We start from the raw sequence: 57223 nt of genomic DNA on the forward strand, positions 1-57223 counted from the left end.
CGTCTCCCTCGGCTCCGCCGAGGCCCGCTTGATCAACGCCTCCGGTCGGCCCGGGCGCTTAACGGGGCCAAGATCAAGAGCCAGATCAAGATCAAAAGCCAGATCAAAAGCCAGATCAACAGCAACAACAGATGGTTCATGACTTCAAACCTGAACTTCGTAGAAGGAGACACCATGTGCAGTGACGCCGTCATCGACGCAGCCGACCACGCCATGCGCCACTGGCGCAGCAGCGAGCCTGGGCAGATCAAGGTGGGCTCCGAGGCGCACAAGCGCCTGTTCTGCCGCATGCTGCTCGACACCCACAACCCCTACAAACCCGCCGTCATGCTCTGGCCAACGCTGGACGACGAAGCCCTGGGCCGTATCACCTCGTTGCCCATCTGGGACATCGCCGTGCAAACCGAAGGCCGCGCGCAATTGCAGGTGCACACCTACGCCCACACCGTCCGCGACCCGCTGCTGCACGAGGCGTTGGTGATGGACGGCGGCGAAGAGGCGCGGCACAAGGTGGTGTTGAGCAAACTGGTGGAGGCCTACGGCATCGCCCTGGCGCCGGAGCCGGAGTACCTGGTGCCCAAGGACCCGCAGTGGGGTTGGCTGGTGACCGGCTACAGCGAATGCATCGACAGTTTCTTCGCCTTCGGCCTGTTCGAGTCGGCCAAGCGCACCGGCTATTTCCCCGCCGAGCTGGTGGATACCTTCGAGCCGGTGGTGCAGGAGGAGGCCCGGCATATTCTGTTCTTCGCCAACTGGGTGGCCTGGTACCGGCGGCAGTTGTCGTGGTGGCAGCGGCTGGCGTTTGAGTTCAAGGTGGCGCGGGTGTGGGCGTTCCTGGTGTGGGAACGCATCGGTATTGCCCGTGGGCTGGATGGCGCCGGGCAGATGCAGGACGCCAATTTCGCCCTCACCGGCAACCAGCAGATCGGCCTGGACCTGAGCGTGGGCGCCTTGCTGGACCTGTGCCTGGCCGAGGACCGGCGGCGCATGGGCGGCTACGACCAGCGGCTGCTGCGGCCCACCTTCGTGCCGAAACTGGCGCGCCTGGCGCGGCGTTTCATGCGCGGCTGAACCAGCGCACCGCGTCTTCCAGCGCCTGCTGCACCGGCCGTGGGGCGTAGCCCAGTTCGCGGCGGGCCCTGGCGCTGGAGAAGTACATGAGCTTGCGCGCCATGCGCACCTCTTCCACGGTGGCCAGGGGCTGCGTGCCGGTGAGCCGCGCCCAGCCCTGGGCCAGGTGGGCGATGGGCAGCACCACGCCGTGGGGCAGGCGCCAGCGTGGCGGCTGGCGGCCGCACAGGGCGGCGAGTTGTTCGAGCATTTCACGCAGGCTCAGGTTGCTGCCGCCCAGCACGTAGCGCTCGCCCACCTGGCCGTGCTCGAAGGCCAGCCAGTGGCCCAGGGCGACGTCGTCGACGTGCACCAGGTTGAGGCCGGTGTCGACGTAGGCGGGCAACCGCCCGGCCAGGGCATCGCGGACGATGCGGCCGGTGGGGGTGGGCTTGATGTCCCGCGGGCCCAGGGGCGTGGACGGGTTGACGATGACCACCGGCAAGCCGCTGGCCGCCAGCTCGCGCACCCGTTGCTCGGCGAGGAATTTGGAGCGCTTGTAGTGGCCGATCATGTCGGCCAGCGCCACCGGGGTGCTTTCGTCGCCCTCGGCGCCGCCGGGCGGGATGCCCAGGGTGGCGACGCTGCTGGTGTAGACGATGCGCGCCACGCCAGCGTCGCCGGCGGCCTGCAGCAGCGCCTCGGTGCCCTGCACGTTGGTCCGGTACAGGTCGTTGGGGTCGGGTGCCCACAGGCGGTAGTCGGCGGCCACATGGAACAGCGCCGCGCAGCCGGCACAGGCGCGGGCCAGGGTGTCGGGGCGGGTGAGGTCGCCTTCCACCACCTCGATGGGCAGGCCCGCCAGGTTGGCGCGGTCGGCCCCAGGCCGCACCAGCGCCCGCACGGCATGGCCCTGCTGCAACAGCCGGCGCGCCACGGCGGAGCCGACGAAACCGGTGGCACCGGTAACCAGAGTACTCAAGGGCTGCCTCCTTTGATGAAACCACGCACACAGCGTAGCAGCGGCCCATAGGCCGCGTCCCAGCCAGCGCGGTGTATCAGGAGGAGTGCGGACGCGGCCTTTGGCAGCTGCTACGGGGCTATTTCTTTTTCAGGGCCTTGAGGCGTGCGGTGGCGCGTTGCACGGCGGCCATCTTTTCCGGGCGTTTCATGCGCTTCCATTTGCGGATGTCGTCCTTGCTGCGCCCGCAACTCACGCACAGGTCGCCGCTGAGCTGGCACAGCGCCGTGCAGGGGTTTTCGATTTCCTTGGCCATCAACCCTGACCCCGTCGCTGGACTTCCACGGTCAGGTGGCTGACCTCATGCACCGGCGCCAGGCGCTCGCGGATGGCCTCGGCCGAAACGCCCGCCTGGCCCACCACGCTGACAATCGCCGCGCGCGCTTCAGGGCCGACGCGCCACACGTGCAGGTCGGTGATGGTGGCGTCACCGGGTGCCTCCACCAGTGCGCGGACTTCTTCCGCCACGTGGTCGTCGGTGTGGTCCAGCAGCACGGCGGCGGTGGCACCCATCAGGGTCCAGGCCCAGCGGGCAATCACCAGCGCGCCGACGATGCCGATCACCGGGTCCAGCCACACCCAGCCCAGGTAGCGGCCGGCCAGCAAGGCGGCGATGGCCAGCACCGAGGTGAAGGCGTCGGCGATCACGTGCACGTAGGCGGACTTGAGGTTGTTGTCATGGGCATGGTGGTCGTGGTGATGGTCATCATGATCATGGTCGTGATGGCCGTGGCTGTGGCCATGCCCCAGCAGCAGGGCGCTGGCGACGTTCACCAGCAGGCCGACAATGGCGATCAGGGTGGCGGTGCCGAACTGCACGTCCGCCGGGTGCAACAGGCGCTGCACCGACTCGATCGCCACGCCCAGCGACACCAGCCCCAGGATCAGCGCCGAGGCGAAGCCGCCCAGGTCGCCGACCTTGCCGGTGCCGAAGCTGAAGCGGGCGTTCTGCGCGTGGCGTTGGGCGTAGGCATAGGCCGCCGCGGTAATGCCCAGCGCCACCGCGTGGGTGGCCATGTGAAAGCCGTCGGCCAGCAGCGCCATGGAGCCGGTGAAATAGCCGGCGGCGATCTCGCCGACCATCATCACCACTGTCAGCACCACCACCCACAGGGTTCGGCGGGCGTTCTCGGCGTGGGCCGAGCCCAGGAACACGTGGCTGTGACCGTGCAGGGCGGCGCTCATTTGGAGTACCGGCGGATGGCTTCCAGCAGCTCTTCCACGCCCTGGTTGCGCTGGGCGTCGGTGAGGGCCGGGTTGGCGACGTGTTCGCGGGCGTGGTCTTCGATGATCTCGTCCATCAAGCCGTTGATGGCGCCGCGGGTGGCGGCTACCAGGTGCAGGGTCTTGGCGCAGTCGTGGTCGCCCTCCAGGGCGCGCTCGATGGCCTGGATCTGCCCGGCGATGCGCTTGACGCGCTTGAGCAGGTCGTCGCGGTTGGAAGCAATGTGGCCCATGGGAGGTACCTGAAATGTGAATGCGCGCAGTATAGGTATACCCCCTATAGCTATGCAAGGGGCGTCGGTCGTGCTTGCGGCGGGCCGGGTATGCGGGCAGCATCGGCCGGGTAACCAAGGAGAAGCCATGCTCATCGTCTTCAGCGGCCTGCCCGCCACCGGCAAGACCACCCTGGCCAAGGCCCTTGCCCGGCACATGGGCGCGCTGTATGTGCGCCTCGACAGCATCGAACAGGCGCTGCGCAACGCCGGCTGCGAGGTGGGGGCCAATGGCTATCGGGTGGCCAATGCCGTGGCGCTGGGCAACCTGCAGTTGGGCAACCGGGTGGTGGTGGACTGCGTCAACCCCGTGGCCGAGAGCCGCCAGGCGTGGCACGACGTGGCGGTGACCGCCGGGGTGGCGCTGCTGGATGTGCAGGTGGTGTGTTCGGACCTTGCCGAGCACCAGCGCCGCGCCCAGTCTCGCAGCGTCGATGTGCCCGGCCTGGTGCCGCCCAGCTGGGCCTCGGTGCTGGCCCACGAGTACGAGCCCTGGCTGCCCGCGCCGTTCACCGTCGATACCGCCCGGCTCTCGGTTGCCGAAGCGTTGGCCATGATCCACCAGCAATTGTCGACCCCCACCCCGTAGCAGCGGCCGCAGGCCGCGTCCCGGGCGCTGAGGTGTACCTGATGCGCCGCGGGTGGAGGACGCCGCCTGCGGCGGCTGCTACGGGGGTGGCAGGGCCTCGTCGATGATTTCTATCCAGTACCGCACCGGGGTGCGGCCGGCGCCGTCGAGGTGGGTCTGGCAGCCGATGTTGGCGGTGACGATGACGTCCGGTTGGCCACTTTCCAGCGCGCCCAGGCGGTTGTCGCGCAGCTGCCGGGCCAGCGCCGGCTGGGTCAGCGAATAGGTGCCCGCCGAGCCGCAGCACAGGTGGCCGTCGGGCACCGCGCTGAGGCTGAAGCCCAGGCGCGTCAGCACGCCTTCCACGGCGCCACCCAGTTTTTGCGCATGTTGCAGGGTGCAGGGGCAGTGGAAGGCCAGGCTCAGCTCGCCGTGCACGTTCAATGCATCCAGCGGTTCGTCGCGCAGCACCTCGACCAAATCCCGGGCCAGGGCGCTGACGCGGCGGGCCTTGTCGGCGTAATGCGCATCGTCCTTGAGCAGCACGCCGTATTCCTTGACGAAGGCGCCGCAGCCGCTGGCCGTCTGCACGATGGCTTCGACGCCGGCCTGCACCGCCGGCCACCAGGCGTCGATGTTGCGCCGGGCGCGGTCCAGGCCGCGGTGCTGGGCGTTGCCGTGGAAGTCCACGGCGCCGCAGCAGCCGGCGTGGGGTGTTGGCAGCAGGCTGATGCCCAGGCGGTCGAGCACCCGCGCGGTGGCGGCGTTGGTGTTGGGCGAGAAACCCGGCTGCACGCAGCCTTCCAGGATCAGCATGCGCCGTGGGTGGCGGATGGGCGGGCGCACCCCGGCCGGCCGAGCCTGGCGCGGCAGCTTGGCCTGCAGGCCGCCGGGCAGCCACGGCCGCAGCACCTGGCCGGCGCGGGTCAGCGCAGTGAACAGCGCCGGGTGCGGCACCACCGCGCGCAGGCCGCCGCGCAGCAGGCGTTCGCCCAGGGGGCGCGGCACCTGCTGCTCGATGAAGTCGCGGCCGATGTCCAGCAGGGTGTGGTACTCCACGCCCGAGGGGCAAGTGCTCTCGCAGTTGCGGCAGCTCAGGCAGCGGTCCAGGTGGGTCTGGGTGGCGGCGGTAATGGGCGCGCCTTCGAGCATTTCCTTCATCAGGTAGATGCGCCCGCGCGGGCCGTCCAGTTCGTCGCCCAGCAGCTGGTAGGTGGGGCAGGTGGCGTTGCAGAAGCCGCAGTGCACGCAGCTGCGCAGCACCTTTTCCGCTTCGGCGGCGCGCGGCAGCTGGCGCGCCTGTTCGCTGAGGTGGGTTTGCATGTCAGAGCTCCGGGTACAGGCCGCCAGGGTTGAAAATGCCGTGGGGGTCGAGCTGCGCCTTGAGCTGCTGGTGGTAGCGCAACAGGGCCGGGGCCAGCGGCTGGAACGGTGTGTCGCAGGCACCGCTGCTGAAGCAGCTGGCGTGGCCGCCCAGGGCGCTGGCCGCCGCGCGAATCTGCCCGGCCTCGGCGTCGGATTTCAGCCAGCGCTGGGTGCCGGCCCAATCGAGCAGCTGCGTGCCCGGCAGCTCCAGCAGGCCGACGTTGAACGGCAGCGACAGCCGCCACAGCGGTCGTGGGTCACGGAAAAATGGCAGCCGCTGCTCGCGCAGGTCCACCCAGAATTGCGCGTCGGCGGCGCGGCAACCCAGCCGTTCGCGGGCCGCCGCCACCGAGCCTTCGCCGCCCTCCAGGCGCAGGTGCAGCACCTCGTCGTGGTAGCAGGCGCCGCTGATGGGCAGCGCCTGCTGGCCCCACTCGGTCAGCCGGCGCAGGGCTTCGGCGGGCCCCAGGTCGAGGGTCAGGCTGGCGCTGCAGCGCGGGCTGGGCAGCACCTTCAGTGACACTTCGGTGAGCAGCCCCAGGCTGCCGAAACTGCCGGCCAGCAGGCGCGACAAGTCGTAGCCGGCGACGTTTTTCATGACTTCGCCGCCAAAGCGCAGGTGCTTGCCGGTGCCAGTGATCACCCGCGTGCCGAGGACGAAATCACGCACCCCGCCGCTCCACGGCCGCCGTGGCCCGGCGAGGCCGGCAGCGACCATGCCGCCCACCGTGGCCTGGCCGTCGAAGTCCGGCGGTTCGCAGGGCAGCATCTGCCCGGCCTCCGCCAGCGCGGCGTTGAGTTCGCGCAGCGGCGTGCCGGCGCGCACGCTGACCACCAGTTCGGTGGGGTCGTAGCTGACAATGCCCCGGTGCCCGCGGGTGTCCAGCGGGGTGCCCGGGGTGGGGCGGCCCAGGAACGCCTTGCTTTCGCCACCGCGGATGCGCAGCGGCGTGGCGCTGGCGATGGCCTGGTGTACGGCGTCCAGCAACGTGTCCAGGCTCATCAGAAGCGCTCCAGTTCAGGGAACGGCAACTGGCCGTGGTGGATGTGCATGGCGCCGAACTCGGCGCAGCGGTGCAGGGTGGGGATGTTCTTGCCGGGGTTGAGCAGGCCGCTGGGGTCGAAGGCGGCCTTGATGGCGTGAAACACGGTGAGTTCGTCGGCGTTGAACTGGGCGCACATCTGGTTGATTTTCTCGCGGCCCACGCCGTGTTCGCCGGTGATGCTGCCGCCCACCGCCACGCACATCTCCAGGATCCTGCCGCCCAGGGCCTCGGCGCGTTCCAGCTCGCCGGGCTGGTTGGCGTCGAACAGAATCAGCGGGTGCATGTTGCCGTCGCCGGCGTGGAAGACGTTGGCCACGCGCAGCTGGTACTCGGCCGCCAGCGCGGCGATGCCCTTGAGCACGGCGGGCAGCTCGCGCCGCGGGATGGTGCCGTCCATGCAGTAGTAGTCCGGCGACAGCCGCCCCACGGCGGGGAAGGCGTTTTTGCGCCCGGCCCAGAAGCGCACGCGCTCGGCCTCGTCCAGGGCCTGGCGTACTTCGGTGGCGCCGGCCGCTTCCAGCAGCTGGCGCACGCGCGCGCAGTCCTCGTGCACGTCGGCTTCGACGCCGTCCAGTTCGCACAGCAGGATCGCCTCGGCGTCCACCGGGTAGCCGGCGTGGATGAAGTCCTCGGCGGCGCGGATGGCCAGGTTGTCCATCATCTCCAGGCCGCCGGGGATGATGCCGGCGGCGATGATATCGGCCACGGCGCGCCCGGCGTTTTCCACCGAGTCGAAGGCGGCCAGCAGCACCTTGGCCACCTGGGGTTTGGGCAGCAGGCGCACGGTGACCTCGGTGACCACGCCGAGCATGCCTTCGGAGCCGGTGAACAGCGCCAGCAGGTCGAAGCCGGGGCTGTCCAGGGCGTCGCTGCCCAGGGTCAGGGGCTCGCCTTCCACGGTCAGCACCTCGAGCTTGACCAGGTTGTGCACGGTCAGGCCGTACTTGAGGCAGTGCACGCCGCCGGCGTTTTCGGCGACGTTGCCGCCGATGGAACAGGCGATCTGCGACGATGGGTCCGGCGCGTAGTACAGGCCATGAGGCGCCGCAGCCTGGGAGATGGCCAGGTTGCGCACCCCCGGCTGCACCCGGGCGGTGCGTGCCTGCGGGTCGATGTGGAGGATCTGGTTGAAGCGCGCCAGCACCAGCAGCACGCCCTGGGCCAGGGGCAGCGCGCCTCCTGACAGGCCGGTGCCGGCGCCACGGGGCACCACCGGCACGTGGCGCTGGTGGCAGATGCGCAGGATAGTCTGTACCTCCTCAAGGTGGCGGGGCAGGGCCACCAGCAGCGGCGTGGTGCGGTAGGCCGAGAGGCCGTCGCATTCGTAAGGCTTGAGGTCTTCGCTGCGGTACAGCAGGTCGAGGTCGGGCAGGGCGCCGATCAGCGCGTTGATCAGGCCCTGCTTGTCGACCTGCGGCAGGGCACCGTCCAGGCGCTCGTCGTGGAGGATGTTCATGGCCGGGCATCTTGTTGTTGTGATGCCAGTAGCGTAGCAGTTGCGCGTTGTGGGAGCTGGCTTGCCAGCGAGCTGTTGGGCCTTCAACAGCTCGCTGGCAAGCCAGCTCCCACAAGGGTCAGCGTTTTTTCTTGAAGAACTTGTTGATGTAGTAGCCCGGGCTCACCAGGTCCTTGGGGCGGGGCTTGTAGTGGGTCTTGTGGCGCTGGTTGGGGTCGGCCTCGGGCAGGTCGGCGGTGTAGTAGTACAGGGCGATGGAGCGCCGCGAGCGGTCCGGCGGGCAGGTCAGCGGCTCGGGGTGGCCGTGGTTGCTGTCGGGGTCGGTGTTGAAGATCACGCAGCGGTTGTACACCGGCAACACCTTCTTCAGGCAGGTGCGCATGGGTTTGTCCCACAGCTCCAGGTGGCCACCGTAGGCCTCTTCCCACTCGGGGTTGAGGTAGATGATGGCGTTGATGCGCCGCTGCACCTTGAGCTTCTTGTTCAGGCGGAAGTCCGAGTGCACGCCCAGGAAGCCGCCGGCCTTGGTCTCGTGCAGGCCGCCGCCGACGAAGTACGGGTCGGGGATCAGCCCTTCGATGCCGGTCATCTGTTCGAGGAAGCTGAGCATGGGCGCCGAGTTGAACACCGCGAACACCGAGCGCAGGTACGGCGGGCATTCGTTGGGGCTGATCTGGCGCTTGAGCTGGCCCTTGTAGCCGCGCTCGTACAGGGTCTCGTTGGCGGTGGCCTCCACGGGGAAGGTCTCGCAGATGCGCTGGATCAGGTCCTGGGGCAGGAAGTCGTCGAGCACGATGTGCGCGAACGGCGTGGCTGCGCGGTAGTCATCCGCCAGCGCCTGGCCCAGCCGGGTCGCGGCTTCCAGGTTGAAATCCAGCTCCGGCACGGCGGTGATGGGCAACGTGTGCATTGCAACTCCTTGAATAGGTGACAGGGTTCAGCCGTGCCAGCAGCGGTACCAGCCGTCGTGCTCGCTGACCTGCAATTGGGTCTGGTACAGGTTCGACAGCTGCTCGCTGGTCAGCACCTGGGCCTTGGGCCCGTCGGCGATGATGCGCCCCTGGCTGATCAGCACCACGCGCTCGATCTCGGGGATGATCTCGTCGATGTGGTGGGTGGTGATGATCATCGCCCGGTCGTCGTGGCAGAACTCGCGCATCAGGCTCAGCAGGCTGAGGCTGGCGCCCATGTCCAGGCCGGCGGTGGGTTCGTCGAGGATCAAGGCGCGCGGGTTGTGCACCAGGGCGCGGGCCAGCAGCAGGCGGCGTTTCTGCCCGGTAGACAGGCGCTGGAACATGCGCTGTTCGTCGATCTGCATGCCCAGCTGGCCCAGCAGTTCGCGGGCGTGGGCGATTTGCTCGGCATTGGGTTGCAGGTGGGCGTGGCTGCCCATCGCGCCGAAGAAGCCGGAAATCACCACGTCCAGCGCCGAGGTGTAGGGCGTGTAGTCTTCCTGCATGTCCTGGGACACGAAGCCGATCTTGGCGCGCAGGTCCCACAGGTTGAAGGTCTCGTGACCGAACAGGCGCAGGAAGCTGCCAGGGCGCTCCACCGGGTAGATCTCGCGGTTGATCAGCTTGAGCAGCGTGCTCTTGCCGGCGCCGTTGGGGCCCAGGATGGCCACACGCTCGCGGTCGCCGATGTGCAGCGACAGCTGGTCGAAGACGCGGTTTTCCTGTTGGTAGGCGGTGACCTGGTTCAGTTCGATCATGACAAGCCTTAGCGAGGGGCGGGGGCGTCATTGAAGCAATCACGCCGCCTTATTGCAACGGGGGCTAGCGGTAGCCCTGGGCCTGCAGGTCGAACAGCTGCGCATAGCGCCCACCGGCGGCCATCAGCTGCGGGTGGTTGCCTTCTTCCAGCACCCGGCCCTGGTCCAGCACCACGATGTGGTCGGCGCTGCGTACGCTGGAGAAACGGTGCGAGATCAGCAGCGTCATGCGCCCGCGCGCGTACTCGCGAAAATGCTCGAACACCGCCGCCTCGGCGCCGGCATCCAGGGCGGCGGTGGGTTCGTCGAGAATCAGGATATCGGCGTCGCGGCGCATGTAGGCGCGCGACAGCGCGACCTTCTGCCATTGCCCGCCCGACAACTCCTGGCCGCCAACGAACCAGCGGCCCAGCTGGGTGGCATAGCCATGCTGCAGTTGTTCGATGAAGTCAGCCGCGATGCCCTGCGCCGCGGCATCACGCCAGCGGCCCTGGTCACCGAAGGCGCGCACGTCGCCCACGCCCAGGTTCTCGCCCACGGTCATCTGGTAGCGGATGTAGTCCTGGAAAATCACCCCGATGCGCTGGTGCAGGGCGTGTTCGTCCCAGTCCTGCAGGTCGCTGCCGTCCAGCAGGATACGGCCGTGGTCCGGGGTGTAGAGGCGGGTGAGCAGCTTGATCAGGGTAGTCTTGCCCGAGCCGTTCTCGCCCACCAGCGCCAGGCTGCGGCCCGGCGCCAGGTGCAGGTTGATGCCGCTGAGCGTATCGCGGCTGGCGCCGGGGTAGCGGAAGCCCAGCTGTTCGCAGCGCAGGCCGTCGCCGGGCTTTATGCCGTGGGTGAGGGTGCCGCGCGCGGGGGTAACCGGGTGGCCCAGGTATTCGTACAGGTCGGACAGGTACAGGCCGTCCTCGTACAGGCCGGCGATGGCGCCCAGGCTGGCGCTGATGGCGCTTTGACCCTGCTTGAACAGCACCAGGTACATGGTCATCTGGCCCAGGGTGGTCTGGCCGTTGACCGTGTCCAGCACCACCCAGGCGTAGGCCAGGTAGAACGCCGCGGTGCCCAGCAGGCCCAGGGCGAAGCCCCAGCCGTCGCGGCGCAGGGTCAGGCGGCGGTCCTCGGCGTACAGGCGGGTGAAGTTGTCGCGGTAGCGTTGCAGTAGCAGCGGCGCCAGGCCGAACAGCTTGACCTCCTTGGTGTGCGCCTCCTGGGACAGCAGCGCCTCCAGGTAGCCTTGCTGGCGGGTTTCGGGCGCGCGGCGCTTGAACAGGCGGAAGGCGTCGCCGGAAAAATGCGCCTCGGCAAAGAACACCGGCAGCGCGCCCAGCACCAGGATCGCCAGCGCCCAGGGCGAGAAGTGCACCAGCAGCACCGCGAAGCTGATCAGCGAGATCAGGTTCTGCACCAGTCCCAGGCCCTTGGTCACCAGGCCCAGCGGCCGCGTGGAGGCGTCGCGGCGCACGCGCACCAGCTTGTCGTAGAAGGCCGAGTCCTCGAACTGCAGCAGCGACAGGGTCTGGGCCTTTTCCAGAATCAGCAGGTTGACCTTCTGCCCCAGTTGCACCCGCAGCAGCGCCTGCTGCACCGACAGCCCACGCTGCGCCGCCGCCAGCAGGCCAAGCACGCCGGCCTCGGCCAGCACATAACGCAGCACCGGCCACAGCGGCGCCTGGCCGCTGCTGGCGTGCAACTGCATGGCCGCCAGCACGGCATCGACGATGCGCTGGCCGATCCACGCCGCCAGCGCCGGCAGCATGCCCGCCGCCAGCGTGGCCAGCACCAGCCCGGCAAACAGCGGGCGCGAAGTGCTCCACACCAGCGCTACGGCGCGGCGGGCCTGATCAAGAAAAGCGGTGAAGCGAGCAACCACAGGCATGCCAGAAACGGTTCCCAGGAGAAAAACGCGCCCCACTGTAGCAGCGGCCCTTAGGCCGCGTCACGGCACACCGCGGTGTGCCAGGCTTTGACGCGGCCTGACGGCCGCTGCTACGGGGGAGATCGGCGGCGGTGCAGCAGGGCCAGTATGCCCAGCAGCTGGATCACGGCGATCGCCCCCAGCACCTTCCATCCCGTGGCGCCCAGCCCGTGAAGGCCCCGGATTATCGCTGGTAACAATTCGCGCCTAGGTCCAGTCAGGCCACGGCGGTTACCATGTCGACCCTCAGTTGTTTCGATTCGAGGCGGCAGAATGTGGGAAGCAGGGAAGCTATGGGAGTTGACGGATAAAGTAGGGACGGTGCTTACCATCGTCAGTTTTTTCCTGACAGTGGGCATCTTGTTGTGTGCGGAGTCGATAAGCAGCAGTTTGAAAAACAAGGTCAGGGTACCTGAAGCGATTTTCGAACTCTCGGGGCTCATGACGGACATGCGCGCGGTACTAAGCGCTGCACACCATCGTCAGGACGACCGGTTATCTATGGTGGAAGAAAAATCGGTATCACACGTTCTCATCATCCCGCGCCTGGGATGTTCATAACAAGTTGCAGGGCTTTTCGGTTCACCTCAAAACCCTTGTAAAAGATCGATCGGCGGGTGGGATATGAGAGACAGGTTGGCAGGCAATTTGATCCTGAAGCTTATTGAGGAAACTTCACGTCGTTCGATCGCGTGGTCCATTGACGACGTACCGGCGTGGTTTGGGGGAGACTCGGATGAGGTGATCAACCTGTTTCTCGTTACCTCCTACCGCGACCAACGCATAGCGGTCTATGAGGCCAGGTTCAGGCATTTTATCGATGAACAGAACTTCAGCTGGCTCTCCACCGTGCGCATCGCCCTGCTGGATAACGGTGGACGCCTCTTGTGGCGTTATGAGGGCGATGACAAGGAGTTGCAGGAGCTGTTCCAGGATGCTCGTAGGTCGCTCGCTGAGGTTGACGCTTTCCTGAAACAGTTTCGTACGCTTTAAACGTGAAGGCCTGGTTTGCCAGGCCTTCACTTCACATCGTGCAAGGCCCGCCTGTGCGGACGGTGGGGTGGGTTTTTTTCTACTCCCCACCCTTCATCCGCCGCGCCACCAGGTACAGCCCCAACCCCACCAACGCCGTCGCCGCGCCGATGTAGCCGGTGCTGGTCCAGCCCAGCCCTGCGGTAATGGCCATGCCGCCCAGCCATGGGCCCAGGGCGTTGGCCAGGTTGAAGGCAGCGTGGTTGGAGGCCGCCGCAAGGCTCGGGGCCTCGTGGGCGATGTCCATCAGGCGGATCTGCAGCGGCGACGCCAGGGCCACCATGGTGCCCACCAGGCCGATGCCCAGCATCACCCCGGCCAGGGAGCCGGCGGCGACGGGGAACAACAGCAGCACGGCCATCGACCACACCAGCAGCAGCCCCACGGCGCGGAAGCCCAGGCGATCGAACAGCTTGCCGCCGGCAATGTTGCCGATGATGCCGCCCACGCCGAACGCCGCCAGGCCGAAGGGGATCCATTCCGGCTTCACGCGGGTGACGTCGAGCATGGTCGGCGCCAGGTAGCTGAACACGCAGAACATGCCGGCGAAACCGATGGCACCGATGCTCAGGGCCATCCAGATCTGCGGCTGCTTGAACGCGCGCATTTCCTTGCGCGGGTCGCTGCGCGGCTCGTCATGGCGGTCCGGCACGAAGCGCCAGATCAGGGCGATGGTGGTGATGGCAATGGCGCCCACCAGGGCGAACGCCGAGCGCCAGCCGAAGAACTGTCCCAGGAAGGTGGCGATGGGGTTGCCCAGCAGCATGGCCAGGGTCAGGCCCATCATCACCCGCGCCACAGCGCCGGCGCGCTTGTTGGCCGGCACCATGCTCGACGCCACCACCGCGGCAATGCCGAAATAGGCACCGTGGGGCAGGCCGCTGATAAAGCGGAACGCCACCAGGCTGGCGAACGTGGGGGTGAAGGCCGTGGCCAGGTTGCCGACGGCGTACAACACCATCAGCAGCATCAGCAGGTGCTTGCGCAACAGCTTGGCGCCAAGGATCGCCAGCAGCGGCGCGCCCACCATTACGCCCAGAGCGTAGGCGCTGATGGCGTGGCCCACCTGCGGTTCACTCAGGTGCAGGTTGGTGGCGATGTCGGGCATCAGGCCCATGATGGCGAACTCGCCGGTGCCGATGGCGAAACTGCCCACCGCCATGGCGGCTTCCATTTTGGCGGCGGCGCGCGCGGGCAGCACAAGCCCCGGTGATTGCTGGATGGTCATGCGTCGCTCCGTTCTTCAGGGCTGGCAACAGGGAAAACCGCCAATGATAGCGAAATGGTTTCAGCAGCGTCTAGAACGGGGTTTCACGCTGGAGTTCCACGCGCAGCGGCCGCTCGCAGGATCAGGCAAGCATTCAACCGGATTGCTCTAACGGTGCACCGGCACCAACGTTGAACATGGGGGCGAGCGCTGGCCACCGCCAGCCACTATCCATGGAACCCTGTTATGCCAGTACACGCCTACGGCGCCCACGCGGGCGACAAGCCGCTTGAACCCCTGCAAATCCACCGTCGCGAGCCTGGCGCTCACGACGTCGCCATCGACATCGCCTTCTGCGGCGTCTGCCATTCGGACCTGCACCAGGCCCGCGCGGAGTGGGAAGGCACCCAATTCCCTTGCGTGCCCGGCCACGAGATCGTCGGCCGCGTGCGCGCCGTGGGCGGCCACGTCAGCGGCTTCAAGGTCGGTGACCTGGTGGGCGTCGGCTGCCTGGTGGACAGCTGCCGCCACTGCCAGGACTGTGAGGAGGGCCTGGAAAACTACTGCGACGGCATGATCGGCACCTACAACTTCCCCACCCCCGACGCGCCGGGCTGGACCCTGGGCGGTTACTCCGAAAGCATCGTAGTGCATGAGCGCTACGTGCTGCACGTGCGCCACCCGGCCAGCCAACTGGCCGCCGTCGCGCCGCTGCTGTGCGCCGGCATCACCACCTATTCGCCGCTGCGCCACTGGCAGGCCGGCCCTGGCAAGAAGGTCGGCATCGTCGGTATTGGCGGCCTGGGTCACATGGGCATCAAGCTGGCCCACGCCATGGGCGCCCACGTGGTGGCCTTCACCACGTCCGAGTCCAAGCGCGAGGCTGCCAAGGTCCTGGGCGCCGACGAAGTAGTGGTGTCGCGCGACGCCGCGCAGATGGCCGCCCACGCCAAGAGCTTCGACCTGATCATCAACACCGTGGCCGCGCCACACGATCTCGACGCCTTCCTGGTGCTGCTCAAGCGTGACGGCGCCATGACCCTGGTGGGCGCCCCGGCCTCGCCGCATGCCTCGCCCAACGTGTTCAACATGATCATGAAGCGCCGCACCCTGGCCGGCTCGATGATCGGCGGTATTCCCGAGACCCAGGAGATGCTCGATTTCTGCGCCGAGCACGGCATCACCGCCGACATCGAACTGATCCGCGCCGACGAGATCAACCAGGCCTACGAGCGCATGCTCAAGGGCGATGTGAAGTACCGTTTCGTCATCGACAGCGCGACATTGAATCCAGAGGCCTGATGGAGGAGTAGCGGCGGCCGGGACGCGACCTGGCGGCCGCTGCTACGGGGGCGGCGGTGTGTGGCGGCGGCAGCGCTCCGAGCAGTAGCGGACCTCGTCCCAGCAGCGCGCCCATTTCTTGCGCCAGCTGAACGGCCGCCCGCAGACCAAGCAGGTCTTGACCGGGAGTTCGCTTTTTTTCAACGGCTTCTCCTTGATGGGGCTTGCGGGGGCTGCGTGCGGAACCTGAATGGCAAGCCATTGGTTTCACTGGGGAGTTATGATCTGCACTCATCCATTGCCGCAGCATCCACAATGATACTTGACGGACCCAAGACCCTGAAGGATCCGGACCACAAGGCCACGCGCCTGAGCCAGATTCACGCAAGCCATGTCACCACGCTGAATGCGTTCGTTCAGGAGCTTCGGGACGAAGCCGGGCCTGATGCCCACATTCCCTACTTCGACCCGTGGGATGCAGGCATTGCGGCCCAGGTGCTGTTCCTGCTTGAGGCACCTGGCGCCAAGGCGGTCGCCTCGGGCTTCATCTCCCGCAACAACCCGGATGAAACCGCAAAAAACATCTTTGAGCTTAGTGCTGTTGCCGGCCTTGAGCGCAAGCAGACGGTGCTCTGGAACGTGGTGCCCTGGTATATCGGTAGCGGCACAAGAATTCGCCCTGCTACGCCGAAAGATCTTGTAGCAGGGCTTCGACCATTGCCGCGTTTACTGGCCTTGCTGCCAGTGCTGCGAGCTGTCGTATTGCTGGGCAGGAAAGCGGAGAAGGCGGCGGCGTTGATCGCTACGGTCCGGCCTGATCTTAAAGTGTTCAGCTGCGGCCATCCAAGCCCCTTGTACGTGAACCGACGCTTAGGCAACCGCGAGAAAATCCTGGCTACCCTGCATCAGGTCCACACCTATGTTTGCGCTGCGTTAGTCGAGAGCAATGGGAGTGTTCGCTGATGGTGGCAGTTCCCTCGTAGAAATCGCGTCGTCTGCATCGCGACTAAAGTCGGCTCCTACCACGGACGGTGTAGGAGCCGACTTTAGTCGCGATGACGTCAGTGCGAGCGTCGCCAGGCTACGGGTTCAGCCTCAGCCAGGAATTGACCTTGCCGGTGTTCGGGTCGACGAACCAGTAGGCGCCTTCGGCCATTTTCACCTGGCTGCATTCGGTGGGGTAGTCCTTCATGATCAGGCACACGGTGCCGTTGTTCAGCGTCCATTTTTCGGCCACGGGTTGCTCGGTGCTCATGCTGAACACGTCGGTGCCATCGGCGGCGAAGGCCAGCGAGTAGGGGTAGCCCATGCGGGTGGTGCCATAGAATTTTTTGCCTACCAGGGTATCGCGCACCTGCCCATCGTTGAGGGTCACCGCACCCGGCGGCACGGGGGGCGGTTCGTGGTTGGAGGTGCTGGCGCAACCGGCCAGCAGGGCAAGCAGTGAGGCGGCGGCGAGAGTCCTGTTGTTCATGGCACACCCTCTTCGATAGCCCGAAAACCATTTTTTCGGGACAAATCAAAGCCTAGATGAGCCCGTGCACATCTGGGATCCATTGCGCCGAACGGTTGACGCCGCGTTATTGCGGCGCCAGCGAGTAGTGGTAATGCACTGCACCGGTCTGCGGGTCCACCAGCCAATAGTCATCCTTGTCCTGCAGCAGGCGGTAGCGTTCCACCGGCTGGTTGGGCGAGGTGAAGGTGATCACCCCGTCCTGTACGGTCCAGTGTTCGGTGACCGGGGTGTCGCCGCCCATCTGGAAGATCTCCGTGCCATCGCCGCGGAAGCTCAACGAGTACGGGCGCCCGGAGGTGCCGATGTTGGTCAGCTTGTTGCCGATCAGGGTCTGGCGCACTTGCGCGTCAGTCAGCGGCGTGGCGGCAGCGGAGACAGGTTTGATGGGCGGTTGCCCGGGGCCGGCGCAGGCCGTCAGCAGCACCAGGGCGAGGAGGGGGAGCGGGTAAATACGTGCCATGACACACCTCGAACACGCGACAGGGCGAGAGATTCAGCGTAGCCGGTTTCCACGCGGCGTCCGACGTTTGTGGGATTATATCCAGCATATTGACGAATAAATCCATCATGATGGATAATGTGGTGACACCATCGTTACGGCCTTCCGCATGGACATCAACACCCGCATCGCCACCCGTATCAGCACCCTGCGCAAATCCTTGCACCTGTCGCTAGAAGCCCTGGCGGAAAAAAGCGCCGTCAGCCGCTCGATGATTTCCCTCATTGAGCGCGGCCAGAGCAGCCCTACCGCCGTGGTCCTGGAAAAGCTCGCCACCGCCTTGGGCGTCCCGCTTTCAGCCTTGTTCGAAGCACCTGCCGAAGAGGCAGGGCAACTGCTGCGCGCCGCCGACCAACTGCAATGGCGCGACCCGCAATCAGGCTACATCCGCCGCAACGTCTCGCCCAGCGGCGCGCAGTCGCCCATCCAGCTGGTGGAAGTGGAGTTTCCGGCCGGCGCGTCGGTGGCCTATGAAACCTCCACCCGTGACGTGCGGGTGGACCAGCAAGTGTGGCTGCTGGCCGGGCGCATGGATATCCAGGTGGGCGAGCAGCTGTACCAGCTTGAAACCGGCGACTGCCTGGCGTTTCCGCTGGACAAGCCGACCCGTTTTCACAACCCCCACGGCGAGCCGGCGCGCTACGCCGTGATCATCGTCACTGACAGCCGCCGCTAAGGACAGCCCCATGCACATCAAACGCCTCACCCATCTCGACGACGCCGCCTGCGCGCAGCTCGCCGACATCCTCATTGACTGCGTCGAAGGCGGCGCCTCGGTGAGCTTCATGTTGCCCTTGTCGCAGGCGCGTGCCGAGGCGTTCTGGCAGGGCCTGCGCGCCAGCGTCGAAGCGGGCGAGCGGGCCTTGCTGGTGGCTGAGGACGCAGGCGGGCAGCTGCTGGGCACGGTGCAGGTGGTGCTGGCCCAGCCGGAGAACCAGCCGCACCGCGCCGACATCGCCAAGCTGCTGGTGCACCGCCGTGGCCGCCGGCTGGGCGTGGGGCAGGCGCTGATGGAGGCGGCGGAGCGTGCAGCCATCGACGAAGGCAAGAGCGTCCTGGTCCTGGACACCGCCTCCGGCGGCGACGCCGAGCGCCTGTACCAACGGCTGGGCTGGCAGGTGACCGGGCAGGTGCCAGCCTACGCCCTGTGGCCGGCGGGCGGCCTGTGCGCCACCACGATCTTCCACAAACGGGTGGGCGGCTGCTACGGGTGATCGTGGCGGTGGTGGATATCGGGGAAGTGCGCGTGGCTGTGGCGCAGCGGCTGATGCTGGTGCGGGTGCACATGGGGCTCGATGCCGTCCCAGGCGAAATCATGGCTGTGTTGGTGGTGCTCGTCATGCACGTGGGGGTGGGTATGGGCCATCGGCTCGTGCTGGTGTTCGTGGGCGTGGTGTTCGGTGAGGTGAATCCACACGCCCACGGCCATCAGCGCCGCCGCCAGCCAGAAACTGGCAGTGACCGGCTCACCGAGCACCAGCAGGGCGATGGCCGCGCCCAGGAACGGCGCCGTGGAGAAATACGCCCCGGTGCGCGCCGAGCCCAGCCCGCGCAGCGCCAGCACGAACAGCACCAGGCTGACGCCATAGCCCACCAGGCCCACCAGCAAAGTGGGCGCCAGCAACGCCAGGCCCGGTAGTTGCGCGCCCAGCAGCAGCGCCAGGGCGGTGTTCACCGCGCCGGCCACCAGGCCCTTGATGCCGGCCAAAAACAGCGCGTCCGAGGCGGATACCTTGCGCGTCAGGTTGTTGTCGATGGCCCAGCACAGGCACGCCGCCGCCACGCCCAGCGGGCCCAGCAGGCTGTGCAGCTGCAGGCCGGCGCCGGGCCACGCCAGCACCACGCCGCCGGCGACGATCACCGCCATGCCCAGGACGATGCGGCGGTCGGCGTTTTCCTTGAACACCACCCAGGCCAGCAGCGCGGTCAGCACCGACTCCAGGTTCAGCAGCAGCGAGGCGCTGGCCGCCGGGGTGCGCGTCAGCGCCAGCATCAGCGCCACCGGCCCCAGCACCCCGCCAAAGCCGATGGCGCCCAGCAGCCACGGCCACTCGCCGGGCGCCAGGCGTGGGCGCTGCCAGCCCTTGTCGCGCAGCAGCCGCACGGCCAGCAGGCCGACGCCGCTGCCCAGGTACAGCAGGCCAGCCAGCAGCACCGGGTGAATGGACAGGCCGAGGTACTTGGCCAGCGGCGTGCTGGCGCCGAACAGCGCGGCGGCGGCCAGGGCGTAGAGGATGCTGATGTTCATGGCAAAAACCGAAACAGGCGGGACAGGCCCCCATCATACCCGTAGCAGCTGCCGCAGGCTGCGTCCGAGGCGCCGTGATTTTCCCCGGCACAGCGGGGAGAACCCGGACGCCGCCTTCGGCAGCTGCTACAGGGACGCGCGCCCCCCGCCGATCGCGTCGTCTGCATCGCGGCCAAGGCCGGCTCCTACCACGCACGGCGTAGGAGCCGACTTTAGTCGCGATACCGGCAACGCGGTTTCAAGACAGTTGTTTTCACGGCAGGTACGGGAGCAGGCGCTCGGTTTCCTTGCGCACCACTGCGTAGCATTCGCAGCTCAGTTGCTCCAGGCGCGCACGGTCGAGCACCTTGATGTGCCCGCGGCTGTACTCGATCACGCCCAGGCGCTGCAGCTTGCCGGCAGCGTCGGTGACGCCTTCGCGGCGCACGCCGAGCATGTTGGCGATCAGTTCCTGGGTCATGGTCAGTTCGTTGCCCTGCAGGCGGTCCAGGGACAGCAGCAGCCAGCGGCACAATTGCTGGTCGATGGCGTGGTGGCGGTTGCACACGGCGGTCTGCGCCATCTGCGTGATCAGCGCCTGGGTGTAGCGCAGCATCAGCAACAGCATGTCGCCGTGGCGGTTGAACTCGTCTTTCAGCCTTTGCGCCGGCAGGCGCCAGGCATGGCCGGCGCTCTGCACGATGGCGCGGCTGGGGGTGCTTTCGCCGCCCATGAACACCGCCACGCCGACCAGCCCTTCGTTGCCCACCACCGAGATCTCCGCCGAGGCGCCGTTTTCCATCACGTACAGCAGCGAGACAATGGCGTTGGTGGGGAAGTATACGTGCCGCAAGGCATCGCCCGATTCGTACAGCACCTTGCCCAGCGGCAATTCCATCCGCTTCAGGTGCGGGCGCAGGCGCGCCAGCGCCTCGGGGGGCAAGGCGGCAAGGAGGTGGTTCTGGTGGGGCTGGGGAGTGTCTGGCATGAAGACACCATACGCCAGTTTTCAGGCCTCCCCACTGACTCTCTCCTTGCCATCATCGCTCAGCAACACCACGTCTTTCGCCCCGCGCTGCACATTGAACCGATGCACCGTGCCCGCGAAGCGGTATTCCAGGCTGTAGCCCGACCAGTCCGCCGGCAGCAGCGGTTGTAGCCGCAACGTCGTGCCCTCGCGGCGTACCCCCAGCAACGACTCGAGGATCAGCCGGTACATCCACCCTGCAGAGCCGGTGTACCAGGTCCAGCCGCCGCGCCCGGCATGGGGCCCCGGGCCGTAGACGTCGGCGGCCATCACGTAGGGCTCCACCTTGTAGCGGTCGATCAGCGCCGGGCTGCCCTGGCGCACCGGGTTGATCAGGCGCATCAACTCCCAGGCCTTGTCGGTGTCACCCAGCGCGGCGAAGGCCATGCTCGCCCACACGGCGGCGTGGCTGTACTGGCCGCCGTTCTCGCGCACGCCCGGCACGTAGCCTTTGATGTAGCCGGGGTCCAGCTGGCCCTTGTCGAAAGGCGGTGTCAGCAGCTGCACGATGCCGATGTCGCGGTGCACCAGGTTGTGGTCCAACGCTGCCATGGCCTGGCGCCCACGGGCTTGGGGCGCCGCCCCCGACAGCACGGCCCAGCTCTGGGCGATGGAATCGATGCGGCATTCGTCGTTGCTGGCCGAGCCCAGCACCTGGCCATCGTCGAACCAGGCGCGGCGGTACCAGGCGCCGTCCCAGGCATGGGCGTCGAGCTGGGCTTGCAGGGCGGCGGCGCGTTCGCCACAGCGCACGGCGTAGGCGCTGTCGCCGTGGCGCTGGGCCGTCACGGCGAACTGCTGCAGCACGTCAAAGCCGAAGAAGCCCAGCCACACGCTCTCGCCCAGTCCGCGCTCGCCTACCCGGTTCATGCCGTCGTTCCAGTCGCCGCTGCCCATCAGCGGCAAGCCGTGTGCACCGCATTGCAGGCCGTGGTCGAGGGCGCGCTGGCAGTGCTGGTACAGGCTTTCGGGCTGGCCGCAGGTGCCGGGCAGGTCGTAATAGGACTCTTCGTCCGGGGTCAGCAGCCGGCCCTGGGCGTAGTCGACACGCTCGTCCAGCACACCCAGGTCGCCGGTCACCTGCACATAGCGGCTGGTGGCCAGGGGCAGCCACAGCAGGTCATCGGAGCAGCGGGTGCGCACGCCGCGGTCCAGGGGCGGGTGCCACCAGTGCTGCACGTCGCCCTCGTGGAACTGATGGCGGGCGCACAGCAACAGGTGGCTGCGCGCCGCCTCGGGGGTCGCGTGGAGCATCGCCATGCTGTCCTGCAACTGGTCGCGGTAGCCGATGGCGCCGCCTGACTGGTAGAAACCGCTGCGGCCCCAGAAGCGGCTGGCGATGACCTGGTACATCAGCCAGCCGTTGACCAGCACATCCAGGCTGGGGGCCGGCGTCTTCACCTGCACGGCGCCCAGGGTATTGCGCCAGTGGGCGCGCACGTTGTCCAGTTCCACGGCTGCCGCGCGGGCGCCACGGTACTGCTGTACGCGGCGCGTGGCGGCGGTGGCGTCCTGTTCGGCGCCCAGGCGGAAGATCACCTCCTGGCTGGCGCCGGCGGCCAGTTCCAGGCTGACCTGCATCACGGAGCAAGGGTCCAGGCCACCGCCGGTGCGCCCCTGCAAGTGTGAATGGGACAACGCCGCCGGCGCCTGCAGGCTGCCGTTGCGGCCAAGAAATTCGGCCCGGTCGCAGGTAATGCGGCGGCCGGGTTCGTCGGTATCGAGGAAACCCACGCGGTCGCCGAACTCGATCGACCAGGCGTTGCGGGCGAACAGTGCGCCGCTGAACGGGTCGGCTTCGGTCACCACGTGCATGGCCGATTTGCTGCGCAGGTCGCCCAGCACCCACTCCACGTAGCAGGTGGCGGACAAGCGCCGCGCACGACCGCTGGCGTTGCGCACCACCAAGCGAGAAAATTTCACCGGCGCGTCCAGCGCCACGTATACCCACAGTTCGCTGTGCACGCCGTCCTGCTCATGCTCAAAGACGCTGTAGCCGAAACCGTGGCGGGTGCGGTAGCGGCCTGTGCCCGGGCACGGCTGCGGCGTGGGCGACCAGAAGCGGCCGCTGTCTTCGTCGCGCAGGTAAAGGGCTTCGCCGCCGCCGTTGCTGACCGGGTCGTTGTGCCACGGGGTGAGGCGGTACTCGTGGGCGTTCTCGGCCCAGGTGTAGGCGCTGCCCACCTCGGACACCAGGGTGCCGAACTGCGGGTTGGCCAGCACGTTGGCCCAGGGCGCCGGCGTCGGGTGGCCCGGGGTATGGTCGATGATGTATTCGCTACCGTCGCTGCTGAAACCGCCGTAGGCATTGGCCATCACCAGCGTTGGTTGCGGCGCTGGCAATGGCGCCGGCACGGGCATCGCCACCAGGCTGGCATCGAAACGCGGCAACAGCGGATCGCTGCGCCGCCGATGCACCTGCTCCGCCAGGCTGCCCAGGCTGTCGCGCAGCACCAGGCGCGCCACCGCCAGCAGCAGGGTACGGTCCTCGGCCGACAGCTGCTGGGCCGGGCGCACGAAAATGCCGCCGGGGCGGTCCACCAGGCTGGCTTCGCTGCCGGAGGTCACCAGGCCCATGATCAGGTCCTGGAGCACTTGGCGATACCCCGCCTGGCTCTCGTTCCAGATCACCAGGTCGACGGTCAGGCCTTTCTGCCGCCAATAGGCGTGGGCCTGCACCATCTGCCGCACCAGTTCCAGGTTGGCGGCGTCGCCGATCTGCACCAGCACGATGGGCCGGTCGCCGGAAATCGCCTGGCCCCAGAGCCCCGACTGGTTGCGGCGGTTGCTCAGCAGGGTGGCGCTGTCGGCGCGCAGGCCGGCGTTGGCGTAGATCACCGACGCGGCCATGTGCTCGAACAGGTGGGCGTCGGTGCTGGACGCATTGAGCTGGCGCAGCAGCACCTGGCTGTGGGTCCAGGCCAGGTCGAAGACCCGGTCGGCCAGGTGGCGGTCGCGGTATTTGTGGATCAGTTGCACGCAGGCCTCGCGGCTGGCGGCAAGGCCGGTGACCAGGTCCAGGGTGGCGGTCTGGCCCGGGTCCAGGGTAATGCGGCAGCGCACCGCCACAATCGGGTCCAGCACCGGGCCCTGGCTGCCACTCAGCTGCTCCACGCCGGGGTCGAGGGCCGCGGGCGCCATCAACGTGCGGTTGCGGCCGATGAAGCGGGCGCGGTCGGTTTCGTAGGAAATGCTGTCGATGTCGACGCCATGGGCGGCCAGCAAGTGGCAGAGCCACGGCGGCGTTTCAAGTTGGGAGCGTGGCCGGCGGATGCAGACGATGGCCTGAAGCTCGGGCAGTAGCTCGGTCTGCACGAACAGCTTGCTGAACGCCGGGTGCAGGGCGTCCTCCAGGGCCGGGGCCAGCACCACTTCGGCGTAGCTGGTGAGTTCCAGGGTGCGCCGGCTACGGCCGCGGTTGGTCAGGTGCAGGCGCCGCAGCTCGACGTCGTCTTCGGGCGAGACGACGATCTCGGTGTGGCAGTCGACGTGCCGCTCGCGCAGGCGAAACTCGGCCCGCGCGTCGCTGAAGATCGCCTCCTGGCTGTAGGGGGTGTGCAGCGTAGGCTGGTGGCTGGTGGACCAGAACGTGCCGCTGGCGACGTCACGCAGGTAGCAGAATATGCCCAGGTTGTCGTTGACGGCGTCCTCGCGCCAACGGGTCACGGCCACGTCGTCGCAGCGGCTGTAGCCGGCCCCGGCACTGTTGACCATCACGTGGTAGCGGCCGTTGGACAGCAGCTGCACGGCAGGGCGTTGCTGTGCCGGGTCGTTGAACACCCGCAGCACGGCTTCGCCGTGGCGGGTATCGTCGTCGCTGGCGCTGGTGTGGTCGGCCTGCAGGTAGCGCGCGGCGTTTTTCGGCACCCGTTCCTGCAGCAGCAGGGCGCAGGCCTGGAACTGCGGGTCGGACTCGAAGCGGCGCTGCATGGGCCGGTCCAGCAGCACCGAGGTCAGGGCCAGCAGGCTCATGCCCTGGTGGTGGGCCATGAACGAGCGCACCACCGCCTGGCGTTGCCCCGGTGGCAGGCGCGCCTGGGTGTAGTCCACCGCTTCGTACAGGCCCAGGCGGCCGCTCAGGCCCTGCTCATCCAGGCGTTGCAGGTTGCGGCTGGCCGCTTGCGGGTCGACCATCAGCGCCAGCACGCTGGCGTAGGGCGCTACCACGCGGTCCTCGCCCAAGCCGCGCTTGAGCCCCAGCCCCGGCACGCCGAACGCGCGGTACTGGTAATTGAAGGCGGCGTCCTGGGCGTTATAGGCCGACTCGGAGACGCCCCATGGCAGGCCCAGCTGGTTGCCGTATTCAACCTGGCGGGCCACGGCGGCCTGGCAGGTCTGGTCCAGCAGGGTGCCGGCATAGGTGGGCATCACCAGCAGCGGCATCAGGTACTCGAACATCGATCCCGACCATGACAGCAGCACAGGCACGCCGCCATTGCTGGTCAGCAGCCGGCCCAGGGAGAACCAGCTGGCCTGGGGCACCTGGCCCTGGGCGATGGCGACGAAATGGGTGAGGCGCACCTCAGAGGCCAGCAGGTCGTAGTAGGCGCCGTCCAGGCGCCGGTCACTGGCGTTGTAGCCGATGGCGAACAGGTCCCGCGGTGCGTCGTAGAGGAAGCTGAAGTCCATCATCGCCATGGCCGCGATACGGGCAGCCAGGGCGCTGGCCAATCCCGGCAGATCGGCGGGCGGTGCGGTCAGGTCCTGGTGCAGATCCACGCACTGGGCGTGCAACGCCTGGCGCCAGTAGCCGACATCGTCGGTGCTGGTGGGCACCGGCAGGTCCATGCCCCGTTGCAGCAGTTCCAGCAGGGCGGGCTGGGCGCCTTCGTCGGCACGTAGCCAGGCCAGGGTGTCGGTGCGCAGGTCGTCGACCGCCTGCGCTGGCAGGTCGACGGCGGCGCAGGCGGCCAGCAGCACATCGAGGGTGTCCAGCAAACCGTTGGCCACCGGCTTGCCAGCGGGTGGCCCGGCGGCCAGCGCCAGCAGGCCGGGGCGCAGGGTCAGCAGCAGGCCGGCGAGGTTGCCGCTGTCCACGGTGCTCACGTACAGCGGCGCCAAGGGCACCAGCGCCTGGGTGTCGTACCAGTTGTAGAAATGCCCGCGGTAGCGCTCCAGGCCCTCCATGCTGGTCAGCATCAGGTCCAGGCGTTGCAGCAGGCGGCCATGGCCCAGGTAGCCGAAGTCGTGCGCGGCCAGGTGCGCCAGCAGCGCCATGCCCAGGTTGGTGGGCGAGGTGCGGTGGGCCACGTGGGCATAGGGGGGCTCCTGGATATTGTCCGGTACCAGCCAATGGTCGTCGGCGCACACGTATTGGTCGAAGAACGCCCAGGTGCGCCGGGCCAGGGTGCGCAGGAAACGCTGCTCCTCGGCCGAGGGGGCGAACACCGCCACGCTCGAGGGGCGGCTGACCCACCAGGCCAGGGCAGGCCCGGCCAGCCACAGCAACAGGAACGGCATGGCCACCGCCAGGGCCATGGGCCGGGCCAGCAGCACCAGGCCCAGCCCCAGCGCCAGCAGCGGGCAGGCCCACAGCATGCGGTAAAGGCCGCCAAGGTCATTGCTGCGGGTGCGCTCCACGTCCCGGGAGGCGCTCCATTGCAACAGGTGGCGCTTGCTCACCGCCATGCGCCACAAGGTGCGGCCAATGGCATCCAGGCTGAACGCCGCCTCGAACGGCAGCCACGCCAAGGCCAGGGCACTGCGCACGAACTGCAGCCCGGCGCTGCGCAAGGCGGCCGCCAGGTGCTGGCGCCACGACGCGTCGGCGGCCTTGTGCAGCAGCCCCAGCAGGCTGTCCAGCAGCGGTTGTACCAGCAACAGGGCCAGCACCGTCAGGGTCCAGGCCAGCGGTTGGGCACTGCCCAGCCAGCCCCACAACAGCAGCGCCAACACCGCCGTCGGCTCCAGGCTGCGGCGCAGGTTGTCGAAAATCTTCCACCGCGCCAGGGCATTCAGGCCGGTACTGCGCCAATCACCTTCGGCGCCCATCGCCCAGGGCAGCAGCGACGGCAGCAACTGCCAGTCGCCGCGGATCCAGCGGTGGCGGCGCTTGACGTCGGTGCTGTAGCAGGAGGGGTACTGCTCGAACAGTTGCACATCGCTGAGCAGCCCGGAATGGGCGTAGCAGCCCTCGATCAGGTCGTGGCTGAGGATGCGGTTGTCGGGAAAGCGCCCGTGCACCGCCTGTTCAAAGGCGTCCACATCGTAGATGCCCTTGCCGATGAACGAGCCGTTGTCGAACAGGTCCTGGTACACGTCGGAGACCGCACGGGTGTAGGGATCGATACCGGCATCGCTGCCAAACAGGCAGGCGTACAGCGAGCGGGCGGCGCTGGGCAGGCTGATGCCCACGCGCGGTTGCAGGATGGCGTAGCCGGCCACTACCTTGCCAGTGGCGTCCAGGCGCGCGTGGTTGAGCGGGTGCTCCATGGCGCCGACGAACTGCCGCGCGGTGTCGCGGGGCAGTTGCGTGTCGGTGTCCAGGGTGATCACGTAGCGCACCCGGCCCAGGGCCTCGATGGCGCCGACGATCAGCGCAAAGCCGGCACGGTTGCCCTCGCGCAGCAGGGCGTTGAGCTCGGCGAGCTTGCCGCGCTTGCGTTCGGCGCCCATCCACACCTGCTCGGCGGGGTTCCATTGCCGTGGCCGGTGCAGCAGGAAGAAGCGTTCGCCGGACGGCCCCGGGTAGGCCAGGTTAAGTGCCTCGATCAACTGCCTGGCTCGCGCCAACAGCGCCTCATCCCCGGGTTGGCTGGCGGCCGGGGCGTCCATGAAGTCGGTGAGCAGGGCAAAATGCAGGTGTTCGTCGCGGTTGGCGAGGAAGCGTACTTCCAACTCCTCCACTAATGCCTGCACGTCGGCAATGCTGGCGATCAATGTGGGGACCACCACCAGGGTGCGCGCGACGGCGGGAATGCCTTCGCTGAAGTCCAGGCGCGGCAACTGGCAGGGCGGCACGGTGAAGGTCACCAGGCTGTTGACCAGGTTCATGGCCAGGCGGCTGGTCAACAGCAGGGCCGGCAGGGCCAGCAGCAACAGGGCCAGCCCGTCGACACTGGCCAGTAGCGGCCACGCCAACAGCAGCGACAGCAGCGTCACCGGGCCGAGGAAAAACGCCAGCGGCGCCTGGCGCAGCAAGCGTTGGCCGCGTTCGGCCAAGGGCACCTGGGCGTGCAGTTGTTGCTCCAGGGTCGCCAGGCCGTTGCCGATCAGGTAATGGCCGACATGCCCGGCCACGCCGTCAGCCGGGGCCAGGCGGTGCTGGTCTGCCGCCAGGGCCAGCACCGCCATGGCGATGTTGGCCTCGGTGTGCCGGCAGTGCCGTGCCAGGCGTTCGATCACGTGCCGGTAGTGGTCGCGGCTGGCAAAGTCCATGGCCGCATAGACGCCTGCCGGGTCCTCGCGCAGGGTGCGCTCAACCAGGCTCATGCGCTCGACGAATTCGCGCCAGTCGGTGGTCGACAGCGTTCGCAGGCTGGCGACGCTGTTGCTGATCGATACCTGGTCGGCGGCCTGCTGCTGGGCGTCCAGTTGCACCAGGCGCTCGATGGTCTGGCCGGACTCGGCGAGCATCTGCTCCACCCAGGTCAGGGCCTGGATCAGCAGGGCGCTCTGGCCTTGCAGGCGCCGGGTCAGTTCGGCGACGAAGGCGGGCGACATGGGCGGTTCGGAGCGGGCCATGTCGGCCACCGCCAGCACCACGTTGCGTGGGGTGTGCTCGGCGGTGTCGGTCAGGCGGTCGGCCCAGTCGTTGGCCAGGTTGCGGTCGGCCCAGTTGGCCATCACGCGCGAGGCTACCCGGCGCAGGTTCTCGATCAGCGCCAGGCGCAGCATGATGGCAATGCCCCACAGCTCGCCCAGGGTCAAAGCCGTCACCGTCTGGTAGGCGTCGACAAAGCGCACCAGGCTGTCTTCGTCGACCCGGCCATCGCCGTGGGCGATGGTTTCCAGGGCGATGTCGTAGACCCTTGGCAGCCCGGCGCAGGGGCCGTTGCCCAGGCGTGGCAGCTCGCGGCTGTAGCCCTTGGGCAGGTGGCTGCGGGCAATGCGGATGTGTTCCTCCACCAGGTAATAATTGTCCAGCAGCCACTCGGCCGCCGGCGTCACCCGGCGGGTGGACGGGTGGGCGCGGGCCAGCGCCGCGCAGCTGTGTGCCAGGGTGGCCTGGTTATCGCCCAGGCGCGTCAGCAGTGAGTCGTTGCCGCCGCCAGGGCTCAGCACATGCTGGCGGGCCAGCACGATGCCGTGGTCGGCCATCTGTTCGGCGCTGAACAGCTCGGCGCGCAGGATGGCCTCGTAGGTGAAATTACGGGGGGCAGCCGGCATCAGCCGGGCGAGCAGGTGAGTCCAGAAGGCATTCATGGAAATCCTTGCCATGGGGCAGGCTTCCAGTGTGGAGCGGGCGGGGTGACGAGGTCTGTGCGCCAACGTACAGACAGCCGCCACGCAACCCTGTAGCAGCGGCCACAGGCACCGCAAGATGAAGGCCCACCGCAGCGCCCCCAGACGCAACCTCTGTAGCAGCGGCCGCAGGCCGCGTCATAGGCGCCGCAAGATGACGGGCCACCGCAGCGTCCCCGGACGCAGCCTGCGGCAGCTGCTACGGGTGGTAGTCGGTGAGGGTGGCGGGGAGGATTTGGGTGATGCGCAGGGTGTCGCGGAACGGCGGCAGGGCCTGGTTCATGGCGGCGCGTATCGCCTCGGGGTCGGTGCCGGTGGCGCGAGTGATGTAGGGCAGGGTCGCGCTCTGGTCGGTGCGCCCGAGGATGCGCACGCCAGCAGTTTCCTCCGCCGGCAGGTAGGCGAAGGTGACGCTGTCGATGGCCGCCAGGTCGGCCTTGCCGGTGGCGACCCAGGCCAGGCTCTGGCGGTGGCTGCCGCTGAGACTTTCACGACCGAAGAACTGCTCGCGCGGGGCCAGGGCTTCCAGGGTGTCGTACAGCAGGTGCGTGCCGCTGTTGGAGTCGCGGCTGTTCAGCGCCACATGGCTGCCGCGCCACTGTTCCAGCGCCTGGCGCGGGTCGTCGCGGCGCACCACCAGCAGGCTGCAATGTGCGCCGTCCTGGGCGTCAGGCAGGTCGAAGCGCGGGCGGCCGACGAGCTGCACCTGTTCGCCCAGGCGGGTGCGCAACGGGTAGCCGCAGGTTTGCGCCAACAGCAATCGCGGGTGCAGCCACAGGTCGTACAGGTCGCCGGCAAAGCGCTCGCGCGCGCCAACCCCCAGCAGTTGCAGGGTCAGCGCCAACCACTGCTCGCTGGCTTCGCGCACGGCGCTGGGGGCCACGTACATGGGCAGTTCGGCGATTTGCGCGGCGGTCACGGCCGGGCTCCTGAATGCCAGGGGTGCCGCGGGCTGTCGATGGGGCGCCAGCCGTGGCGGCGGAACAGTTCACCATAGCCGCCCCCCCGGAACTGGCCACTGCGGCGCAGCCAGTCGTCGCGGCGCGCCGCGTACACCCGGGGTAGGTAGTACCAGGGCAGCCCCGGCAGGTCGTGGTGCACCAGGTGCAGGTTGAGGTTAAGGAACAGCCAGCGCCACGGCCAGCCGGCTTCGTTGAGTACCGAGCGCTGCTCCGGCGCGGCGGCAGGGCGGTGTTCGTAGTAGGAGCGCACCATGGACAGTGCCAGCGCCAGCACGCTGGCCAGCAGGTAGGTGCCAATCGACAGGCCCTGGCCATGCACGTAGGCCAGCAGCACCGCCACCCAGGCGCCATGGCACAGCCACATGCCCCAGCCTTCGCCGCGGCGCAGGCGTGCCAGTTGGCCACGCAGCAGGCTGCCCAACGCCAGTACCGGCCCCACCAGCAGGCGCCCGCACAGGGTCTTGTTCAGCCAGTGCAGGCACCTTTCGGCATGGCTGCTGCGGTCCCAGGCGTGGTCGCCGAGGTAACGGCTTTCAGGGTCCAGGTCGGGGCGGGTGAGTTCGCTGTCGCGGTGGTGGCGCAGGTGGTCGTCGCGGTACAGGGTGTAGGGGTACCAGATAGCGATGGGCGCATAGCCCAGCAGCTTGTTCAGCTGCGGCCAGCGGGTGGGGTGGCCGTGCAGCAATTCGTGCTGCAGCGACATCCACAGGGTGATCAGCGGCACCAGCAACAGCAGTGTCACGCCTTGGCCCAGGTGTGGGCTGGCGTGCACCAGGCCGAACCAGGCGGCCCAGGTGCCGAGTAACAGCAGCCAGGTGGGCCAGTCGCTGCGGGCGGTCCGGGTGGCGAGCAGGTGGTTGATATGCCGCTGGTGGGCGGCGTCGAGGTAGGCAGGCATAAGGTGGGACCGGCAGTGCTGATGGCCGCACCTTAGCAAGTCTGGTTATGTGCGAATAATCATATTGTGCTACTTGCATAGAACCAGAGTGCATTAAACCTCATGCGCCTGCCGCGGGATTCAATCATGGCCACCACCGGCCGCCCGCGCGGCCTATCGCGGCCAAGGCCGGCTCCTACATCTGTTGCAACGTGCCATGGCCTGATAGGGCGGCGTTGTGAGGTCAGAACCGGTAGGAGACGCCAGTGGTCACGCCGAAGCCGTCGCCCACGTAGAAGTTCGCCGAGTCCACGCCCTTGAGGTCGTAGGTGGTCTGGGTAGCGGTGACGTAGTGCTTGTCGGTGAGGTTGCGGGCGTCGAGGAACACGTTCCAGCGCTGGCCCGGGGCCTGGTAGCCGACTTTGGCGCCGAAAATGGTGTATTCGGGCGCCTTCACGGTGTTGGCGAAGTCGGCGTAGTAGCTGGAGGCGTGGTTCATGTTGATCTCGCCGTAGAAGCCGCTGGGGTGTTGGTACTGCAGGGCGGCCTGGTACACCTGGCGGGGCAGGCCGGGCAGTTGGTTGTGGCCGAAGGTGGGGTCGTTGCGGAAGTAGAAGTCGTTCACCGTGAACGCCTGGCGCCAGTTGACGCTGGCGCCGTGGCTGCCGGTCCACAACCGGGTGTTCAGCCCCAGTTCGACGCCCTGGTGGATGGTGCCCGAGGCGTTGGTGTCGGAAATCACCTGGTTGGAGGTGGCGGTGGCTTCGGCGATCACCGCCGACAGCAGCTCGCCCTGTACCCAGGAGCGGTACACCGTCAGGCTGCCATCGAAGATGCCCTGGCTACCGCGGATGCCCAACTCCACGGTGTTGGCCTTCTGCGCCTGCAGCGGGGTGACGTAGGGGTTGGACACGGGGCCGGTGGAGTAGTACCAGGTCACCGGCGGGTCGATGGAGCGGCTGACGTTGCCGTACAGCTGCAGGCCCGGTGTGAGCGCGTAGCGGAAGCCGAGGCGCGGGGCCAGGTTCCAGTCGTCGTAGTCCACCGCGCTGGGGAACTCGCTGGTGTTGGCGTTGGTGGCGTAGGTGCTGCGCACGTCGCGCCTGGTGTTGGCCAGGGACAGGCCGGTGGTCAGCCAGGTGCGGTCGGTGAGCTGCAGTTCGTTGCCCAGGGAGAACACCGTGTCGCGCGAGCTGGCGAAGTTGTACTTCTGCACCAGTGCCCAGGTGTTGGGGTCGCGGACCTTCTCGTTGCCGGGTTCAAGGATGGTGCTGCTGAAGCTCAGGGTGGTGTCGCTGGGCAGGCCGAACAGGCTGTCGCCCTTGCGCAGGTAGCGCACCGAGGTGGAGAAGTCGGTGGAGTCCCACTGGCCGGGGTTGGCGTAGTAATGCAGGCCGTCGGTGAGGGTGTAGTGGTGGTAGCCCAGGCCCACCTCCAGCTTGGCGTTGTCGTCGAAGGTGTAGGTGGTGGTGCTGCCCAGCAGGGTGGTGCCGGGTTTCTTGCGCACCCAGCGGTAGTTGTTGGCGGTGGGGTCATGCTTGATTTGGTACAGGGTCAGCGGGCTGGCGTTGGTGTTGACCTCGTCGCGGTAGCGGAAGGTCACGCGGGTCTCCAGCTTGTCGTTGAACACGTGGCCGAAGTTGGCGATCACGTCGTTGCCGTGGTTGGGCGAGTCGTCCTGGTAGCCGCGCCGCTCGTTGTGCAGCACCGACAGGTAATAGTCGCTGTCGCCGACCACGCCGCCGGTGCTCAGCTGTTCCTTCTTGTAGCCGAAGCTGCCGCCCTCCAGGCGCACGTAGTTGCCCGGCGAGGTGTAGCCGGTGTGGGTCACCATGTTGATGGCGCCGCCCAGGTTCAGCGCGCTGTACTCGAAGGCGTTGGCGCCCGAGAGCACTTCGGTGTGGTCGACGGCGGCCATGTCCAGCAGGTCCTCCTGGGTGCCGCCGGGGCCGGTGATGGGAATGCCGTCGTACAGGTACTTGATGCCCAGCGCGTAGCCGCCGTAGAAACTGTCGAGGCCCGAGCCACGAATGGAGATCTTCGCCGCACTCTGGCCGCTGGTGGCCTGCGCGTAGACGCCCGGCTGGTAGGCCAGCACGTCTTCGGCGGTGGCGGCGCGGCCTTTTTCCACCTCCTTGTTGTCGACCACGCTGGTGGCGCCGGCCACCTTGTCCAGGCGCGCCTTGTCAGCCTGGGCGTCGGTCTGGGCGTGGCCGGTGACTTCCACGGTGCCCAGGCTTGGCGTGGTGTCGTCGGCGTGGGCGGTGGTGGCGAGGATGGCCAGTGCGGTGGCCAGGGAAAACTGGGTGAAGACGCGCGTGGGCGCCCGGTGATTCATGGTCAAGTGCAATACCCCTGAGAGTCCAATGTCTGTAAGGAGCATCTATGTGAATAGTCTGGCCCGCGGGTGCAGGAGCAAATGCCGTACCACCCGGGCTAGAGCGGTTTTCGGGGCATTGGGTGGCAAGCACGGGGTAGCCGGGAGGGCAAATTGCAGATGTGCTGTTGCGCTGCCGACACTGGTCCGGGGCAATTGGCGCAGTGTGGGGGGCGGGGGGACGCAGCCTGCGGCAGCTGCTACGGGGTGGGAGGGGCATCGGCAGCTTTCGTCGATGGCACTATGCTCGTTACAGTATCGTTCCCAGCCTTCCTGCCCGGCCAACCTCCCATGACCCTAGAACTGGTTCAGCCCCCTTATGTCGCCGAAGATCGCTTCCGGCTGCTGATCGACTCGATCACCGACTACGCCATCTACATGCTCAACCTGGACGGCGAAATCATCAGCTGGAACGCCGGCGCCAGGCGCTTCAAGGGCTATGACGAGCAGGAGATCCTGGGCCAGCATTTCTCCCGGTTCTACACCGACGAGGACCGCGCCGCCGGCAAGCCCGGCCTGGCGCTGGCCTGCGCGGCGCAGCAGGGGCGGTTCGAGAGCGAGGGCTGGCGGGTGCGCAAGGACGGCTCGCAGTTCTGGTGCCACGTGATCATCGACCCCGTGCGTACGCCCGACGGCAGCGTGATCGGCTTCGCCAAGGTGACCCGCGACCTGACCCAGCAGCGCCAGGCCCAGGAGGCGCTACGCCAGTCCCAGGAGCAGTTTCGCCTGCTGGTGCTGGGCGTCACCGACTACGCCATCTACATGCTCGACCCCGACGGCATCATCACCAACTGGAACGCCGGCGCCGAGCGCATCAAGGGCTACCGCCCCGACGAGGTGATCGGCCGGCACTTCTCGATGTTCTTCGAAGAGGCGGCGCGCAACGCCGGCGAGCCCCAGCGCAGCCTGGCTACGGCGCTGGCCGAAGGGCGCTTCGAGAACCGCGCCTGGCGGGTGCGCAAGGACGGCACGCGGTTCTTCGCCAACATCGTCATCGACGCCATTCGCGACGACAGCGGCACGCTGCTGGGCTTCGCCAAGATCACCCGCGACATCACCGAAAGCGTGGAGACCCAGCGCGCCCTAGACGAGGCCCGCGAGGCGCTGTTCCAGTCACAGAAAATGGAAGCCCTGGGCCAGTTGACCGGGGGCATCGCCCACGACTTCAACAACCTGCTGATGGTGATTCTCAGCAGCCTGGAGATCGTGCGCCGGCGCCTGCCGCCGGACCCGCGCATCACGCCGTTGCTCAACAACGCCGTGCAGGGCGCCCAGCGCGGCGCCTCGCTGACCCGGCGCATGCTGGCCTTCGCCCGGCGCCAGCAGTTGGTGCTGGAAGCGGTGGACCTGGGGGTGATGGTGCGGGGCATGGCCGACCTGCTGCAAAGCTCGCTGGGCTCGCGCATCCAGATCGAAACCCGCTTTCCGCTGTTCGTACGCCCGGTGCGCGCCGACGGCAACCAGCTGGAACTGGCGGTGCTGAACCTGGCGGTGAACGCCCGCGACGCGATGCCCGATGGCGGCGTGCTGGTGATCGAGGCCCGCGAATGCCAGCTCACCGAGCCGCGGGAGGGCGTGGCGGCGGGCAACTACGTGTGCCTGTCGCTGACCGACACGGGCGAGGGCATGGATCCATTGACCCTGGCACGGGCCACCGAGCCGTTCTTCACCACCAAGGGCGTGGGCAAGGGCACCGGCCTGGGCCTGTCGATGGTCGACGGCGTGGCCGCCCAGGTGGGCGGCAAGCTGGTGGTGCGCAGCGCCCGGCCGGGCGGCACCACCGCCGAGCTGTGGTTGCCGGTGGACGAAGGCGCCCCCGTGACGGCCCCGGTGGCCAGCACCAGCAGCCAGGTCAGCACGGCCAAGGGCCTGAGCGTGCTGCTGGTGGACGACGACCCGCTGATTCTGGTCAGCGTCGAAGCCATGCTCGAAGACCTGGGCTGCCGCGTGCACACCGCGGCCTCCGGCGAGCAGGCGCTGGCGCTGCTGGAGCAGGGCAGCGACGGCTTCGACCTGCTGATCACCGACCACATGATGCCGCACATGTCCGGCCCGCAACTGGCCGCCCGCGCCCTGGCGCTGTGCCCGGGGCTGCAGGTGTTGATCGTCAGCGGCTTCGGCGAAGTGGACAGCGCCGCCACGGCCTTTGCGCGGCTGGCCAAGCCGTTTGACCAGCAGAGCCTGGCCCGGGCATTGGCGGGCCTGCAGCTGGTTTGATGGATGGTTTTGGGTTCAATGGATCCATTGGCTGTTATTTTTGTTGACCTGCTCAGGGTTTTTAGGATTCCATGGATCCATAAAAACAAAACCTGAGAGGTCTCCCCATGTATCCAAAAAACACCTGGTACGTCGCCTGCACCCCCGATGAAATCGCCGACAAGCCCCTGGGCCGGCAGATCTGTGGCGAGCACATCGCCTTCTACCGCGGCGCCCACGGCCAGGTAGCCGCCGTCGAAGACTTCTGCCCGCACCGTGGTGCGCCGCTGTCCCTGGGCTACGTCGAGGACGGCAACCTGGTGTGCGGCTACCACGGCCTGGTGATGGGCTGCGACGGCAAGACCGTGGCCATGCCCGGCCAGCGCGTGCGCGGCTTCCCCTGCAACAAGACCTACGCGGTGGTGGAGCGCTATGGCTTCATCTGGGTGTGGCCAGGCGACCAGGAACAGGCCGACCCGGCGCTGATCCATCACCTGGAATGGGCCGTCAGCGACGAGTGGGCCTACGGTGGCGGGCTGTTCCACATCAACTGCGACTACCGGCTGATGATCGACAACCTCATGGACCTGACCCACGAGACCTACGTGCACGCGTCCAGCATCGGCCAGAAGGAAATCGACGAGGCGCCGCCGGTGACCACGGTGGAAGGCGACGAGGTGGTGACCGCCCGGCACATGGAAAACATCCTGCCGCCGCCGTTCTGGCGCATGGCCCTGCGCGGCAACAACCTGGCCGACGACGTGCCGGTGGACCGCTGGCAGATCTGCCGTTTCACCCCGCCCAGCCATGTGCTCATCGAGGTGGGTGTTGCCCACGCCGGCAAGGGCGGCTATGACGCGCCCGCCGAGCACAAGGCGTCGAGCATCGTGGTGGACTTCATCACGCCGGAAACCGAGACCTCGATCTGGTACTTCTGGGGCATGGCGCGCAACTTCAACCCGCAGGATGAGGCGCTGACCGCCAGCATCCGCGAAGGGCAGGGCAAGATCTTCAGCGAAGACCTGGAGATGCTCGAGCGCCAGCAGCAGAACCTGCTGGCCAACCCGCTGCGCAACCTGCTCAAGCTCAACATCGACGCCGGTGGCGTGCAGTCGCGGCGCGTGCTGGACCACCTCATCAGCCGTGAGCGCACCCCCGTGGGAGAAGCCTCATGATCGAGGTGGTGGTGACCGCGCGTCACGATGAAGCCGTGGATATCTGCAGCTACGAGCTGGCCGCGGCCGACGGCCAGGCGTTGCCGGCATTCAGCGCCGGCGCGCACATCGACGTGCACCTGGCCGACGGCCTGGTGCGCCAGTACTCACTGTGCAACCACCCCCAGGAGCGCCACCGCTACCTGATCGGCGTGCTCAAGGACGCCGCCTCGCGTGGCGGTTCCCAAGCCCTGCACGAGCAGGTCCGGCAGGGCGACCGGTTGCGCATCAGCGCGCCGCGCAACCTGTTCGCCCTGCACGAAGGCGCCGAGCGCAGCCTGCTGTTCGCCGGTGGCATCGGCATCACGCCGATCCTGGCCATGGCCGAGGCCCTGGCCCGCGACGGCGCACCGTTCGAACTGCACTACTGCGCCCGTTCCAGCGAACGCGCGGCCTTCCTCGCCCGGCTGCGGGCCGCGCCCTTTGCCGACCGCGTGCAGGTGCATTTCGACGAACAACCCGAGACCCGCCTTGACGCTGCCCAGGTGCTGGCCAACCCCCAGCCCGGCCAGCACCTGTACGTGTGCGGCCCGGCCGGGTTCATGGCTCACGTGCTGGACACCGCCAAGGCCCAGGGCTGGGGGGAGGACCACCTGCACCGCGAATACTTCGCGCCGCTGGCGGTGGACACCTCGGCGGACGGCAGCTTCGCGGTGAAGCTCAACCGTTGCGGGCGCACCTTCCAGGTCCCGGCGGACAAGACCGTGGTGCAGGTGCTGGAAAGCCATGGGGTAGAGGTGCCGATCTCCTGCGAGCAGGGCGTCTGCGGCACCTGCCTGACCCGCGTGCTAGAGGGCGTGCCGGAGCACCGCGACCTGTTCCTCACCGAGGAAGAACAGGCCGCCAACGACCAGTTCACGCCGTGCTGTTCACGGGCCAGGTCGGCGTTGCTGGTGTTGGACCTCTGATGCGCTTGGTCCTGTAGCCGCTGCCGGCAGGCTGCGCTGGTCCAGGTGTGCGCTGAATATCTCCAGTGCATGCAAGGGCCAGCGCAGCCTGTCGGCAGCGGCTACGAGGCTCGGTGCAAAAACGCCAACACATGCCGGATGAACTCATCCGGCGCTTCCTCCATCACGAAATGCCCGCACCCTTCGATGATCACCCCTTGCACCTGCCGCGCATGGCCTTCCAAGGTGCGCAACGGCGCGTCGCCCGTGGCGTGCTCGGCGCCAATTGCCAGCACCGGCATGGCCAGCGGCCGTAGCGCGCGCAGCTGGTTCTGGCGGATGGTCTCGGGAATGGCGCGGTAATAGGCGAAACCGCCGCGCAGCCCGCCGGGCGCTGAATAGGCGCGGATGTAGGTGTCAGAGGCTACCGCATGACGGCGGAACGCCCAGCGGTCGAACATGAACGTCAGGTACGCCGCTTCCCGGCCCGTGATCAGCAGCTCCGGCAGGTCGCGCACCTGGTTGAACAGGAAGTGCCACAGGAAGATGTTCTGCTCCGGCGCCACGAATATCGGCGGTGCCTCGGCCAGGCCCGGTATCACCGCCTCCGTCATCACCACGCTGCGCACTGCCTCGGGGTAATCACTGGCCAGGGCGTAGGCGATCCACATGCCCACGTCGTGGCCCACCAGGTGGAAGCGCTCGTGGCCCAGTTGTGCCATGGCCTGCCGCAGCAGGCTGGCGACGCTGCCGGTGTCGTAGCCCTGTTCGGGGCGGTCGGAGTCGCCCAGGCCCGGCGGGTCCACGGCAATTGCCAGGTAGCCGGCCGCCGCCAGGGCCTGCATCACGTGGCGCCAGGCGTACCAGGTCTGTGGCCAGCCCGGCACCAGCAGCACCGGCGTGCCGTTGCCGGCGGTCACGCAGTGCAGGCGCAGGCCCTGCACGCGCACGTAGCGGTGGGTGAAAGCGCTGTCGCAGGGGGTAGCAGGGTCAACAGGCAGGTTCATGGGCAGGCGCTCCGTGCGGGTGGGGTGATGCCAAGCAGTTGTTGGATTTGCGCGGTGGCCAGGGGCGTGCCGGCGAAATCATCGAACACCCGGTCGGTGACGCGGATGATGTGCTGGTTGATGAAGGCCACGCCTTCGCGGGCGCCGTCTTCCTGGTTTTTCAGGCAGCACTCCCACTCCAGGGTGGCCCAGCCGGGGTAGTCGTACTGGGCCAGCTTGGCGAAGATCGCCTTGAAGTTGACCTGGCCGTCGCCCAGTGAGCGGAAGCGGCCGGCGCGCTCGGCCCAGTCGCTGTAGCCGCCGTAGATCCCCTGGCGGCCGGTGGGGTTGAACTCGGCGTCCTTGACGTGAAACATGCGGATGCGCGCGTGGTAGATGTCCAGGTAGCTGAGGTAGTCCAGTTGCTGCAACACGAAATGGCTGGGGTCGAACAGCAGGTTGCAGCGTGGGTGCTGGCCCACCCGGTCGAGAAAGCGTTCGAAACTGGTGCCGTCGTGGAGGTCTTCGGCTGGGTGGATTTCGAAACACAAGTTCACTCCGGCCGCCTCGCACTCATTGAGGATCGGCCGCCAGCGCCGCGCCAGTTCGTCGAACGCCGCGTCGATCAAGCCTTCGGGGCGCTGGGGGAAGGGGAACAGGTACGGCCACGCGAGCGAGCCGGAAAAGGTGCCCAGCTCGGTCAGGCCCAGGCGCGCCGACGCCCGGGCTGCCAGCTTCACCTGCTCGATGGCCCAGGCCGTGCGCGCCTCGGGGCGGCCGCGCAGGTGCGCCGGAATGAACCCGTCCCACATGGCCTCGTAGGCGGGGTGCACCGCCACCAGTTGGCCGTGCAGGTGGCTGGTCAGCTCGCTTGCCTGCAAGCCATGTTCGGCCAGCAGGCCCTTGATGTCGTCGCAGTACGCCTGGCTCTGCGCCGCTTGCGCCAGGTCGAACAGGCGTGCGTCCCAGGTGGGGATCTGCAGGGCCTTGAAGCCTTGGGCGGCGGCCCAGGCCGCCAGGTTTGGCAGGTTGTCGTAGGGCGGTTGCGCGCTGCTGAATTGGGCCAGGTGCAGGCTCGGGCCTTTGAGGGTTCGCATGGGTCCATCCTATTGTTTGTCGATCGACAAAGAATAGGGTTCGGCGATGACAAGCGTCAAGCACAACTGCGTTAAACTGCGCGCTCTCGATTTCCAGGCGGAACCACATGGCAGGGCGACCACGGCAGTTCGACAAGCAGCAGGCACTGGCACAGGCGATGCGGGTGTTCTGGGAACACGGCTACGAAGGCACGTCGATGTCGGCGCTGGTGGAGGCGCTGGGCCTTGCCTCGGCGCGTATCTACGCCGCGTTCGGCAGCAAGCAGCAGCTGTTCGAGGAGGCGGTGGCGCTGTACGAAAGCGGCGAGGGCGGTTTTGCCGAACGGGCGCTGGCCCAGGCAGATATCGGCGCGGCCATCGGCCAGCTGCTGCGCGACGCGGTGGCCACCTACACCCGCGTCGGCCACCCGCGTGGCTGCCTGGTGGTGAGCGCGGCGAACGGCGTGGCGGCGGAAAACATCGGCGTGCTGAACTGGCTGGCCGGCCACCGCCAGCAGCGCACCCGGTCGATCATCGAGCGCCTACACGTGGCCCAGGCACAGGGGCAGCTGCCGGCGACGGCCGATGCGCAGGCATTGGGGGACTTCTACGCGACGTTCCTGCACGGGTTGTCGGTGCAGGCCCGCGACGGGGTGCCGGCGGCGGCGTTGTTGCGGGCGGTGGCGCAGGCGTTGAAGTTATTGCAGTGACACCCCCTGGCGATGCCTCGCGTATGGGACGCGGCCTGCGGCCGCTGCTACGGGGGGCGCGTGTCATTCGCGTCGTCTGCATCGCGGCCAAGGCCGGCTCCTACCACGGACGGCGTAGGAGCCGACTTTAGTCGCGATGCAGACGACGCCGGTTCAAGACAGTTGCTGCTACGGCGTCAGCGCAGGCTCCAGGATACGCCCAGGTATACGCCCATCCCTTCGCCGGGCGTGGAGCGCGCGGCGTCCACGCCCTTGTCGTCGTAGCCTGGGGTCACGGTGGCGGCGTAGTGCTGGTTGGTCAGGTTGCGCATGTCCACCCAGGCCTGCCAGTCGCCCTTGGGCGCGTTGTAGCCCAGGGTGGCGCCGAACAGGGCGTAGGCGTCGGCGTAGTAGCTGTCGGCGTAGTCCACCGCCACTTTCGACACCAGCTGGGTGTTGGTTGCCGCGAAGAAGCCTTGCGGCCAGTCGTAGCGCAGCTCCGCCTGGTAGTCATGCATGGGCAGGCCGGGCAGGCGGTTGCTGCCGAACTGGTCGTCGTTGCGGTAGTGGAAGTCGCTGAAGGTGTAGGCCTGGCGCAGGCTCAGGGCGCCGACGCCGTCGCGCGACCACAGGGTGCTTTGCAGGCTGGCTTCCACGCCCTGGTGCACGGTGGGGCTGGCGTTCAGCTCGTAAGGCGTGGTGGCGCTGGCATCCGGCAGCACCGACAGCAGTTCGTGGCGCACCTGGGCGTAGTACCAGGCCAGGCTCCACTGGCCAGCGACGCTGTCGCCACGGCCGCCGATTTCCACGGTGGTGGCGGTCTGGTTGCGCAGCGCCACGGGCACGCGCTGGGCGCCGGTGGCCACGCCGCTGCCGGCGGGGAATAGCTGGTTGGAGCTGTAGATCAGCGACCAGGGGTGCGGCGCTTCCACCGAGCGGCTGAGGTTGCCGAACAGCTGCACGCCGGGCGTCAGCTGGTAGCGCAGGCCCAGGCGCGGCGCGTAGTCCCAGTCATGCAGGCTGACCTTGCCGCCGCCCGCCGGGTAGGTGACCGCGCTCTCGCGGCGGGTGTAGATGGCGGCGATGCCGGTGGTCAGCCACAGGTCGTCGGCAATCTCCAGGTCGTTGCTGAAATGCAGCACCGTGTCCGAACCCTGGTAGGTGAAATTGCGAATGCGCGTGCCCGGCGCGTAGCCCGCGGTGTTGCCGGTGGGGATGCGCACGAACTCGCTGGCGCCGTCATTGGGCAGGTGCTTGGTCACGCGCAGGCCCAGGGTGCTGTTGCTTTCCAGGCCCCACAGGGTGTCGCGGCGCTTGTAGTCGAAGGTGCCGCTGACGTCGGTGTAGGCCACCTTCAGGCGGTTGGGGCCTTCGCGCAGGTCCATGGGGTAGTCGTGGTACACCAGCCCGGTCTGAATGCTGGAATCGTCGTCGATGTAGTAGGTGGTCTTGTTGCCGATGAAGGTGCTGCCCGGCTCGTCGCGCTGGTAGTCGCGCGCCTCGTACGTGGGGTTGGCCGCCTGGGCGTGGTGCTCGATGGAGTCCTTGGTCACGCGCCCGGCCAGCTCGTTGTCGGTCTCGCGGTGGCGGATGTAGAAACGCGTTTCCAGGTTCGGGTTGAAGCGGTAGCCGACGTTGGCGATCACCCCCTGGCTGGTGCTGGCGGTGTGGTCCTGGTAGCCGTCCGACTGTGCGTCGGTCACCGCCACGTAGTAGTCGAAGTCGCCCAGCACCTGGCCCGAGCTGACCTGGCGCTGGCGGTAGCCGTGGCTGCCCATGGCGTAGCGCACCTGCAGCAGCGGTGCGTCGTAGCCGCTGTGGCTGACATAATTGATGGCGCCGCCCAGCGCCAGGCCGCCGTAGTCGAAGCCGTTGGCGCCGCGCAGCACCTCCACATGGTCCAGCCACAGCGGTTCCAGCAACTCATAGGGCGTGCCGCCGGGGCCGGTCAGCGGCAGGCCGTCGAGCATGGCGTAAATGCCCGAGGCGTGGGCGCCCGGCGCGCGGTTGATGCCCGAGCCGCGAATGGAAATCTTCACCCCTTCGTTGCCCGCCGACTGCGCGTACACGCCCGGCTGGTAGGCCAGCACGTCCTGGTTGCTGGCCACCCGGCCCTGCAGGGTTTTTTTCATGTCCACCACGTTGGTGCCGCCCGGCACCTGGGCCAGGCGCGCGTTGGCGTCTTCGGCCCCTTGGTCGTCGCCGCTGCCGTCCTGGCCCTTGATCAGCACCTGGCCCAGTTCCATGTCCTGGGCATCGGCCAGCCCCGGGCAGCACAGGGCAAGGCCCAGCAGGGCGGTGGGCAGGGTTTTCGGCGAACGCATGGTGGTGGCTCCAACGGGGGGACAAGAGAGTGGTGCGACGCACTGGGAGACGAGCGGAGCACAGGAAAATTTGCCTGCTGGCCAAGCAATATTACGAAATGTGAAAAAATTGTCGAAATTTCATTGGTAACTGGGTTAGATTCTCATTCACACTTTGAAACAGAATCGCATTCTCACCTAAACCGTTACAGGAAGTCTCGCCTTGAAACATCGCCTCCCTGCCAGTTTGTTGCTCGCCGGTGCCTGCAGTGCCATGCCCCTGGCCTACGCAGACGACATGACCCTGCCGGCCACCCAGATCGAAAGCAGCAGTGACAGTAGCCAGGGTCAGAGCGTGGGGTATCAGGGCGAGCCGGTGTCCAGCACCACGCGCCTGGGCCTGACCGACAAGGAGACCCCGCAGGGCGTGACCACCATCACCCAGCAGGAGCTGAAGGACTTCAAGATCACCGGTATCAAGGACGCCCTGCGCGCGGCGCCGTCGGTGACCGTGGAGCAGACTGAGACCGACCGCACCGAATTCACCTCGCGCGGCTTCGACATCAACACCTTCGAATACGACGGCATGGGCATGCCCTTCGTGGGCACCGTGCTGGTGGGCGAGCAGGACCTGGCCGAGTACGAGCAGATCGACGTGCTGCATGGCGCCAACGGCCTGATGAGCGGGGCGGGCAACCCCTCGGCCACGGTCAACTTCGTGCGCAAGCGCCCCACCGACACCTTCCAGGCGCAGATCAACACCAGCGTCGGTTCGTGGGACAACCGCCGGGTGGACGTCGACGTCTCGGGCCCGCTGACGCCGACCGGCAACGTGCGCGGCCGCTTCATCTACACCCACGACAAGGGCGATTCGTGGATGGACCGCTATGGCCACGAGCGCAACGTCGCCGCCGGCCTGCTGGCCTTCGACCTGTCCGAGGCCGACACCCTGACCGTGGGCTTCTCCCAGCACAACAGTGATTCCAACGCCAGCACCTGGGGCAACCTGCCGTTGGTGGACAGCAGCGGCAACGCCATCCACTACAGCAGCCGCGGCGCCAACATCGGCCAGCCGTGGACGTACTGGAACCTCAACACCCAGCGTGCTTTCGCCGAACTCAAGCATGATTTCGGCAACGGCTGGAACGCCACCCTGACCGCCACCGCGGTCAAGGAAAAGCAAGACACCAACATGCTCTACGTCTACCAGGTGACCGGTGACGACGCCACGGTGTACGCCAACCACACCAGCAGCGAGGCGCACCAGTTGCTGGGCGAGGCCAAGCTGTCGGGCCCATTCACCCTGTTCGGCCGCGAGCATGAGCTGACCATCGGCACCGCCTACGGCCGCACCCACCAGCAAGGCCGCGAGTACGACGTGAGCGCCGATGGCTCGTATGAGACCTCGTTCGCCGGCATCCTGGCGGGCAATGCCGCGTTGCCTGCGTTCAACTACACCAGCGACGCGCTGACCCAGAACTTCGTCGACACCCAGCGCAGCGTCTACGCCGGCGCACGCTTCAGCCTCACTGACGACCTGCACTGGATCGCCGGCGCGCGCATGCTCAGCGCCGATGCCTCGGGCAGCAGCTATGGCGCCGACTACTACACCCGCGCCCACGGCAAGGTGACCCCGTACACCGGCCTGGTCTACGACCTGACCCCGCAGTGGAGCGTGTACGGCAGCTGGACCGAGATCTACACCCCGCAGTACAACGTCGGCGCCGACAACAAACTGCTGGCGCCGCTGGAAGGCAAGAGCACCGAAGTGGGGGTCAAGGGCAGCCTGATGGACAGCCGCCTCAACGTCACCGCCGCGCTGTTCAAGGCCGACCAGCGCAACGTTGCCGAGGACGCCGGCTACAACGGCGTGCAGGAAGTCTACAACCCGGTGGACTACAAGAGCCGCGGCGTCGAGCTGCAGGCCTCGGGTGAAGCGCTGCCGGGCCTGGACCTGCTGGCGGGCTACACCTACGTGCACATCGAGAACGACGACGGCGACCGTGCGCGCAAATACGTGCCCACCCACAGCGTGCGCGGCATGGCCACCTACCGCCTGCCGTTCATGGAACAGGCCAAGGTGGGCACCCGCGTGAGCTGGCAGAGCGCGGTGCAGAACGACGACAACAGCGCCATCCGCCAGAACGCCTACGCCCTGGTGGACCTGATGGCCAGCTACGACTTCAACAGCAACTGGAGCACGTCGCTGAACCTCAACAACGTCTTCGACCGCAAATACCTGCTGTCGCTGTACAACAGCGCCACCACCGCCAGCTACGGCGCCACCCGCAACGTGACGGCGTCGGTGACCTGGAAGTACTGAGGCGCACCTGCATCCTCGTGGGAGCTGGCTTGCCAGCGAGCTGTTGACGTTCCCAAGCTCGCTGGCAAGCCAGCTCCCACACGAAGCGGGGTCAGGTGTTGGCCTCCGATCGGCTTTTGCAGTGTTGGATAAAGCGCCCCAGCTCATCAATCTGCATCGGCTTGCCGAAGAACCAGCCCTGGGCCAACTGCACCCCGGCATCGCGCAGCACGTTGCGCTGGTGCTCGGTCTCCACCCCTTCGGCAATCATCTTCAGCTTCAACGAACGGGCTATCTCGATGATGTGGAACAGCAGCGGGCTGCTGCTGCGCGCCTCGCCGATCTCGTCGACGAACGCCTTGTCGATCTTCAGGTAGTCCAGGTCGTAGGTGGCCAGGTACGACAGGCTCGAATTGCCGGTGCCGAAGTCGTCGATCGCCACCTTGAAGCCTTTCGCGCGAATCGACAGCAGCACTTCCCTGGCCTTGTCCGGCACCATCAGGCCGCGCTCGGTGGCCTCGATCAGGATGTTTTCCGAGGTGCCGCCCGAGGCGCGGATCAGCGCCTGCAGGCGTTGCTCGGTCTGCTCGGAGTGCAGGTCCTCGGCGGAGAAGTTGATGGCGATGTGGGTGTCGGGGTTGTCCTTGATCAACTGCACTGAATCGTTGGCGACCATCTCCATCACCTGCGCGGTCACCTGCTGGATCAGGCCGTTGGCTTCGGCGGCGGGAATGAACTCCATCGGGCTGATCAAGCCGCGCTCCGGCTGCTTCCAGCGAATCAGCGCCTCGGCGCCCACGCACCTGCCGCTGCGCAGGTCCATCACCGGCTGGTACAGCAGGAAAAACTCGCGCCGGCGCAGCGCCCGCAGCAGTTGCGACTTGAACGACAGCCGATGGCGTACGCCCAGGTACAGCAGCACGCCAACGATCAGCCCCGACAGGCCGCCCACCGCCAGGTAACCGGGCAGCACGGCCCACACCCTCTGCGCGACCCGCGCCTTGGGCATGGCAGCCAACACCGAGGAGTCGCGGTCGGTGGAGGGCTGGATGAACACGTATTTGCCATCGGCGAAGAAGGCTATGGGCTGCCGCTGGTACTGCGCCAGCCATTGCGGCTTGAACTCGCCGCGCGAGCGCACCACCACCTGGTCGCTGTTGCGGAAGTGAGTGATGTCGATGTCGGTCTGCTCGCCCACCACGTCCAGCACCAGGCTGGGCACGATAATCCCCGCGTAGCCGTCGTGCTCGTTGATCGCGAACACCTCGCCCGGTGCGTCCGGCAGCGTCACCCGGCTCCAGCGCCGGCCGCTGCTGGCGGTCACATGGCTGGCCGGCCCCAGGTCCACCTGCTGGCGCGCCGAGGGCAGGGTGGAACACAGCAGGCGGTCGCCCTGGATATACGCCAGCCCTTGCAGGTAGCTGGCCTCCAGCAGCAGGTGTTCCATCAGCGCCAGGTGGTCCGGCGAGCAGGGCGCCAGGCCGGCGTGCTGCTGGGCGGCCACCGCCTTGTCGACCTGCGCCTGGGTGCTGGCGGAGCGGTGAATCACGTCGGCGGTAATGTCGGCCAGATAACCGCGCGCCACGTCGTGGCCGCTTTGCACGGCCAGGTAGGCCGACAGCGCCACGGCGCCGATGAAGATGCCGACCGCGGTGGCGGCGGCCAGTTTTCGCAAGGTCCTTCTGCGCATGGGGGGGGGGGCTCGGGGATGGGAATGGAGTGAAGCGTAGACGAGGCGGCACGCGGCGCAGCCGGGTGGTGTGCGCCGACTCTTGTAGCAGCAACTGTCTTGTGGGAGCTGGCTTGCCAGCGAGCTTTTAGGGCCCCAACAGCTCGCTGGCAAGCCAGCTCCCACAGGATGTAGCAGCGGCCGCAGGCCGCGTTCTGGCCCCTGAGTGCGCTGGAAATCTTAGGCGTGGAATAGGGCCAGCGCAGCCTGGCGGCAGCGGCTACGGGGAGAGGGTTGAACGGGAGTGCGCGGTGTTTTCGGACGCGGCTAGGTTCCGGACGCGGCATGGTGATTATGCTTTTCAGGCATGGGCGGCGGCACTCAAGGCCGGCGCGGTATATGCATTAATCGCCTAACAACCAGAATTTTTATTATTTTATTTTTACCCCCACACAAACCTATCGTGCGCCTCACTTCCACCTTTCCGCTGGAACCTGCAGGAGCACCGCCATGCCATCGTCCCGTATCTTCCGTCCGCTGTTCGCGCTTTCCCTCGCTGCCGCGCTGGTGTCCGGCAGCGCCTGGGCCGATGACGTCAAGGAGATCCGCATCGCGGTGCCGGATATCAGCGCCGGCCCCACGCCCAGCGGCGCCGGTATCACTGATGTGCTGCGCGACCAGCAGAGCCTGGAGAGGGAATTCGCCAAGGACGGCATCAAGGTGCGCTGGGACTTCTTCAAGGGCGCAGGGCCTGCGATCAACGAGGCGTTGGCCAACGGCCAGGAAGACTTCGCCTACCTGGGCGACCTGCCGGCCATCGTCGGCAAGGCCAGCGGCCTCGACACCCGCCTGTTGAGCGCCACCGCCCGCGACATCAAGCTGTACCTGGCGGTGCAGCCAGGCAGCGGCATCACCTCGCTGGAAGCGTTGAAGGGCAAGCGCGTGGCAATTTTCCGTGGCACCGCCACGCAGTTGTCGTTCGCCTCGGCCCTGGCCAGCCGCGGCCTGAAGGAGAGCGACTACAAGGTCATCAACCTCGACTACAACGCCGCCAACACCGCCCTGGTGGCCAAGCAGATCGACGCCACCTGGGCCGGCGCCGGGCTGATCGCGCTGAAGGCCAAGGGGCTCGCCGAACTGCCGCTGACCACCGTCGACCTGGGCGGTGCCGGCAGCGTGCAGACCGTCCTGCTCGGCCGCGGCGCCTTTGTCGATGCGCACCCGGACCTCACTGCGCGCCTGCTCAAGGCCCAGCAACCGGCCGTGGCCTGGCTGCGTGACGAGGCGCACAAGCAGGCCTACGTCGATCTGGTATCGCGCCTGGCCAGCTACCCAGCGGCTATCCTTGCCACTGACGCCGCCGACCAGTCGTTCGCGCGCATCTTTGACCCGCAGCTGGACAGCAGCTTCACCGGCAACCTGCAGCACAGCGTCGACCTGGCCTTGCAGGCACGGCTGATCCGCAAGGGCTTCCAGGTCAGCAGCTGGGCCCAGCCGCAGTACCTGAACGCGGCGCTGCAAACCGCGCCGGACGCCACCCAAGCCAGCCGCTAAGCCGAGGACCTGCCATGACCACCCTGTTCATCTACCCGGGCGCCTGCTCCCTTGCCGCCCACGTCGTCATCGAAGAGCTGGACTTGCCCATCGAGGTCGAGCAAGTCAGCCTGACCCCCGACTCGCCGTACCGCCAGCTCAACCCCCAGGGCCGGGTGCCGGCGCTGCTGCTGGACGACCAGACCCTGCTGACCGAGAACACCGCGCTGCTGCCGTACCTGGCCGACCTGCGCCCCGGCACGCCGCTGTTCGCACCTGCCGGCAGCGTGGAGCGGGCGCAGATCCAGGGCTGGCTGGGCTACCTGGCCACCGAGGTGCACACCGGCGCCTTCCGCAGCATCAACCGCCCCGAGCGCTTCACCCCGGACGAGCAGGCCTACGCTGGCATCCGCAGCAAGGGCCTGGAGCGCCTGGCCGAGGCGCTGAAACCCATCGAGGCGCGCCTTTCGGGCCAGGACTGGCTGGTGGGTAACCGCTTTACCATTGCCGATGCCCATTTGGGCGTGTTCGTGGGCTGGAGCGCCCGTGCCGGCACGCTGCTGCAGGCGTTCCCGGCGCTGCAGGCGTTCCTGGGCCGCTACCGCGCCCGTGAAGCCGTGGCGCGCACCCTGGCCGCCGAAGGGCTGGCCTGAGGAGCTGCCGATGTCGACGCTGCACACCATCGCTACCTGGGCCCAGGTGATCGCCCGCACGCTGGAGGCGCGCGGCATCGCCAGCGCGCCGCTGCTGCGCGAGGCTGGCATCGGCCCCTGCAACCTGCACGACCCCAACCAGCGCATCGCACTGGCTGCCATGAGCGCGTTCTGGCGCGCGGCGCGGCGAGCCAGCGCCGACGAATGCTTCGGCCTGGGTGTGGCGGCGTGCAGCTACCCCACTGATTTCCACGGCCTGTACTTCGCCGCGCAAAGCAGTGCCACCTTCATCGAGGCGCTGGAGCGCGGTGTGCGGTTCGCGCCGGTGATCACCACGGCGGCGCTGCTGACCCTGGTGCGCGGCCCGCAGGTGACGCGGCTGATCTACGGGGTGCCCGACGGTGCGCAGGTGGAGCAGGTGGCCAGCGAGGCGTCGATCGCCTGCTCGGTGCGCTTCACCCGCCAGACCTGGCCGGGCATGCCCATCGTGCAAGGCGTGCACCTGGCCCGGCCCACCCCGGCCGACCCCCGGCGCTGGGAGGAGCTGCTGGGCTGCCCCATCCAGTTCAACGCCGCCGACAACGCCATCGACTACAACAACCGCTGGCTGCACACGCCGCTCAACACCGCCAACCTCGACGTTGCCCAGGGCCTGGACGCGGTGCTGGATGGCTACCTGGAACGCCAGCGCAGCCTGAACCTGCCCGAGCGGGTGCGCGCCGCCATCCTCCGCGACCTGCCCCTGGGCGAGGTGCAGCAGAGCCGGGTGGCCGACGCGCTGGGCATGAGCGTGCGCAACCTGCACCGCCACCTGCTCAAGCACGCCACCAGCTTCAAGGCGCTGCTCGACGACTGCCGACGCCAGCTGGCCTTCAGTTACCTGCGCCGCACCGACTGCTCCATCAACGAGATCTGCTACCGCCTGGGCTTCAACGAACCCAGCAGTTTCAACCGCGCGTTCCGCCGCTGGACCGGTGCCAGCCCCGGCCAGTGGCGCCGCCATGACCAGGGTACGGCGCCGCTGCCAGCGCCTGCGCAGCACCTGTCCATCGCCGTCTGACCCGGTGGCCGAGGCGGACCATGGTTTGTCCGCCCAGGCCCCAAATCTTCCTGTACCGCTGCCTAGCATGGGCACCCTGAACGTGCATTTGGCCTACGTCGCCGCACGCCACCAAGGAGCCTTCGCCCATGCTGTCACGTTACGCGGCCACCACGGCCCACCGCCTCAAACCCCTGAGCCTGTCGCTGGCCATCGCCTTGCCGGGGGCGCTGTGGCACGGCGCCGCTCAGGCGGCCGATGACACCCCGGCAACGCCCGACAGCGCCCAGGCCGACAGCACCGGCAGCCCGCGCCTGGCGCCGGTGACCGTCACCGCGCGGCGCCGCGCCGAGGCCTCCCAGGACGTGCCCACGCCCATCACCACCCTCAGCGGCGAGCAGCTGGAAAGCCAGCGCCTGTACAAGATCCAGGACCTGCAGCAGACCCTGCCCAGCGTCAACGTCGCCTATGTGCACGCCCGGGTGTCGAGCTTCGCGGTGCGCGGCATCGGCAACAACCCGGCCAGCGACGGCCTGGAAGGCAGCGCCGGCATCTACCTGGACAACGTCTACCTGGGCCGCCCGGGCATGGCCGCCTTCGACATGCTCGACGTCGACCAGCTGGAGCTGCTGCGCGGGCCCCAGGGCACGCTGTTCGGCAAGAACACCACGGCCGGGGTGCTCAACATCACCACCAAGGGGCCCACCTTCACTCCCGAGCGCAGCGTGGAAGTGTCGGGCGGCCAGGACGGCTATTTCCAGGGCAAGGGCACGGTGTCCGGGCCACTGACCGACACCCTGGCCGGGCGCCTGTCGTTCTACCGCACCCGCGACGACGGCTACCTGGACAACAAGCATGACAGCCGCACGCTGCTGGGCGGCGAGCGCGAAGGCCTGCGCGGGCAGCTGCTGTTCAAGCCCAACGACGATTTCAGCCTGCGCTGGATCAACGAGTACAACAGCGAGAACTCCAGCAGCGGCAGCAGCGTGATCTACGGCGCCGGCCCGCTGTTCTGGCGCCGCGCCACCCTGGTGGGCGCCAACCCGATACTGGGCCACAGCAACATCGACGGCCGCCAGAACGTCAGCGTGCACCAGAACGCCAGTTCGCTTGAAGCCAACTGGAACCTGGCCGGCGGCTACACGTTGACCTCCATCAGCGCCTACCGCTACTGGCACTTCAACCCGGCCAACGACGCCGACCAGCTCGACGTGCCGGTGCTTCGCGACTTCGGCTACGAGGTGCACGACCGCCAGTTCTCCCAGGAGATCCGCCTGGCCTCGCCCAAGGGCGAGCACTTCGACTACGTGCTGGGCGCCTACGCGTTCAAGCAGAACCTGGGCAACCGCATCTTCACCGACTTCGGCCCGCTGGCCGACCTGGACCTGATCGGCGCCAACCTCAATGCGCTGAACAACCTCGACAGCAAGGTCAACGGCAAGGTCGACACCGAAAGTTACGCGCTGTTCGCCCAGGGCACCTGGCACCTGACCCCGCGCCTGGACTTCAGCGCCGGGCTGCGCGGCACCTATGAAGAGAAGGACGCCAGCGTGCAGCGCTACGCGCCCACCGGTGGCGGCGCCGCGGTGGTGATTCCCGGCGTGGTCGACGGCAACGCCATCCGCGCCAGCCAGGTGGGTGCCTATGACAGCGGCAACCTGCACCTGCACAACGCCGCGCCGTCGATGCTGGCCAGCCTCAGCTACCGCTTCAGCGACGACGTGCTGGGCTACACCTCGCTGTCCCACGGCGAGAAGTCGGGCGGGGTGAACCTGGCCGTGGCCTCGGCGCCCAGCGCCGGCGCCGAGTCCTTGCTGGTAGGGCCCGAACGCGCCAACGACGCCGAGCTGGGCATCAAGAGCCAGCTGTTCGACCACCGCCTGCAGCTCAACGCCAACCTGTTCTGGACCGGCGTCAACGGCTACCAGGCCACCACCTACTACCAGCCGCTGGGCGCGCTCACCGGCTACCAGCTGCTGACCAACGCCGGCAGCGTGCGCTCGCGCGGGCTGGAGTTCGAGGCCACGGCGGTGCCGGTGCGCGGCCTGACCTTGAACTTCAACGGCTCGTTCAACGACGTCACCTACCTGTCGTTCAAGGACGCGCCGTGCCCGGCGGAAAACACCACTGCAGCCACCTGCGACCTCAGCGGCCAGCGCGTGGCTGGCGCCTCGCGCTGGATCGGCAACCTCAACGGCGAATACAAGTGGCTGCGTATCGACGGCATCGAACCCTACGCCACCGCCAGCTACGCCTACCGCTCCGCCAGCCAGGGCACCCTCGACAACTCCGAGCTGGCGCGGATCGACGGCTACGGCCTGGCGAACTTCTCGGTAGGCGCGCGGGTGGGCTACGGCGACGGCCTGATCGACGCCTCGCTGTGGGTCAAGAACGCCTTCGACCGCGAGTACTACCTGGCCGTGGGCAACGGCTCCAATGGCCTGTACACCGCCTCCCCGGGCCAGCCGCGCACGGCTGGCATCACCCTGCGCTACGACTTCTGAGGTGCACATGAGCAACAGACAAATGAGCCTGGGCGCGTTCCTGATGGGCAGCGGCCACCACGTCGCCGCCTGGCGCCACCCGCGCGCCTGGGCCGGCGGCAACCTGGACTTCGCGCACTTCAAGCGCCTGGCGCAAACTGCCGAGCGCGGCAAGTTCGACGCGATTTTCTTCGCCGACAACCTGGCCCTGATGGGCTCGCCGGAGCTGGGCCAGTACACCACCGCCGGCGATGTCTTCGACCCGCTGGTGCTGCTGTCGGGGCTGGCCACGGTCACCGAGCGCATCGGCCTGGTGTCCACCGTGTCCACCAGCTACAACGCGCCGTACCTGCTGGCGCGCAAGTTCGCCTCCCTGGACCACCTGAGCAACGGCCGCAGCGCCTGGAACCTGGTGACCTCGGCCACCGACCTGGAAGCGCTGAACTTCGGCCGCGAGGAGCATTTCGAACACGGCGACCGCTACCAGCGCGCCGAGGAATTCATCGACGTGGTCACCGGCCTGTGGGACAGCTTCGAGGACGACGCCTTCGTGCACGACAAGGCCAGCGGCGTGTACTTCCAGCCGCACAAGCTGCACACCTTGGGGCACCGCGGCGACTACTACCAGGTGCGCGGGCCGCTGAACATTCCGCGCACGCCGCAAGGCCACCCGGTGTTGATCCAGGCGGGCTCTTCCGAGCCGGGCAAGGCGTTGGCGGCGCGCACCGCCGAGGTGGTGTTCACCGCGCAGCAGACCCTGGGCAACGCCCAGGCGTTCTATGCCGACCTCAAGGGGCGGCTGGCGGCCCATGGCCGTGGCCGCGACGAGCTGAAGATCATGCCGGGCATCTCGCCGGTGATCGGCCGCAGCCAAGGCGAGGCCGAGGACATTTTCGGCGAGCTGCAGGCGCGCCTTGATCCGCGGGTAGGGCTGGGGCTGCTGGCCGGGATGGCCGGTGGCGTTGACCTGTCAGGGCATGACCTGGACGGCCCGTTGCCGGAGTTGCCGGTGAGCAACGCCATGCAGAGCCGCCAGGCGTTGTTCATCGACCTGGCGCGGCGGGAAAACCTGAGCATTCGCCAGCTGTACCTGAAGGTGGCGGGCGCCCGTGGGCACCACACCGTGATCGGCACGCCGCAGGCGGTGGCCGATACCCTGGAACAGTGGTTTGTGGAAGGGGCGGGCGACGGCTTCAACATCATGCCGCCGATACTGCCGGGCGGGCTGGACGACTTCGTCCAGCAGGTGGTGCCGATCCTGCAGCAGCGCGGGCTGTTTCGCCGCGAGTACAGTGGCACCACCCTGCGCCAGCACTTGGGGCTGGCGCGGCCCGGCAATCGTCATGCCGGGCCCTAGGGAGCGGGTCAGTTGCTGGCCACGGCGCCGTCGAAATCCTGTTCGCTGTCGCGCTTGTTCAGCGGCGGCAGCAGCGAGCCGATGATCATGCCCAGGGCGCTGATCAGCAGGCCGGCCAGTTGCGGCGGCCACAGGTCGCCGTCCTGGTGGGTCATTTCCAGCAGGCCCCAGGAGCTCAGGCCGAAGATGATCGCGATGATTGCGCCCTGGTTGGTGGCGCGTTTCCAGAACAGGCCGAAGAACAGCGGCACCACGGCGGCTACCAGGGTCACCTTGTAGGCGTTGCCGACCATCTCGTAGATGCTGGAGTTGGAGTACAGCGCGAACAGGCAGGTGAGGGCGGCGCCCACGGCGATGGTGATGCGCATGGCCAGCAGGAACTGGCGGTCGGTCATGTTCGGGCGCATGCGCTTGAGCACGTTCTCGGTGAAGGTCACCGACGGCGCCAACAGGGTGCCCGAGGCAGTGGACATGATCGCCGACAGCAGCGCGCCGAAGAACATGATCTGCGCAAACAGCGGGGTGCGTTCCATGATCAGGCGCGGCAGGATCATCTGCGCGTCGGTGTCCAGCAGGTCGCTGACCATTTGCGGGTCGATCATGGAGGCGGCGTAGGTCAGGAAGATCGGCAGCATGCAGAAGGTCAGGTAGCAGCAGGCACCGGCGATGGAGGCGCGCGAGGCGATTTTCTCGGTCTTGGCCGACATCACCCGGGCGTATACGTCCTGCTGGGGAATGGAGCCGAACATCATGGTCACCGCCGCGCCCAGGAAGCCCAGGATGTCCTTGGCCGAGGTGCTGTGCACCATGGTGAACTTGCCGGCTGCCGCCGCATGCTCGATCACGTGGCCTGCGCCGCCGGCCATGCTGCCCAGCAGGTAGGTGAGGTAGACCAGGCCGCAGACGATGATCAGCATCTGCATGGAGTCGTTCATGGCCACCGACCACATGCCGCCGAACAGGGTGTACACCAGCACGATGCCGGTGCCCAGCAGCATGCCTTCGGTGGTGCTGATGGCGCCGTCGGAGAGCACGTTGAACACCACGCCCAGGGCGGTCAGCTGCGCGGCGATCCAGCCCAGGTACGAACCGATGATCACCAGGCTGACGAACAGCTCCACCTTGGGCCCGTAGCGTTTGCGGAAGAAGTCACCGATGGTGAGCATGTTCAGGCGGTACAGCGGGCGGCAGAACACCAGGCCCACCAGCATCAGGCAGCCGAACGAGCCGAAGGGGTCTTCGATGATGCCCGAGAAGCCGTTTTTCATGAACGCGGCGGGAATACCCAGCACCGCTTCGGAACCAAACCAGGTGGCGAACACCATGGCGGTCACCACGGGGAAGGACATGCTGCGGCCAGCCGCCGCAAAGTCCTTGGAGTTCTTGACACGAGTGGAGGCGTAGAAGCCGACACTCACAGTGATCAGCAGGTAAACCGCGACAAACCAGATCAGCATGTGTTCTTCCCGTTCGCACGCGCAGCCTGGCCAGGGCGAAAACCTGGGCACACGCTGGCGAGGCGCTAGACAAAATTGTTTTTTTTGGACGCGTACGGGGTCTCAGGCGGGTGAGGGTGGCCAGGGGCTGGCGGTGCTCGCCCGGTGATGTCCGGTACAACGGGTCGGCAGTGTGCCAAACGCGTCAAATATGTCAAACGTTTACAGCGTGCTAGCGGAAAATTAGCGACGTCGTTTTTGCTAAAAACCAGATAACTATTTGATTAATAACGAATTAAATTGCCAGATATTTTGGTCGGCTTGTCAATAATTCTGGACCTGTGCCGCCCTTGATCCTCGCCGCGCCGGGGCCGACAATGGCGAAAACAACGCGCAAGGATTCCCATGTTCTATTCCATGGCAGCCAACGGACTGGTGCTGTTTCACGGCCTGTTCATTATTTTTGTACTGCTGGGCGGGCTGTTGCTGCTCAAGTGGCGGCGCCTGATCTGGCTGCACCTGCCGGCGGCGGCCTGGGGCGTGGCGGTGGAGGTGTTTCACCTGACCTGTCCGCTGACGTACTGGGAGAACCTGATGCGCCTGCAGGCGGGGCAGCAGGGCTATGCGGGGGGGTATGTGGAGCACTACCTGCTGCCAGTGATCTACCCGGCCGGGCTGACGGCGGGTATCCAGCTGGTGCTGGGCAGCGTGGTGCTGCTGATCAATGGCACGGTCTACTGGCGGTTGTGCCGCCGGTGGCGTGGTGAAGCGTTGCGGCCTATTCCTTGACGTCCATGAACTCGCGGGCCCAGGCCACGTAGCTCTCAGGCAGGGTGTAGGTGTGGGTCAGCTCCGTGGCACTCAGGTTCTGGGTGCTGCGGGTGAGCTTGCGCTGTTCGCGCAGGGAGTCGTAGGTGGCCTTGATGGCGGCGAAGTAGGCGCCGTGGCCATCGACGCTGATGCGCACGCCCAGTTTCGCCAGGCGGTCGTCGTCCTGCAGCGCCGGGTTGCCGTAGGTCACCAGCATCAGCGGCACGCTGAGGTGCTGGGCGATCTCTTCCAGGTGGTCGAAATCACGCACGCCCACCATGCAGATGCCATCGGCGCCGGCTTCCTGGTAGGCCTTGGTGCGGGCGATCACGTCTTCGGTGCTCAGCACGCCGGCGTGGGTGCGGGCGATGATGGTCAGCTCCGGGTCGATACGCGCTTCCAGGGCGGCCTTGATCTTGCCGATGCCTTCGGCCACCGAGATCAGGTCGGTGGACTTGCGGCCGAACTGGGCGGGCAGCAGGGTGTCTTCGATGGTCAGCGCGGCGACGCCGGCGCGCTCCAGCTCGGCCACGGTGCGCATTACGTTGAGGGCGTTGCCGTAGCCGTGGTCGGCGTCGGCGATGAACGGCAGCTGGGCCACGCGGCCGATGCGCGTGGCCTGTTCGACGAATTCGCTCAGGGTGATCAGCGCGAAGTCCGGGGCGCCCAGCACTTGCAGGGAGGCCACCGAGCCGCCGAGGATGCCGACTTCAAAGCCCAGGTCGGCGGCGATGCGCGCCGACATCGGGTCGAACACGGAGGCGGTGTGGAAGCAGGCGTTGGAAGCGAGCAGCTGGCGGAATGCGCGACGCAAACCTTGGTGGGAAATTCTGGGCATGAGCGCTCCTCAGTGTGGCATCAATCGGTTTTACCGTCCGGGCCAAGATGAAATGGTGGGAGACTATCACACGCAATAGTACCGTTGATGTCGTTTTCGCATCATTCGATGCGTGGGCGTTATCAACAGCTTAAACGTTTCAGGTATGAACAATCCCACCACTGATCGGCGATTATACAGTGCGGGATCAAGGACTTGTACCCGCTGCTTGCCTGTGGGAGCTGGCTTGCCAGCGAGCTGTTGGGGCCTAAAAAGCTCGCTGGCAAGCCAGCTCCCACAAGGTAGCCGCAGCCACGGGAATTATTTGGGTTGCTTGGCCAGCCAGGCCTTCATCTGCGCGATCTCGGCGTCCTGGGCCTTGATGATGCCTTCGGCCAGCTTGCGGATCTCCGGGTCCTTGCCGTACTTGAGTTCGGTCTTGGCCATGTCCACCGCGCCCTGGTGGTGGGGCAGCATGCCCTGCACGAACAGCACGTCGGGGTTGTCGCTGGTGGCGTTCATGTTCATGTCCGCCGACATGCCGTGGGCGGCGTGCTGGTACTCGGCCTTCATGGCGGCGTTGTCATCGGCGTAGGCAGCGCCGCACAAGGTGGTGGCGAGCATGAAACTCAAGAGTTTGATCACGGTGTGCTCCTGCTGGTCGAAAAGGTGCAGGGTAGACCTTGCCATGGGGGGAAGGTCAAGGCCAGGTGTACGCCCTGCAACAGCGTTCCCAC

Annotated in this window: 45 protein-coding genes; 18 read left to right on the forward strand and 27 right to left on the reverse strand. The window is 67.3% G+C overall.

Annotation, left to right across the window (positions count from 1 at the left end; all coding sequences use genetic code 11):
• Nucleotides 1-174: 174 nt before the first annotated feature.
• A complete protein-coding gene (locus tag ACWKWX_RS27570) occupies nt 175-1071 on the forward strand; it encodes a ferritin-like domain-containing protein (RefSeq protein ID WP_416424886.1) in 897 nt (298 codons plus the stop codon).
• On the opposite strand, the gene hpnA is transcribed toward ACWKWX_RS27570, so the two are convergent.
• The 4 genes from hpnA to ACWKWX_RS27590 all read right to left on the reverse strand — a co-directional run bounded on the left by hpnA (nt 1058) and on the right by ACWKWX_RS27590 (nt 3528).
• Entirely contained in the window at nt 1058-2032 is a 975-nt protein-coding gene (gene hpnA / locus ACWKWX_RS27575; protein ID WP_483829440.1) for a hopanoid-associated sugar epimerase, read from the reverse strand. The two genes, ACWKWX_RS27570 and hpnA, sit on opposite strands and share 14 nt — an antisense overlap.
• A 118-nt stretch (nt 2033-2150) precedes the next feature.
• The gene (locus tag ACWKWX_RS27580) at nt 2151-2327 is read right to left on the reverse strand and encodes a DUF1289 domain-containing protein (protein ID WP_416424884.1); all 177 of its coding nucleotides are present in this window, start codon (nt 2325-2327) and stop codon (nt 2151-2153) included.
• Nucleotides 2327-3256, reverse strand: coding sequence for a CDF family Co(II)/Ni(II) efflux transporter DmeF (gene dmeF, locus ACWKWX_RS27585; protein WP_416424883.1), 930 nt, complete (start codon nt 3254-3256; stop codon nt 2327-2329). Before dmeF ends, ACWKWX_RS27580 begins: the two co-directional genes overlap by 1 nt.
• Nucleotides 3253-3528, reverse strand: a complete 276-nt coding sequence (locus ACWKWX_RS27590) for a metal/formaldehyde-sensitive transcriptional repressor (RefSeq protein ID WP_416424882.1) — start codon at nt 3526-3528, stop codon at nt 3253-3255. Before ACWKWX_RS27590 ends, dmeF begins: the two co-directional genes overlap by 4 nt.
• A 127-nt stretch (nt 3529-3655) precedes the next feature.
• Here ACWKWX_RS27590 and ACWKWX_RS27595 point away from each other — a divergent pair, with 127 nt between their 5' ends.
• Complete coding sequence (locus ACWKWX_RS27595; RefSeq protein ID WP_483829441.1) at nt 3656-4156, forward strand: P-loop nucleotide/nucleoside kinase family protein; 501 nt, start codon at nt 3656-3658, stop codon at nt 4154-4156.
• Between the two features lie 78 nt (nt 4157-4234).
• Here ACWKWX_RS27595 and glcF read toward each other — a convergent pair whose 3' ends face one another.
• The 6 genes from glcF to ACWKWX_RS27625 form a co-directional block, all read right to left on the reverse strand.
• Nucleotides 4235-5458 (reverse strand): glycolate oxidase subunit GlcF, encoded by a 1224-nt coding sequence (gene glcF, locus ACWKWX_RS27600; protein ID WP_483829442.1) that lies wholly within the window; start codon nt 5456-5458, stop codon nt 4235-4237.
• A gap of 1 nt (nt 5459) precedes the next feature.
• On the reverse strand, nt 5460-6503 hold the full coding sequence (gene glcE / locus ACWKWX_RS27605) for a glycolate oxidase subunit GlcE (RefSeq protein ID WP_483829443.1): 1044 nt from the start codon (nt 6501-6503) through the stop codon (nt 5460-5462).
• Nucleotides 6503-8002, reverse strand: coding sequence for a glycolate oxidase subunit GlcD (glcD, locus tag ACWKWX_RS27610; RefSeq protein ID WP_483829444.1), 1500 nt, complete (start codon nt 8000-8002; stop codon nt 6503-6505). The genes glcE and glcD overlap by 1 nt, the downstream gene beginning before the upstream one ends.
• A 118-nt stretch (nt 8003-8120) precedes the next feature.
• A complete protein-coding gene (locus ACWKWX_RS27615; RefSeq protein WP_483829445.1) occupies nt 8121-8912 on the reverse strand; it encodes a 2OG-Fe(II) oxygenase in 792 nt (263 codons plus the stop codon).
• 27 nt (nt 8913-8939) lie between these two features.
• Nucleotides 8940-9713, reverse strand: coding sequence for an ABC transporter ATP-binding protein (locus ACWKWX_RS27620; protein ID WP_416424876.1), 774 nt, complete (start codon nt 9711-9713; stop codon nt 8940-8942).
• 64 nt (nt 9714-9777) lie between these two features.
• A complete protein-coding gene (locus tag ACWKWX_RS27625; RefSeq protein WP_473002727.1) occupies nt 9778-11589 on the reverse strand; it encodes an ABC transporter ATP-binding protein in 1812 nt (603 codons plus the stop codon).
• A gap of 687 nt (nt 11590-12276) precedes the next feature.
• Here ACWKWX_RS27625 and ACWKWX_RS27630 point away from each other — a divergent pair.
• Complete coding sequence (locus ACWKWX_RS27630; RefSeq protein WP_483829446.1) at nt 12277-12621, forward strand: hypothetical protein; 345 nt, start codon at nt 12277-12279, stop codon at nt 12619-12621.
• 79 nt (nt 12622-12700) lie between these two features.
• Here ACWKWX_RS27630 and ACWKWX_RS27635 read toward each other — a convergent pair whose 3' ends face one another.
• On the reverse strand, nt 12701-13888 hold the full coding sequence (locus tag ACWKWX_RS27635) for an MFS transporter (protein ID WP_416424873.1): 1188 nt from the start codon (nt 13886-13888) through the stop codon (nt 12701-12703).
• Nucleotides 13889-14113: 225 nt separating this feature from the next.
• Here ACWKWX_RS27635 and ACWKWX_RS27640 point away from each other — a divergent pair, with 225 nt between their 5' ends.
• Complete coding sequence (locus ACWKWX_RS27640; protein ID WP_483829447.1) at nt 14114-15169, forward strand: NAD(P)-dependent alcohol dehydrogenase; 1056 nt, start codon at nt 14114-14116, stop codon at nt 15167-15169.
• Between the two features lie 42 nt (nt 15170-15211).
• Here ACWKWX_RS27640 and ACWKWX_RS27645 read toward each other — a convergent pair whose 3' ends face one another.
• The gene (locus ACWKWX_RS27645) at nt 15212-15352 is read right to left on the reverse strand and encodes a DUF2256 domain-containing protein (protein WP_483829448.1); all 141 of its coding nucleotides are present in this window, start codon (nt 15350-15352) and stop codon (nt 15212-15214) included.
• A gap of 33 nt (nt 15353-15385) precedes the next feature.
• On the opposite strand from ACWKWX_RS27645, the gene ACWKWX_RS27650 reads away from it, so the two are divergent.
• Nucleotides 15386-16111, forward strand: a complete 726-nt coding sequence (locus ACWKWX_RS27650) for a uracil-DNA glycosylase (protein WP_483829449.1) — start codon at nt 15386-15388, stop codon at nt 16109-16111.
• Nucleotides 16112-16229: 118 nt separating this feature from the next.
• Here the strand turns inward: ACWKWX_RS27650 and ACWKWX_RS27655 are convergent, their stop codons facing one another.
• The gene (locus ACWKWX_RS27655; RefSeq protein WP_416424869.1) at nt 16230-16622 is read right to left on the reverse strand and encodes a hypothetical protein; all 393 of its coding nucleotides are present in this window, start codon (nt 16620-16622) and stop codon (nt 16230-16232) included.
• Nucleotides 16623-16728: 106 nt separating this feature from the next.
• Entirely contained in the window at nt 16729-17124 is a 396-nt protein-coding gene (locus ACWKWX_RS27660) for a hypothetical protein (protein WP_473002721.1), read from the reverse strand.
• Between the two features lie 148 nt (nt 17125-17272).
• Here ACWKWX_RS27660 and ACWKWX_RS27665 point away from each other — a divergent pair, with 148 nt between their 5' ends.
• Nucleotides 17273-17839 carry a helix-turn-helix domain-containing protein gene (locus ACWKWX_RS27665; RefSeq protein WP_473002720.1) on the forward strand — a complete coding sequence of 189 codons (567 nt, stop codon included), beginning with the start codon at nt 17273-17275 and terminating at the stop codon, nt 17837-17839.
• 10 nt (nt 17840-17849) lie between these two features.
• Entirely contained in the window at nt 17850-18377 is a 528-nt protein-coding gene (locus ACWKWX_RS27670; protein ID WP_483829450.1) for a GNAT family N-acetyltransferase, read from the forward strand.
• On the opposite strand, the gene ACWKWX_RS27675 is transcribed toward ACWKWX_RS27670, so the two are convergent.
• The 6 genes from ACWKWX_RS27675 to ACWKWX_RS27700 all read right to left on the reverse strand — a co-directional run bounded on the left by ACWKWX_RS27675 (nt 18368) and on the right by ACWKWX_RS27700 (nt 32997).
• A complete protein-coding gene (locus tag ACWKWX_RS27675; protein ID WP_483829451.1) occupies nt 18368-19411 on the reverse strand; it encodes a DMT family transporter in 1044 nt (347 codons plus the stop codon). The two genes, ACWKWX_RS27670 and ACWKWX_RS27675, sit on opposite strands and share 10 nt — an antisense overlap.
• Before the next feature lie 253 nt (nt 19412-19664).
• On the reverse strand, nt 19665-20378 hold the full coding sequence (locus ACWKWX_RS27680; protein WP_483829452.1) for a Crp/Fnr family transcriptional regulator: 714 nt from the start codon (nt 20376-20378) through the stop codon (nt 19665-19667).
• A 21-nt stretch (nt 20379-20399) separates the two neighbouring features.
• Entirely contained in the window at nt 20400-28781 is an 8382-nt protein-coding gene (locus ACWKWX_RS27685; protein ID WP_483829478.1) for a GH36-type glycosyl hydrolase domain-containing protein, read from the reverse strand.
• A 238-nt stretch (nt 28782-29019) separates the two neighbouring features.
• Nucleotides 29020-29739 (reverse strand): phosphate/phosphite/phosphonate ABC transporter substrate-binding protein, encoded by a 720-nt coding sequence (locus ACWKWX_RS27690; RefSeq protein WP_483829453.1) that lies wholly within the window; start codon nt 29737-29739, stop codon nt 29020-29022.
• Nucleotides 29736-30680, reverse strand: coding sequence for a fatty acid desaturase (locus ACWKWX_RS27695; RefSeq protein ID WP_483829454.1), 945 nt, complete (start codon nt 30678-30680; stop codon nt 29736-29738). The genes ACWKWX_RS27690 and ACWKWX_RS27695 overlap by 4 nt, the downstream gene beginning before the upstream one ends.
• A 223-nt stretch (nt 30681-30903) precedes the next feature.
• A complete protein-coding gene (locus ACWKWX_RS27700; RefSeq protein WP_483829479.1) occupies nt 30904-32997 on the reverse strand; it encodes a TonB-dependent receptor family protein in 2094 nt (697 codons plus the stop codon).
• Between the two features lie 330 nt (nt 32998-33327).
• Here ACWKWX_RS27700 and ACWKWX_RS27705 point away from each other — a divergent pair, with 330 nt between their 5' ends.
• The 3 genes from ACWKWX_RS27705 to ACWKWX_RS27715 all read left to right on the forward strand — a co-directional run bounded on the left by ACWKWX_RS27705 (nt 33328) and on the right by ACWKWX_RS27715 (nt 37354).
• On the forward strand, nt 33328-35253 hold the full coding sequence (locus tag ACWKWX_RS27705) for a hybrid sensor histidine kinase/response regulator (protein WP_483829455.1): 1926 nt from the start codon (nt 33328-33330) through the stop codon (nt 35251-35253).
• 107 nt (nt 35254-35360) lie between these two features.
• Nucleotides 35361-36407: an aromatic ring-hydroxylating dioxygenase subunit alpha gene (locus ACWKWX_RS27710; protein WP_483829456.1), complete on the forward strand. Its 1047-nt coding sequence runs from the start codon at nt 35361-35363 to the stop codon at nt 36405-36407.
• Entirely contained in the window at nt 36404-37354 is a 951-nt protein-coding gene (locus ACWKWX_RS27715) for a PDR/VanB family oxidoreductase (RefSeq protein WP_483829457.1), read from the forward strand. Before ACWKWX_RS27710 ends, ACWKWX_RS27715 begins: the two co-directional genes overlap by 4 nt.
• 101 nt (nt 37355-37455) lie before the next feature.
• On the opposite strand, the gene ACWKWX_RS27720 is transcribed toward ACWKWX_RS27715, so the two are convergent.
• Both ACWKWX_RS27720 and ACWKWX_RS27725 read right to left on the reverse strand, forming a co-directional pair.
• Nucleotides 37456-38340, reverse strand: coding sequence for an alpha/beta fold hydrolase (locus ACWKWX_RS27720; RefSeq protein ID WP_483829458.1), 885 nt, complete (start codon nt 38338-38340; stop codon nt 37456-37458).
• A complete protein-coding gene (locus tag ACWKWX_RS27725) occupies nt 38337-39416 on the reverse strand; it encodes a sugar phosphate isomerase/epimerase family protein (RefSeq protein WP_483829459.1) in 1080 nt (359 codons plus the stop codon). The genes ACWKWX_RS27720 and ACWKWX_RS27725 overlap by 4 nt, the downstream gene beginning before the upstream one ends.
• Before the next feature lie 107 nt (nt 39417-39523).
• Between ACWKWX_RS27725 and ACWKWX_RS27730 the strand changes: the two genes are divergently transcribed.
• Entirely contained in the window at nt 39524-40105 is a 582-nt protein-coding gene (locus ACWKWX_RS27730; RefSeq protein ID WP_483829460.1) for a TetR/AcrR family transcriptional regulator, read from the forward strand.
• Between the two features lie 176 nt (nt 40106-40281).
• Here the strand turns inward: ACWKWX_RS27730 and ACWKWX_RS27735 are convergent, their stop codons facing one another.
• Nucleotides 40282-42408 (reverse strand): TonB-dependent receptor family protein, encoded by a 2127-nt coding sequence (locus ACWKWX_RS27735; protein WP_483829461.1) that lies wholly within the window; start codon nt 42406-42408, stop codon nt 40282-40284.
• Nucleotides 42409-42661: 253 nt separating this feature from the next.
• On the opposite strand from ACWKWX_RS27735, the gene ACWKWX_RS27740 reads away from it, so the two are divergent.
• Entirely contained in the window at nt 42662-44710 is a 2049-nt protein-coding gene (locus ACWKWX_RS27740; RefSeq protein ID WP_483829480.1) for a TonB-dependent siderophore receptor, read from the forward strand.
• A gap of 91 nt (nt 44711-44801) precedes the next feature.
• On the opposite strand, the gene ACWKWX_RS27745 is transcribed toward ACWKWX_RS27740, so the two are convergent.
• Nucleotides 44802-46379, reverse strand: a complete 1578-nt coding sequence (locus ACWKWX_RS27745) for an EAL domain-containing protein (RefSeq protein ID WP_483829462.1) — start codon at nt 46377-46379, stop codon at nt 44802-44804.
• 489 nt (nt 46380-46868) lie between these two features.
• Between ACWKWX_RS27745 and ACWKWX_RS27750 the strand changes: the two genes are divergently transcribed.
• The 5 genes from ACWKWX_RS27750 (at nt 46869) to ACWKWX_RS27770 (ending at nt 53423) form a co-directional block, all read left to right on the forward strand.
• On the forward strand, nt 46869-47912 hold the full coding sequence (locus ACWKWX_RS27750) for an ABC transporter substrate-binding protein (RefSeq protein WP_483829463.1): 1044 nt from the start codon (nt 46869-46871) through the stop codon (nt 47910-47912).
• A 14-nt stretch (nt 47913-47926) separates the two neighbouring features.
• Nucleotides 47927-48544, forward strand: a complete 618-nt coding sequence (locus ACWKWX_RS27755) for a glutathione binding-like protein (protein ID WP_483829464.1) — start codon at nt 47927-47929, stop codon at nt 48542-48544.
• Nucleotides 48545-48554: 10 nt separating this feature from the next.
• Complete coding sequence (locus ACWKWX_RS27760; RefSeq protein ID WP_483829465.1) at nt 48555-49604, forward strand: AraC family transcriptional regulator; 1050 nt, start codon at nt 48555-48557, stop codon at nt 49602-49604.
• Between the two features lie 128 nt (nt 49605-49732).
• Nucleotides 49733-52087 carry a TonB-dependent receptor gene (locus ACWKWX_RS27765; RefSeq protein ID WP_483829466.1) on the forward strand — a complete coding sequence of 785 codons (2355 nt, stop codon included), beginning with the start codon at nt 49733-49735 and terminating at the stop codon, nt 52085-52087.
• Nucleotides 52088-52094: 7 nt separating this feature from the next.
• On the forward strand, nt 52095-53423 hold the full coding sequence (locus tag ACWKWX_RS27770) for an LLM class flavin-dependent oxidoreductase (RefSeq protein ID WP_476297289.1): 1329 nt from the start codon (nt 52095-52097) through the stop codon (nt 53421-53423).
• 8 nt (nt 53424-53431) lie between these two features.
• Here the strand turns inward: ACWKWX_RS27770 and ACWKWX_RS27775 are convergent, their stop codons facing one another.
• A complete protein-coding gene (locus ACWKWX_RS27775; protein ID WP_416424848.1) occupies nt 53432-54880 on the reverse strand; it encodes a high affinity choline transporter 1 in 1449 nt (482 codons plus the stop codon).
• Between the two features lie 384 nt (nt 54881-55264).
• On the opposite strand from ACWKWX_RS27775, the gene ACWKWX_RS27780 reads away from it, so the two are divergent.
• Nucleotides 55265-55648: a DUF2784 domain-containing protein gene (locus tag ACWKWX_RS27780; RefSeq protein WP_416424847.1), complete on the forward strand. Its 384-nt coding sequence runs from the start codon at nt 55265-55267 to the stop codon at nt 55646-55648.
• Here ACWKWX_RS27780 and ACWKWX_RS27785 read toward each other — a convergent pair.
• Together ACWKWX_RS27785 and copM are read right to left on the reverse strand one after the other, a co-directional pair.
• On the reverse strand, nt 55638-56507 hold the full coding sequence (locus ACWKWX_RS27785; RefSeq protein WP_027980448.1) for an isocitrate lyase/PEP mutase family protein: 870 nt from the start codon (nt 56505-56507) through the stop codon (nt 55638-55640). The genes ACWKWX_RS27780 and ACWKWX_RS27785 overlap by 11 nt on opposite strands.
• 300 nt (nt 56508-56807) lie before the next feature.
• A complete protein-coding gene (gene copM / locus ACWKWX_RS27790; protein ID WP_483829467.1) occupies nt 56808-57176 on the reverse strand; it encodes a CopM family metallochaperone in 369 nt (122 codons plus the stop codon).
• Nucleotides 57177-57223 lie beyond the last annotated feature (47 nt).

This window comes from Pseudomonas imperatae, assembly GCF_057128625.1.

Bases quoted from the DNA above. Each gene is read 5' to 3' on its own strand.
- ACWKWX_RS27570 (WP_416424886.1), top strand. From the start codon at position 175: ATGTGCAGTGACGCCGTCATCGACGCAGCCGACCACGCCATGCGCCAC.
- ACWKWX_RS27580 (WP_416424884.1), bottom strand. From the start codon at position 2,327: ATGGCCAAGGAAATCGAAAACCCCTGCACGGCGCTGTGCCAGCTCAGC.
- dmeF (WP_416424883.1), bottom strand. From the start codon at position 3,256: ATGAGCGCCGCCCTGCACGGTCACAGCCACGTGTTCCTGGGCTCGGCC.
- ACWKWX_RS27590 (WP_416424882.1), bottom strand. From the start codon at position 3,528: ATGGGCCACATTGCTTCCAACCGCGACGACCTGCTCAAGCGCGTCAAG.
- ACWKWX_RS27595 (WP_483829441.1), top strand. From the start codon at position 3,656: ATGCTCATCGTCTTCAGCGGCCTGCCCGCCACCGGCAAGACCACCCTG.
- glcF (WP_483829442.1), bottom strand. From the start codon at position 5,458: ATGCAAACCCACCTCAGCGAACAGGCGCGCCAGCTGCCGCGCGCCGCC.
- glcE (WP_483829443.1), bottom strand. From the start codon at position 6,503: ATGAGCCTGGACACGTTGCTGGACGCCGTACACCAGGCCATCGCCAGC.
- glcD (WP_483829444.1), bottom strand. From the start codon at position 8,002: ATGAACATCCTCCACGACGAGCGCCTGGACGGTGCCCTGCCGCAGGTC.
- ACWKWX_RS27615 (WP_483829445.1), bottom strand. From the start codon at position 8,912: ATGCACACGTTGCCCATCACCGCCGTGCCGGAGCTGGATTTCAACCTG.
- ACWKWX_RS27620 (WP_416424876.1), bottom strand. From the start codon at position 9,713: ATGATCGAACTGAACCAGGTCACCGCCTACCAACAGGAAAACCGCGTC.
- ACWKWX_RS27625 (WP_473002727.1), bottom strand. From the start codon at position 11,589: ATGCCTGTGGTTGCTCGCTTCACCGCTTTTCTTGATCAGGCCCGCCGC.
- ACWKWX_RS27635 (WP_416424873.1), bottom strand. From the start codon at position 13,888: ATGACCATCCAGCAATCACCGGGGCTTGTGCTGCCCGCGCGCGCCGCC.
- ACWKWX_RS27640 (WP_483829447.1), top strand. From the start codon at position 14,114: ATGCCAGTACACGCCTACGGCGCCCACGCGGGCGACAAGCCGCTTGAA.
- ACWKWX_RS27655 (WP_416424869.1), bottom strand. From the start codon at position 16,622: ATGAACAACAGGACTCTCGCCGCCGCCTCACTGCTTGCCCTGCTGGCC.
- ACWKWX_RS27660 (WP_473002721.1), bottom strand. From the start codon at position 17,124: ATGGCACGTATTTACCCGCTCCCCCTCCTCGCCCTGGTGCTGCTGACG.
- ACWKWX_RS27665 (WP_473002720.1), top strand. From the start codon at position 17,273: ATGGACATCAACACCCGCATCGCCACCCGTATCAGCACCCTGCGCAAA.
- ACWKWX_RS27670 (WP_483829450.1), top strand. From the start codon at position 17,850: ATGCACATCAAACGCCTCACCCATCTCGACGACGCCGCCTGCGCGCAG.
- ACWKWX_RS27675 (WP_483829451.1), bottom strand. From the start codon at position 19,411: ATGAACATCAGCATCCTCTACGCCCTGGCCGCCGCCGCGCTGTTCGGC.
- ACWKWX_RS27680 (WP_483829452.1), bottom strand. From the start codon at position 20,378: ATGCCAGACACTCCCCAGCCCCACCAGAACCACCTCCTTGCCGCCTTG.
- ACWKWX_RS27685 (WP_483829478.1), bottom strand. From the start codon at position 28,781: ATGAATGCCTTCTGGACTCACCTGCTCGCCCGGCTGATGCCGGCTGCC.
- ACWKWX_RS27695 (WP_483829454.1), bottom strand. From the start codon at position 30,680: ATGCCTGCCTACCTCGACGCCGCCCACCAGCGGCATATCAACCACCTG.
- ACWKWX_RS27700 (WP_483829479.1), bottom strand. From the start codon at position 32,997: ATGAATCACCGGGCGCCCACGCGCGTCTTCACCCAGTTTTCCCTGGCC.
- ACWKWX_RS27705 (WP_483829455.1), top strand. From the start codon at position 33,328: ATGACCCTAGAACTGGTTCAGCCCCCTTATGTCGCCGAAGATCGCTTC.
- ACWKWX_RS27710 (WP_483829456.1), top strand. From the start codon at position 35,361: ATGTATCCAAAAAACACCTGGTACGTCGCCTGCACCCCCGATGAAATC.
- ACWKWX_RS27715 (WP_483829457.1), top strand. From the start codon at position 36,404: ATGATCGAGGTGGTGGTGACCGCGCGTCACGATGAAGCCGTGGATATC.
- ACWKWX_RS27720 (WP_483829458.1), bottom strand. From the start codon at position 38,340: ATGAACCTGCCTGTTGACCCTGCTACCCCCTGCGACAGCGCTTTCACC.
- ACWKWX_RS27725 (WP_483829459.1), bottom strand. From the start codon at position 39,416: ATGCGAACCCTCAAAGGCCCGAGCCTGCACCTGGCCCAATTCAGCAGC.
- ACWKWX_RS27730 (WP_483829460.1), top strand. From the start codon at position 39,524: ATGGCAGGGCGACCACGGCAGTTCGACAAGCAGCAGGCACTGGCACAG.
- ACWKWX_RS27735 (WP_483829461.1), bottom strand. From the start codon at position 42,408: ATGCGTTCGCCGAAAACCCTGCCCACCGCCCTGCTGGGCCTTGCCCTG.
- ACWKWX_RS27740 (WP_483829480.1), top strand. From the start codon at position 42,662: ATGCCCCTGGCCTACGCAGACGACATGACCCTGCCGGCCACCCAGATC.
- ACWKWX_RS27745 (WP_483829462.1), bottom strand. From the start codon at position 46,379: ATGCGCAGAAGGACCTTGCGAAAACTGGCCGCCGCCACCGCGGTCGGC.
- ACWKWX_RS27750 (WP_483829463.1), top strand. From the start codon at position 46,869: ATGCCATCGTCCCGTATCTTCCGTCCGCTGTTCGCGCTTTCCCTCGCT.
- ACWKWX_RS27755 (WP_483829464.1), top strand. From the start codon at position 47,927: ATGACCACCCTGTTCATCTACCCGGGCGCCTGCTCCCTTGCCGCCCAC.
- ACWKWX_RS27760 (WP_483829465.1), top strand. From the start codon at position 48,555: ATGTCGACGCTGCACACCATCGCTACCTGGGCCCAGGTGATCGCCCGC.
- ACWKWX_RS27765 (WP_483829466.1), top strand. From the start codon at position 49,733: ATGCTGTCACGTTACGCGGCCACCACGGCCCACCGCCTCAAACCCCTG.
- ACWKWX_RS27770 (WP_476297289.1), top strand. From the start codon at position 52,095: ATGAGCAACAGACAAATGAGCCTGGGCGCGTTCCTGATGGGCAGCGGC.
- ACWKWX_RS27775 (WP_416424848.1), bottom strand. From the start codon at position 54,880: ATGCTGATCTGGTTTGTCGCGGTTTACCTGCTGATCACTGTGAGTGTC.
- ACWKWX_RS27780 (WP_416424847.1), top strand. From the start codon at position 55,265: ATGTTCTATTCCATGGCAGCCAACGGACTGGTGCTGTTTCACGGCCTG.
- ACWKWX_RS27785 (WP_027980448.1), bottom strand. From the start codon at position 56,507: ATGCCCAGAATTTCCCACCAAGGTTTGCGTCGCGCATTCCGCCAGCTG.
- copM (WP_483829467.1), bottom strand. From the start codon at position 57,176: ATGGCAAGGTCTACCCTGCACCTTTTCGACCAGCAGGAGCACACCGTG.